The sequence below is a fragment of the Burkholderia sp. 9775_39 genome (assembly GCF_015712225.1).
GTDB lineage: Bacteria > Pseudomonadota > Gammaproteobacteria > Burkholderiales > Burkholderiaceae > Burkholderia > Burkholderia cenocepacia.
Map to the genome: position 1 here is coordinate 1 of NZ_JACCQC010000030.1, position 57,671 is coordinate 57,671.

Below are 57,671 nucleotides of genomic sequence, written 5' to 3' on the forward strand. Positions count from 1 at the left end.
CCGTTCCCCCCTGACAACCGCCCCCTGGCCCGAAAGTTGCAGCACAGGACCCCGCAAACACTCCTTTATGGACATGCGAGGGCCACCATGGATTGCAAATACCTGTACATCGACAACATAAAAATCAACTTCGTGCGCCGCACGATCGAAATCGACAACAAGGTCGTTGACGTCACGCCGCGCGAATTCGACGTCGTCGAATTCCTGCTCGACAACATGAACAAGATCGTGCCGCGGCAGGCAATCCAGGAAGCCGTATGGGGCCGCGAGCTCGGCGTGTCGTCACGCACGCTCGATACCCATATCTCGCGGATCCGTTCGAAGCTGCAGCTCGAACATGACAAGAACCTGCGAATCATCCCGATCTACGCGGTCGGCTATCGGCTGGTGCTGTTCGGTGCCGCGATGACGCACGTCGAACGCCACGACGCGGCGCCGATGCTGCGCACGGCGCCGCAACCCGCGATGGCCGCCGACTACGCGTAACGCTTCACCCGCGCGCCGCCCGCTCGCGGCGCGCCGGTCACGCTTGCCCCACCGCGCTGCGCGAATTCGCAGCCCCTCGCGGCCTGCCAGCCGGATGCGGCCTGCACGCCGCCCGGCCCGCCAGCCAGTCGCGCCCCAACCGCCGCCTCCCGGCGGCGGTTGCTTTCGAGGCCAGCCGTCGCGTCGCCCACTTCGGCGCACTCGGGCGCGCTCCACCGCACTTCGTCGCGCTTCGTAGCGCCCCGCTCCCGCCGCCTCCGCACGATGTGCGCGACTACGGATTCCGGCGCGGCACACGGCCATCGCCGTCCCTACAATCGACGCAGCAGCCGCGCGCCCCCGGCGCCGCCGGCATCAGAACTACCCGTCGAACCAACGCCGAATCCGCCCCGATCCCGCCGTGCCTGCGCTGTTCCTGACGAATGCCGACGCCGGCGACGCCGCGAACCGGGCCATGCCCGCCGCTTCCCCGCCGTCCGCCGCCGTGCCGGCCGCGGTCGCGCTCGACGCGTCGCCCTACCTGCCGCGCCTGTCCGCCGCCGCCGCGCGCGGGCTGTCGCATGCGTACGGCGCGACCGGCGCCGTCCCGGTCACGCTCGGCGAGCACGCGTACGAGGTGCGCTGGCGCGTCGACGCCGAGCCGGCCGTCGATGCGCACGCGTACCGCTTCGTCGTCGGCCCGGCCGCCGGCACGCTGTGGATCGACCCGGTCGCGGAAACCGAATGGCTCGGCGACGCGGCCGACCCCGCGGTCCCGGCCGTGATCCGAGCGGCGCTGCTCGCCGACCTGTGCGCGCCGCTCGCTGCGGTGCTGCAGGCAGCAACCCGGCAGCGCGTGGCGTTGCTGCCGCCGCCCGACGGCGCACCGGCCTGGGATGCATCGCCGGCCGCGCTGCGGTTCGAGCTGCGACGCGCCGACGCCGCGTGGCGCTGCCACGGCGCGCTGCTGTTCGACGCGCCGGACGCGCTGGCCGTGTTCTTCGCGACCGCGCCGGCCGCGCTCGCCGACGCGCGCGCGACCTACGCGAGCCTGCCCGTGCCGCTCGTGTTCGAAATCGGCCGCACCGAGCTGACGACGGCCGAGCTGGCCGACGTCGTCGGCGGCGACATCATCGCGATCGAGCGCTGGCAGGCGCACGAGCAGAACCTGCTGTGCGTCGCGCGGCTGCCGGCCGCGCCGGCGTGGGAGATCACCGGACGGCCGTCGGGCAACCGGCTCACCGTCGAACGAATCAGGGAGATGCCTTTGGAACCGACCCGCACCGACTCCGCCCCGCCGACGACGCACGACGCGCCGCCCGGCGACGCGCCACGCTCGCTCGACGGCCTCGCGGTCGACCTGCGCTTCGAGCTGCCGCCCACGTCGATGCCGTTGGGCGAACTGAGCACGCTGCAGCCGGGCGCCGTGATCGAGCTGCAGCAAGGGATCAACCAGAGCGTGATCCATCTCGTCGCGAACGGGATGCTGATCGGCACCGGCCACCTGATCGCGGTCGGCCAGAAGCTCGGCGTGCGCGTCGTCACGCTGACGCAACCCGCGCCGCGCGAGCGCTGAACGATGGGCAACCTGCCGAATCCGGTCGCGCTGATCGCGGTGATCGCCGCGCTCGGCATCGCGCCGTTCGCGGCGCTGATGGTGACGAGCTACACGAAGCTGGTGGTCGTGCTCGGCCTGCTGCGCTCCGCGCTCGGGATCCAGCAGGTGCCGCCGAACCTCGTGCTGAACGGCATCGCACTGATCCTGTCGCTGTTCATCATGGCGCCCGTCGGAATGTCGATCCGCGATGCGCTGCAGGCGCGCCACTTCGATGCGTCGGGGCAGTTGTCGACCTCGGACATCGGCGCGCTCGCCGATGCCGCGCTGCCGCCGATCAAGGATTTCCTCGTGTCGCATACGCGGCAGCGCGACCGCGAATTCTTCGTGCGCACCGCGACGTCGGTCTGGCCGAAGAACCGCGCGGACGGCATCAAGGACGACGACCTGCTCGTGCTGGTGCCAAGCTTCACGCTCGCCGAGCTGACGAAGGCGTTCCAGATCGGCTTCGTGATCTACATCGTGTTCATCGTCGTCGACCTGCTGGTCGCGAACATCCTGCTGGCGCTCGGGATGCAGATGATCTCGCCGACCACGATCTCGGTGCCGTTCAAGCTGCTGTTGTTCGTCGCGCTCGACGGCTGGTCGCTGCTCGTGCACGGGCTCGTGCTGTCGTACCGCGTGGCGGGGGCGGGATGAACGCGCGCCGCCTGCGCACCGCCGCCGCGTGCCTGTGCGCGCTGGCCCTGCTCGCGCTCGCGTGCCTGCCACCGCGCGTCGCGCAGGCAGCCGGCGGCGCCGGTTTCGCGCAACTGGCGCGCGCCTGCGCGCCGAACGTCGATCCCGCGACGCTCGCCGCGCTCGTGCGTACCGAGTCGGGCTTCAATCCGTACGCGATCGGCGTGGTCGGCGGGCACCTGACGCGCCAGCCCGCGTCGCTCGACGAGGCGCGCGCGACCGCGCGCGAACTGTCGTCGCGCGGCTTCAGCTACAGCGTCGGCCTCGCGCAGGTCAACGAACGCAATTTCGCGAAATACGGGCTCGACGAAGCGACGATGTTCGAGCCGTGCCGCAACCTGCAGGCCGGCGGCGCGATCCTGACCGAGTGCTTCGCGCGCTCGTCGGGCACCGGCCGCGCGACGCAGGCCGCGTTGCGCGCGGCGCTGTCGTGCTACTACAGCGGCAACTTCACGACCGGCTTCTCGAGCGGCTACGTGAGCCGCGTCGTCGCGAGCGCACAGCGCAATGCGCGCGAAGGCGGCGTCGAACCGATCCCCGTCGTGACCGACACGCCGCCGCCGGAACGCCAGCGGCGCATGGCCGCGGCCGCCACGACGCCGCCCGAACGCGCGCGCCGCCTGCCGTCGCCCGCCGCGTCCGCCGATGCGCCGTCGTGCCATGCGCGCCCGGTGGTGATGATGTGCCGCGGGCTGCCGGCGAACCAGGCGAAGCGGCTGTGCGTGCGGTGTCTCGATCAGTAAGCAGGCCCGTACCCTCGTTCCCGCCGCCTCGCGTCGCCGCCGTTCGTAGCGACGACCCGGCGGCGCGCGCGCATCGGCGGCGCGCTACGAAACGCGCTGCGTCACCGCGGTGCATGCCTTTCTACACTCCAAGCTTGACCGTAATGGCATCGTAATGCGCGCCCCGTCGAGCGCGGCGCGACCGGGAGGAGTTTGATGCTGGATATCGACGGCGTCGGCATGGGCGCCAACTGGATGGCGTTCCTCGAGCGCACGCTCGAAGCCGAACGCGCGAAAGCGGCAAGCCAGGCCGCGCAGCAATCGGGCGACCCGTCGAAACAGCAGACCGCCACGCCCCCGCCGCCGCCGATCACGGTGCAGGTCACGCCCGATACGGACCCGTCGAAGCCGACCAATGCCGAAATCGCGTCCGCGACCTCGCTGATCAGGAGCCTGGCCGAACAGTACCGGCCCAAGCCGCCCGACATCACGGTCGACGATCCGCTGACCCAAGCCGCGCAGACCGCGATCCAGGGCGCGCAGACGCAATACGACAACGCGCTGCAGGACGAGCAGGACAAGCAGACCGCGCTGACCCACGCGAAGAACGATCCGTCCACGACGAAGGACGCGCTCGCCAGCGCGCAAACCGCCTACGACAACGCGCACCAGGCCACCGCGAAAGCGGAAAAGGAGCTGGACGTCACGACCGACGCCGGCTACATGATCGCGTACGCGCAGCAGGCCGATCACGACAACGAAGCGCTCGATCCGAAACGGGCGGGCTCCGCGCAAGCCGACGCGAACGCGGCGCTCGACCGGCTGAAGGCGGCGGTCCCGGGCATCGACGATCCGGCCAAGGTGTCGCCGCGGGACGACTGGACGCCGCAGCAGAAGCAGGCCTACGACGCGTGGCAGAAGGCGGACGCGAAGCTGTCCGAAGCGAAGGCGCTTCACAACGCCGACATCGCGAATTCGAACCTCGCGTTCGCCCAGTTGCAGTCGTATGGGTCGAACGGCGATTACGCGGATGCGATGGATGCCGGCATCGCGCGTATCAACAAGCAGCTCGCGCCGCTCGATCGCGTGATCGACGTGCCGCCGGCGCTGAAGCCCGACGAGGCCCGGACGCAACTGACGCAGAGCGCCGACGACGCGAACTATGCGAACGCATGCCTGAATGCGGCGACCGACGCGGCGAAGGTCGCCGACATCCAGGGCACGTACAACGCGGTGTCCGGCAAGTACGGGCCGACCGTGATGAGCACGACGGTCGCCGCGCAGCAGGACCTGCTGAACCATGCGCAGGCCAGCGCGCGCGTGAGCGGCGGGTATCTGCAGATGCTGTATGCGAATCGCCAGGTCGACGAACAGCAGAAGAACTACGACGCCACGCAAAAGAGCGCGACGCAATGGCGCCGCGACCATCCCGGCGTCAAGCTGATGGACCCGCGCGCCGATCTCGGCGTCGAAGACGCGGCCACGCAGCTGTGGAAGGTGAAGGATGCCGCGAGCGTCGCGCACGACGGCTATGTCGCCGCGTACGGCAACGCGCTCGCGATCCACTACGACGATATCGCCGCCGGCGTGCAGAATCGGTACGACCACCGGACGATGTGCATCGCGAACGATCCGACGCCGCTCGAGATCAAGGGCCTGAAAACGATCGCGTCCGCGCTGCATCAGGCAGACGAGCGGATGACCGCGTCCGTCAACGAGCGCGCGACGAAGCAGGCGCTCGCCGATGCACAGGCGAAGCAGCAGGACCTGAAGATCAAGGTCGACGGGCTGCAGGCCCAGTACGACCAGTGGAACCGCGATCACGGCATCGGGCCGACGCCGAGCGTGTTTTCCGTCGCGACACCGCAGGGGACGCCGAAGAACATCCCGTTGACGGCGCCGGTGCCGTTCGTCGTCAATCAATACGCGAAGCCGCTTGCCGATGCGCTCGCGGAACTCGATCAGGCGAACCGGGACGTCCAGCACGCGCAACTGCGCAGCGAAACGTTCCATCAGCAGGTGCTGTTCAACGAATTCGACGAGCATCTCGACGAGCGGCTGCGCAATCCGAAGACCGAATCCGATCAGAAGGACTACGCGAAGGCGCTGTCCGACTTCTTCGGCGCGCACCGCAGCGAGCTGTCGCAGTCGCTGCTCGACAAGGCCGGCGACGCGACGCGGCGCGGCACGCGGATCGACTTTGGCCTGCTGGACCCGACGGAGCAGCGCAACCTCGTCGGCGTCGCGATCGGCCTGTCGCCGGACCGCGCGACCGGCGACCCGCACGCCGCGCAGTTCAGCGACGGCAAGAAGCTCGAATCGATCGACAAGGTTCGCGACGAACTGCTGAAGGTGGGCGGCGGCAAAGGCACGCGCGTCAACGTGATGCCGATCGTCTATGCGTCGAAGGACGCCGGCCTGGTCACGAGCGCGATCTTCAAGGTCACGAACGAGAACGGCGACACGCACTACGTCGACGATCAGGGCGCGAAATACTCGAGCATCGACAACTTCATCGACGACAACTCGCTGTCGTCGGACGGCACGCTCGACATCGCGACCGGCTACGACGCGAACGGCACCGCGCGGATCGACCCGCACAACACCGCGCACGACGACAGCTGGTGGGAAAGCGTGATGCACACGTTCGGTTCCGGCGACGTGAACCTCGGGATGCTGCTCGGCGGGATCGCGCTCGAAGTCGGCGGCGGCCTGCTCGACGCGACGGTATTCGGCGCGCCGCTCGGCGTCGCGCTCAACGTGGCCGGCACCGGGCTGATCTATACGTCGGCGGCGGCAGCCGTCGCGAACTCCGGCTACGACCTCGCCAATCGCATCCAGCACGATCGCACAATCAGCCCGCTCGATGCGGAAGCGCGCGCCGATTACCTGAACCTGGTGCCGGCCGGCGTCGGCGGCGTCGGCAAGATCGCCACGCTGCTGAACGATTCGAAGGGGCTCGCGACCTTCGTGCGGCGCGCGACGACGGTCACCGGTCTCGGCGGCGCGGCGGAAGCCGGCGTGCAGTTCGTACACGATGCGGTGACGGGTCATACGGACCGGCTCGCCGGCGATGCGTCGTCGTTCATACTGAATCTCGGCCTCGCGCAAGGTCACCAGAAGCTCAAGGCCGTGACGACCGGCATCGTGCGGCGTACCGGCGGCTTCGGCGGCCGCGACCTGAACAACCAGGCCGTACAGATCGGCGACCAGACCGTGCGCATCGGCCAGAGCCGCTACACGGCGACCAACACGCTGCGGCTCGGCCGTACGCGCGCGACCATCGACGGCCGCAGCGTGACCGTGGCCGGCGACGGCACGCTGATGGTCGGCAAGCGCGTGCTGACCTACGAAGGCGTGCCGATCCGCGTGTTGAGCCGCGCGAATGCGGTGAATACCGGCGCACGCGGCAAGACCGGCACCACCGCGTTCGTCGACCACGAAGGCCGCATCACGATCGCGGAACGCGTCGACGGCTCGTGGCGCACCCTCGAGCGCACGCGCTTCAACCGCTACGGTACCGATGGCCGCATCACGGCCGGCCGGGACGGCAGCCTGACGCTGTCCGACGGCATCGAGCTGCGCGCGCCGAGTCAGGTCGGCACGCCGCGCGGCGCGGGCCCGGCGCCCGCCACGCCGACGGCCGCGCCGCCGCACGACGATGGCGCCCGCACGAACGCGGCCCGCGCGACCCCGTCCACGCTGCGCGCGGCAGCGGACCCGACGGCGGCCGTGGCCGAGCCGGCCGCCGCGACGTCGCGCGCGACCGCGCAGGCAGGCCGCTCGTCCGCGCAGGTGCGCGAACGCGCCGCCGAGAACGACCAGGATGCACGCACCGCATCGCGCGCGGATCGCCGCAGCGGCGACGCGCGGACGATCCAGTACCGGCGGGTCGCCGATCCGGCCGAAGCCGGCGCCGGCGGGCCGCTCGAACCGCTGACGTTTCGCCAGCGCGTCGCCTGGACCGTCCTCCATGCGATCGAATCCTCCCCGCTCGCGCCGGGCTTCGCCGCCCGCAAGGCGGACGTCGCGGTCGCGCCCGGCGGGCCGCGCGTCGAGCAGCACAGCTATGGCGGGCGCACGCTGTTCGTCGTGCGCAACGGCCGCCCGGACGCGCCGCTGACACGCCCGGACGGCACGCCGTTGTCCGGCCACGAACTCGCGCTCGACGCGCGCCACGGGCTGCCGGCGCCGTCCCGGCTCGACGAACCGATCGTGCTCGTCGCGGAAGGCGCGGAGGCCGGGCTGGCCCCCGAACTCGCGAACGTCTGGAACCGTCCGGTATTCGTCGCACCGCGCGGCGCGCTCGCAGCGGACGGCACGATCCGCGCGACCAGCGGCTTCCTGCGCTTCGATCCCGCGCCGCATCCGGAGGTCGCGCTCGGGCCGCTGCGGGCGGACGGCCTGCAGGTATTCCATGCGGACAGCGGCAAGCCGGTGGACCTGAACGAGCATCTCGGCGCGCTGCTCGGCTTCGGCGCGCACAAGGGCGGCTTCGCGCTCGGCCGGGATGCGGTCGTCGCCCTCTACGAGGATTTCAGCACGCGCGCCGAACAGCAGGCCAGCGCCGGCGCCGAACGCGCGGCGCTCGCGTTGCTGCGGCGTCGCTACGATCTCCCGACCGTCGCGATGGACGGCCCGTTTTCGCACGCCGGCCGCGTCGCGGTGCTGTACCAGCCGCGCGGCGGACTGCATACCGGCGATGCCGGGCGCGGCCTGCTGCCGACGACGCTCGACCCCGAATCGCTGCAGACCCTGCGCACGCTGCGCGACGCGATTCAGCAGGACCGGCTCTATTTCGATCCGCAAGGCGTGTATCGCGACGGCCGGCTGCTGCTCGCGGATCCCGGCCCGATCGAGACCCACAGCGACGCGTATCGTCAGACCCTCGCGGACGTCGACGATCAGATCACGCTGCTCGAACGCGGGATCGAGCGCGGCGACGTGAAGCTCAAGCGCCCGGACGTGCAGATGCGTGCCGGCGGCGCGCCGCTGCCGAACCAGGTCAACGCGTTCGCCGAACAGTCGGGCACGCTCGCGCAGCAGATGCGCCTGCTCGGCAGCGACCGTTCGCGCGTGAACGCCGCCGGCAAGCGTCCGGGCGGCGGCCGCTACACGCGCAAGGCGCTCGAAGCCGAGGCGAGCCGGCAGCTCAATGCATTCGAGGCCCGCTACGACGTCGATCTCGGCAGTCGCGCCGACGCGCATCCGCGCGATGCGGGCGATCCGCCGAACGACCACGGCGGCCGCGACAAGCCGCGCGACGACGCGCCGCGCTCGATGCGCGAGATCCAGGCGCAGCGCGTCGCGTGGTCGCGCGCGCACGTCGAGCGCAACGCGTCGCCGTTCGGCGCCGCGACGCCGGCGCTCGACGCGCTGGGGCTCAGGCGGCGCGGCCTCGTGTCGATGGATGAAGCCGACCGTCTCGCGATCGTCCATGCCGACACGCAGCCCGACGGCACGCTGCTCGGCCCCGACGGCCGGCCGATCGATCCGCACGGCTTCTCGCTGCTGTCGGATGCGCCGTACGCCGGCCAGCGCGTGGTGATCCTGGCCGCGCGGCACGCGAACGAAGGCGCGGCCGCGCAACTGGCGAACCTGTGGCAACGCCCCGTCTACGCGGTGCATCCGGACGCCGTCGGCGCAGACGGCGGACTGACCGACCTGTCCGGCATGAACCGCTACGTGCCGGCCGCTTACGAGCAGCCGGCGCTCGGCGAGCTGTCGGTCACCGGCGGCCAGCTGCACGTCGCGGGCGATCCCGCGCGCACCGTCGATCCCGCCGACCATCTCGGCCCGCTCGTCGGCTCGGGGCTCTACAAAACGGTATTCGACGGCGGCACGGGCCAGGCGATCGGCTTCTTCCGCGACACGTCGCCGGACGGCGTGGAAGTCGCGCACGAGGAAATCGGCGCCGAACAGGGCGGCCTGCGTGAACTGAAACGGCTCGACCTGCCCGTCAGCACGGTCGACGGACCGTTCTCGCACCTGGGCCGGGTCGGCGTCGTGTACAAGCCGGCGGCACTGCTGAGCAGCGCCGCGATGGAAAAAGGGCTCGGCCTGCCCGGCGTGGTCCGGCGCAGCGGTCTCGACGATCTCGCGAACATTCGCAACGTCACGCAGCGGCACGGGCTGCTGTACGACTTCCAGGTACTGTTCGGCCGCCATGGCGAAGTGCTGCTGCACGACCCCGGCCAGGTACTGCACAAGGCGGACCCGGAAGGCGACGTCGTCGAGCGGATCGACGGCGTCATCGACACGATCCAACGCGGCATTGCGACGGGCCGCATTCGCCTCGCCCATCCCGCCTACGCCGAAAGCGGCGCGTACGCGCAACGCCCGGGCATGCTCGGGCGCGTCGTGCAGCGGTTCCGCGGCCGCGTGCTGCTGATGCGCGCGCACGCGATCGCGCGACAGTCGCCGACCTTCCGCGCGCAGATGCGGCTGGCCCGCAGCGACGGCTGGACGATCCGCGTCGGTACGCCGGGCGGCGGTCATTACGCGGACGCGGACACGCGCACGATCGTACTCGACGGCAATACGCGCCGCGCCGGCACGCTCGTATTCGTGTGGGGCCACGAACTGCAGCACAGCGTCGATCTCGCGACCGGCGCGCTGGCCGCCGAGCACGCCAGCCCCGAAGCCGCCGTGGCCGCGCTGCTGAAGTCGGATGCGCGCGCGGAGGTCAACGCGTACACGATCCGCAACGAAATCCTCGCCGCCGGCGGGCCCGACATCGCGACCCACGCGACGTTGCCCGACGCGCTCGCCCGGGCGACCGAGCATGCGCTGACGAGCCGCGACCCGGCCGCGCTCGACGCCCTCGCGGACACGTTCGGCGACATGCGCACGTCGACGCCCGGCAATCCGACCTATCGCGAGTACTACGGCGAACAGGTTCGCGCGGCGGCCGGACGCCCCGTCGCGGCACGGCTCGCCGCGCCGGCACGCGCCCGCCTTGCGGTCGACGGCAACGCGATGAAGCACGCACGCGCGTGGCTCGACGCGCGCGACATGCGCACGCTGACGCGCGCCGAAGGCCAGCACGCGCCCACGCTCGGGCACCTGGTGCAGCAGACCGGCACCGACACGGCGCTGCTGATCGCGCGGGCCGGCCAGCCGACGCCCGACGCGCCGCCGACGTTCGTCGCGACGGCGCACGTCGATGCGAATGGCGCGATCCAGCGCCTGCGCTTTCTCGGCAACGCGCTGAACGCCGAGGAGCGACAGGCGCTGAAGCAGGCGCTGTCGAGCGCGATGGAACGCAGCGATCCGGCCGGCACCGCCGCCGCGCGGCGCGCGTTCGATTTCCATGCGTCGCCCGTCACGCACCGCGAACTGGTCGCGCTCGGCGGCCCGGCGAAGGTCAAGCCCGCGCGTGAAGGCGAGACGGTCGAATTCACGCGGAACGGGCGCGTGCGCGACGCGTACGTCGATGCGATCGACGCGCTGTCGAATGCGCCGCATTTCGCACGCGCGAAACAGGCCGTCGCGGCGGCCGGCCACGCCGACACGATCTACGTCGTCGACAAGGCGACCGGCAAGATCGCCGGTCATGCGCGCTACGACTCGGCCACCGGTGTCTGGCAATACCGGGAAAACGCCCCGCATGCACGGACTCACGTGACGGAGCGGCCGCTCGCCGCCGCGTATCCGCAGCGCGACCGCATCCGGTTGCGGCCGAACGGCAAACTGCACGGCGTGCCGCTCACGCGGGCCCGCACGCGCGGCATGACGTTCTTCGTCAGCAGCGTCGAACCGGCCACGCTGGCGCGGGTCGGCGACCGCTTCGACGCGCCGCGACCACCGAAGAAGGACAAGACGGAAGTCCTGCCGCGCCGCGGCCTGCACTATGGCGGCCATGTGGCGATCAGCGGCATGCACGGCCTGCGGCGCCGCTTCGCGTCGCTGACCGGCACGGGCGCCGCGATCGCACTGCGCCGCGCCCGCGCGATCGCGACGCTCGGCCGCGCATCGTCAGCCACGCGCCCGCTGCCCGCCGGCGGCACGCGCACGCCCGCGACCACCGCGCTGGCGCCGGCGCCCCGCGCGTTCGAAGCCGGGCTGCTGCCCGCCGCGTCCGGTCATGCGCTGGATTTCAGCGGTCACAACGTCGTGCACCTGCTCAGTCTCGCGAAAGCGCGCGGCCTCGTGCCCGGCAAGCATTTCATCTACGTGTATGGCGGCGGCGAGCGCATCGCGTACCGGCTCGGCAAGCCGCGCGCGGTGATCACGGCCAACGCGCAAGGCGAACTGACCTGGCATGACAACTGGCGCAAGCCCGACAGCCCCGGCGTGCCGCTCGACGCGTCGCCGATCGGCGGCGGCCCGTACGGCGGCGATACCCATCTGCTGCTGACCGAACTCGCGCCGGATGCGCTTGCGGAGCACGCGCGCGGCACCCGGCTCAAGACGCTCGAGACCCGCCTCGCAACCGTCGACGCATGGGCGAAAGACCCGTCGCCGCACATGTCCGACGCGCGGCGCGACTGGGGCGCGACCGAGGCGCGGCGGCTGCGGTCGCAACGCCACGCGGCGCTGCAGTCGATCCGCCGCGCGAACGCCGCGGCCGCGCGCAACGGGCAAGCGGCATCGGGCCATCCGGTGCTCGACGTGCGCACCTATCAGCCGTCGCTCGTCAGCACGACGCAGGTCGAATCGCTGCAGCGCTATGGCGACGGCAACGCGTCGGCCCTGCTCGCGCACTACGACCGGATCGACGCGCTCGTGCAGCACGCGCGCGATCCGCGCGCCGCGCCGCTCGAACTCGACGATGCGGTCAACGGCGTGCCGCCCGCGATCATGGCCGACGCCCAGGCGTTGCGCGACACCGGCATGCCGCTGTACGTCGCGCGCGACTGGTCGGGCGGCGGCTCGCGCTATGCGCCGATCCCGCTCAGAAGAAAGGTGCTGAGCCGTTTCAGCACCGCGCTCGCGACCGATCGCGCGCTGCGCCGGCGCCTCCTCGCCGCCGATCCCGCGTACCAACAGCGCGTGGTGCCGATGAGCCGCGCGTTCCGGCTCTCTGACGATCCCGCGAAATTCGTCGCGCAGATCGAGCGGCACGGCGGCGTGATGCCGGCCGTGACGATCGTGATCGACCCGCACACGCTCGCGGCCACGCGCGGCGCGAAGCACGACCCCGCCGTCGTGCACGACGCGAAGTCGATCGGCGACCACAAGGACGCGACGATCGACTACTGGACCGGCACGATCACCGGTGCGAACGGCAAGTCGATGCGTATCGACGACCTGGCCGAGCAATACGTGCACAACTGGCTCGATGCGTCGTCGAAGGCCGGCTTCCTGCTGCGCTTCGAAATGGCGCCGGCGCGGGCGCTGGTGTCGTCCGTCGACCACCGGCATCAGCCCGGCTCCAACACCGGCTATCACGACCACGCGCGGCTCGGCGCGCTGCTCGAATCGTGGAACCGGACGCACCTCGGCCAGCCCGCGCCGCACGTGATGGTGACGTTCCACGGCTGGGATACGGTGCCGGAGCCCGCGTCCGGCGCGAGCCACCTGGAACTCGCGAAATCGCTGCTCGACCATCCGGCGCTGCCGTGGGTGCACGTCGGCCTGTCGTACGCGACGCATGGCTCGGACTTCGTCGCGAACCAGGAACTGACGACCGCGCTCGCGACGCTGCTCGTCGAGCGCGCCAGGGCCAACGACCCGACGCTCGCGCGACTGCACGGCGCCGACGCGCTGACGCGCGTATACGACCGCGTCGACCGCACGACGCTGATGAACCAGCACGGCCTGCTGCTCGCGGAAGTCGACCGCATCGGCCGGGCGCGCGGCATGTCGCCCGCGCGGCTCGCGGCGTTGCGCCAGCAACTGTACGAAGGCAACACCACGCAACTGCTGCATCGCGCCCGCTATGCGACGTCGCGCTTCGCGGCGGACCGCTGGGCCGCCGACCCGCGCCGCGCGCCCGCGGCCAGCGACGCCGCCCGGATGTTTACCGAACGATGGCTCACCGACGTCGGCGCGCGGCTCACGGCGCCGGAACAGATCGTCACGACGGACGGCGGCGGCGCCGGTGTCGAACCGCTGCAGGCCTGGCGCGAAACCGTCATTGCGCCCGCGCTCGTCGCGGCCGATACGCAGCCGATCAGCGAAAGCCGGCTCGTCAGCGCGCAGACGAACGAGCCGATGCGTCCGGACGATCCGCTCGCCGCGGCCGCGGAACTGCATGCGCTGCGCCTGCATCAGCCGGACAGCTGGATCGCCGCGCTGCTGAACCGCAAGAACCTGCTGTCGATCGCGATCGGCGCGGGGGCCGGCTTCGCGGTCCATCACTTCGGCCTGACGCCGGACAAGTTCAAGCAGGCCGCGAACGCGGCGTTCGTCGGCGTGCGGACCGGCCGGCTCGTGCAGGCCGTGCACCAGGACACCGTGCGCGCGCTGCAAAGCGGCGACCCGCGGCTGTTCGATCGCGTGATCGACCGCTTCGTCGACGGCCTGAACAATCAGCTCGACGCGCACCAGATGCATGCCGAGCAGCGCAACGCGTCGCTGATCCTGCTCGCCGAGAGCGCGCGGGCGAAGATTCATCTCCAGCTGGAATTGCACAAGGCCGCGTCGCTGCCGGCGGACAAGACGCTGGAATACACGAAGATGATCGCCAACGACATGCTCCAGCAGATGCAGGGCGTGCTCGCGGGCACCTCGATCCAGCAGCTGCATTACGGCAATCCGCGCCGCTTCATGGGCAAGGCCGGACGCGCCGCCGCGATTGCCGGCTATGCGAGCCTCGGCGAGCTGTCGCTGCATGCGCTGCTGCAGAATCCGTCGGTGGTGCCGGCGCTGGGCGCGGCCGGCGCGCTGCTCGGCATCACGTATACCGGCCTCGTGCAGGGCAGCGCGTTCGCGCACCTGAGCATCGAACGGCGTAGCCGCGTCGTGCGGGGCATCGACCTGATGTCGGATCTCGCGAGCATCGCCGGCGGTGCGATCGCGCCATTCGTCGGCCCGCATCCCGCGATCCAGTCGGACTTGCCGATCGCGATTTCGTCGCTGTCGTCCGCGACGCTGCTCGCGCTCGCGCGCATCGACACGCATTTCCCGAACCTGCCGAAGCGGCTCACCGGCTCGATTCCGACGTCGCTCATGGTCGCGCCGATCCTGATCTATGTCGGCAAGTGGATCTACACCGCGTTCGAGGACGACGACGGCAAGGCGCCGCCATCCGGCACGCAGCAGCCGGGCGGCGGGGCGACCCAGCACGCCGTCGCGCCGTCGTCGGCCGCCACGCCGGGACACCCGGCGCCCGCCACGCATGCGGCGCAGCCGAGCGCGCCGCCGTCGCCTTCGGCGAGCGCCGCCTCGCCGTCCCGACCGCAACCGTCGCCAGGCACGCCGTCGAACCCGCCGTCGCCGTCGAACGCCCCGCAGCCCTACATCGTCGTCGACGGCGATTCGCTATGGGTGATCGCGGACCAGCATCGCCAGTCGCTGCTGGACGCCGCGCACGTATCGCGTGCCGACCAGCAGGCGATGACGCGCGGCGAACAGGATGCGCGTGCGCTGAAAGAAATCCTGCAGCTCAATCCGTCGGCCGCGCGCGATGCCACGCACTTGCCGGTCGGCACGCCGCTGGTGGTCGGATGACGGTCGGCCCGCCGCGCGTCACGGCGGCGGGCACGACGATGCCGTCACGCCGCGCGCTGCGCCTCCAGCCACGCCTGGAACATCAGCACCGTCCACAGCTGGTGCTGCCAGTTCATCCGGCCCGTCTGGTGCTGGCGCCACAGCCGCTCGACCGCCGCCGCATCGAAGAAGCCTTCTTCGCGCAGGCGCGACGGCCGCAGCAGCGCCTCGGCCCAGTCGCGCAGCGCGCCGCGCAGCCAGTGGTCGACGGGCGCGCAAAAGCCCTGCTTCGGCCGGTCGATCAGCGCGGACGGCACGTACCGGTCGAGCAGCCGGCGCAGCAGCGCCTTCGACTGCCCTTCGGGCAAGCGCACCGACGCCGGCACGCGCCACGCGAATTCGACGACGTGATGATCGAGGAACGGCATGCGCGTCTCGAGGCTCACGGCCATCGCCGCGCGATCGACCTTCGCGAGGATGTCGGTCGGCAGGTACGTGAGCGTGTCGATCGCCATCGCCTGCTCGGCGAAGCTCAGATGCGCGGGCCACGCGGACACCGTGTCGAGCGGCGTCGGCGGCTCCTGCCCCGACAGCGCGATGCGCTCCGGATGATGCACCGACGACATCAGCAGCCGGTACAGCCCGATGCGGCTTTCGGCCGTCATCACATGGCCGAGCTTGTGCAGGCGATCGCCGATGCGCGACGTCGATTCGCGCGCCTCCACGCCGCCGCCCCACGCGCCCTGCGCGACGGCTGCCAGCTGGTCCGCGTGGTCGGGCCGCAGCGCGTGCAACGCGGCGGCGATCCGCGCGCGCACGGCGCCCGGCACGCGATGCAGCTTGCGCCACAGGCGCGGCGTCAGGAAATAGCGCGTGTAGCCGCCGAACAGCTCGTCGCCGCCGTCGCCGGACAGGCTCACCTTCACGTGCCGGCGCGTCAGTTCGGAGACGAGAAAGGTCGGGATCTGCGACGCATCGGAGAACGGCTCGTCGTAGATCGACGGCAGCTTCGGCACGACGCCGAGCGCATGGTCGGCGGTCACGTAAAGCTCGGTATGGCGCGTGCCGAGATGGCGCGCGACGGCCTTCGCGTAACCGGCTTCGTCGTAGCCGGCCTCGTGGAAGCCGATCGTAAACGTGTCGACCGGCGTCGCCGATTGCGCCTGCATCAGCGCGACGATCGCCGACGAATCGACGCCGCCCGACAGGAACGCGCCGAGCGGCACGTCGGCCTCCATCTGCCGCGCGACGGCCTGCCGCAGGATCGCGTCGAGCTGGCCGACGGCTTCGTCGGGGGTGCCTTCGAACGGCTGCGCGCGGCCCGCCTCGATCGCCTGTTCGAGCGTCCAGTACGCGCGCAGGCGCGGCGTGTCGCGCGCATGTTCGAACTGGATGTACGTGCCGGGCGGCAGCTTGCGGATGCCGCGATAGATCGTGTAAGGCGCGGGCACGCTCGACTGGCGCAGGTACAGGCACAGCGCGTCGCGGTCGACCGTGCCGTCGAAGCCCGGGTAGCCGCGCAATGCCTTCAGCTCGGACGCGAACACCAGCGCGTCGCCGATCCGGCCGTAGTAGAGCGGCTTCTCGCCGATCCGGTCGCGTGCGAGCGTCAGCACCCGCGACGCGCGATTCCACAGCGCGAACGCGAACATGCCGGTCGCGCGGCGCAACGTGGCCTCGACGCCCCACGCGACGATCGCCGCGATCAGCACCTCGCTGTCGGAGTGGCCGCGCCACGCCGGTGCGCGCCCCGCACGCTCGAGCTCCGCGCGCAGTTCGCGATGGTTGTAGATTTCGCCGTTGAAGACGAGGACGTAGCGGCCGCACGCGGAAGCCATCGGCTGCCGGCCGTGCACCGACAGGTCGACGATCGCGAGCCGCCGGTGGCCGAGCGCGATGCCGGCCTCCGGGTCGACCCAGATCCCCTGCCCGTCCGGCCCGCGATGCGCGAGGCTCGCCGTCATTCGCGCGAGCGTGCCGCGCGCTGTCTCCTCATCGAAGGCGACGCTATTCAGAAAGCCGTCGATTCCGCACATTGATTTGTCTGCCCCTGTTGACCAGTTCCGTCACGCACCGCGCAACCTCGCGGCCCGCCGTCGGGCATGACGGTCGAGCCATATTACGAAGAAATAAATCAGCAATAATTCACCAGTGAATGTCGGCACCGTCCGGAAAAAAATGGACGTCAAGTGCCTCGTGCGGATGGTCGCGCAAGGGGCCATATCGAATCCGGTGAGCTGGCCGGCAAGCGTTGCGGATGAAAAAAGGGCCGTATGCCGACGGCAACGCCGCCACGCCACGCCGCCGTCAACCGGCGCCGGTCGCCCATTTCAGCAACTGCGCGACCTCGCGGAAATGCTGCGGCTGGATCGTGCCGTTCTCGGGCGTCGTCTCGTACAGCGCCTGCGCGAGCCCGACGTTCGCGAGCGTCGGGCGCAGCGCGTCGCGGGCGAGCCGCACGATCCGCTCGGCCGCGTCGCCCTCGCCGCGCGCGAGTACCCACGGCAGCGAGCCCATCCCGCCGTAGTAGAGCGCGACCGCGACGCGCGGCGAATAGACGACCACCGACGCGTAGCCGATCCGGTCGGGCAGCGACGCGAACTGCACTTCGCGCGCGAGCTGGCGGCGCTTCGCCTGGATGTGCGGATCGCCTTCGTCCTCCTTGTGCTCGCGCCGCACTTCGTCGATCGACATCTTCATCTTCTGGTTGAACTCGTGCCGCTGGTGCACGATGTCGATCAACGCCATCACGATGTAGATCAGCGCGGCCCAGCCGAACAGCAGCATCAGCAGCTTCACGATCAGCGCGAGGATCGAGACCGGCCGCGTGAAGCCCGACTGCACCGACGGATCGAGCGACTCGACGATCAGCCAGCCGAGCGTCGCGACGAGCAGCGCCGTCTTCAGCAACATCTTCGCGAGATTGACGAGGTTGCGCAGCGACCACAGGTTCTTCATCCCCTCGGCCGGGTTGAGCCGCGACAACTGCGGCACGAGGCGGCTCCACGCCATCACGCCGCCCACCTGCACGAAGCCCGCGAGCAACCCCGCCAGCAGCCCGGCCGCGACGATCTGCGCGGACAGCGTCGCCCAGTCGCGCGCGGCGCCGTCGATCAGCACCGCGAGCCGCGCGGCCGGATCGGCTGCGCCGACCGCGTCGAACACGAGCCGGAACAGCGCCTGCAACCGCGCGAACAGCGAACCGATGCCCACCGCGAGCGCCACGCACACGCCGACGAAGAACGCCGACGACACCGTTTCCGCGCTTTTCGGCACGTCGCCTTTCTCGCGCGCCTCGCGCAGGCGCTTCGCGGTCGGCTTCTGGTCCTTTTCGGCCATGTCGGCTCTCGCGCGCTCAGCCGCCGCCGTGCGCGGCGAACAACGCGCGCAGCAGCGCCATCAACCCGCTGTCGGGGCTCAGCAGCGCATGCAGCGACGCGTACACCACCGGCAGGAACAGGATCATCATCAGCATCGCGAGCGCGCTCTTCAGCGGCTGCGAGAACACGAAGATGTTGAGTTGCGGCACCGCACGCCCGACCAGCCCGACGCCGAGCTCGACGAGCACCAGCACGATCGTGACCGGCGCGGCGAGCTTCACCATCCATTCGAAGATCGTGTCGGTCTGCCGCACGATGAAGGTCTGCAGCATCGACGAGAAATCGGGGCCGAGCGAGCCGATCGGCCACCAGGCGTACGACTGCGCGAACAGTTGCACGAGCACCTGCAGCCCGCCGGCTGTCACGAACAGCGCGATCGCGATGAAATTCAGGAATCCGGAAGTCGGGCCGCCCTCGTGGCCACCCATCGGATCGAAGAAGGCGGCGCTGCCGCTGCCGGTCTGGAAATCGATCAGGTAGCCGACGCCCTGGATCGCGAACAGCACCGCGCTGAACGCGCCCGCGAGCAGCATGCCGACCATCGCCTCCTTCGCGACCAGCAGGCACCACATCAGGAACGGCAGCGCGGCCACCTGCGCGGCATCGATCGTCGGCGCGACGAACGCGGCGATCACGACCGCGATCCCGTTGCGCACGAGGCCCGTGATGATCTGCTCGTTGAACACCGGCACGATCAGCATGACCGGCAACAGACGCGGCATCACGTAGAGCAGCGGCCGCAGCATGCCGGCGACGTCGTTGAAGCCCGCGGCCTGGTCTAGCATCGGCGCTCCGCGGCGGCGGACGGGACGGAATCGTCGGGCATGGCGGGTGCGTCCGATGTATCGGATGCATCGGCTTCGGCGGCAGCGGCGGCGCCCGTCTCCACGTCGGTCATCGCCGCATCGAACGCGGCGGCGGCCTCCGGCGACGTGGACCCGTGACCGGCCGCGTCGCCCGCGCCGGCCACCCAGGTGCCGCCGGTCGCGAAGCGCCGCACCGCGTAGCCGTCCGCGACGTCGTCGGCGTCGCGCTCGACCCGCGCGGCGCGCGCATGCAGCGCCTTCTCGCCGGCTTTCTCCAGCTTGTCCTCGGCCGCCTTCGCCTTGCGCGCGGCGCGCTGCAGGTCGGCGAGCGTCGCCTCGTGGCCGCGATGCACGTGCGCGGCCTCGCTCACCGACGCGTTCGCGGTGCCGATATGCCGGTCGAACGTGCGCGTATCGGCCGCCGCGTTCTGCAACGCGCGGGCTTCGCGCACGTCGTCGGCCAGGCGCGTCTGGATCGCGGCCTTCGCGGCGACCTGCTGCGCGAGCTGCGCCTGCGCGGCCGCCAGCGCGCGCCGGCTCTGCGCGGCGATGCCCTGCTGGCGCGCGGCCGCGACACGCGCGATCTGGCTGCGCATCTCGCGCACGCGCTTCAGGCGGGCAAGCGTCGCGAGCACGAGGCGGTCGTCGGCTTCAGACATGATCGTTCGCCAGCTTCGTCAGTTTCGCGAGCAGCGCGTCGAAGCGCACGTCCTCGTCCGACGCCTGCGCGCAGAACGCGCCGATCGCGTCGCGCGCGCGCAGCGCAAGATCGCCGAGCCGGTCGCTGCCTTCGCGATACTCGCCGATCTGCACGAGCAGCTCGATCTCCTGGTACTTCGCGATCAACTCGCGCACGCGCGCGGCCGCATGCTGGTGCGCGCGGCTCGCGACGAGCGGCATCACCCGCGACAGGCTCGCGAGCACGTCGATCGCCGGATAGCGGTTCGCGAGCGCGATCTTGCGCGACAGCACGATATGGCCGTCGAGGATCGAGCGCACCTCCTCGGCGATCGGGTCCGATTCCTCGTCGCCTTCGACGAGCACCGTGTAGAGCGCGGTGATCGACCCGTGCGCCCCCTGCCCCGCGCGTTCGAGCAGGCGCGGCAATACCGCGAACGTCGACGGCGGGAAGCTGCGCCGCGTCGGCGGCTCGCCGCTCGCGAGGCCGACCTCGCGCTGCGCGCGCGCAAAGCGCGTCAGCGAATCGACCAGCAGCAGCACGCGCTTGCCCGCATCGCGGAAGTGCTCGGCGATCGCGGTCGCGACCAGCGCGGATTTCACGCGCTCCATCGCGGGGCGATCGGACGTCGACACGACGACGATCGACCGCGCGCGCACTTCCGGCGACAAGCTGTGCTCGATGAATTCGCGCACCTCGCGGCCGCGCTCGCCGACCAGCGCGATCACGTTCACGTCGGCCTGCGCGCCGCGCGCGATCATCCCGAGCAGCGTGCTCTTGCCGACGCCGGACGGCGCGAAGATGCCGACGCGCTGCCCGATGCCGAGCGTCATCAGCCCGTCGATCACGCGCACGCCGGTCGGAAACGGCGTGTCGATCATCTTGCGCGCGAGCGGGTTCGGCGGGTCCTGCTGCGTCGACACCCACGCGGCGCCCGTCACCGGCCCGCGATCGTCGAGCGGCCGGCCGAGCCCGTCGAGCACGCGGCCGAACAGTCCTTCGCCCACGGGAAAGACATGTTCGCGCCCGGACGGCACGACGGTCGTCTCCGGCGACAGGCCGGCCACGTCGCCGAGCGGCGTGAGCAGCGTCGTCTGCCGCGAGAAGCCGACCACCTCCGCGAGCAGCGTCGGCTGGTTCGGCGTGCGCAGCTCGCAGATCTCGCCGAGCCGCGCGCGGATGCCCGTCGCGTTCAGGATCTGCCCGACCGCGTGGTTGACGCGGCCCTGCACCGAGACCGGCGAGAAGAACGCGAGCCCCGCGTCGAGCTCGCCGACCAGGCGGCCGCGATCGAACGGCGCGTCGTCGTCGCCGAACGACGGCGGATCGTCGAGCGGCGCGCTCATCGCGCGGCCCCTTTCAGCGCGTCGCGGCGGATCGCCTGGCGCAGCGCGTCGATCTGCAGGTCGAGGCTCGCGTCGATCCGCCCGGACGGCGTCTCGACCGTGCACGCGTGGCGTTCGAGCTGCGCATCCTCGACGATGCGGATCTTCTGCCGGTTCGACTGCCCGGCGAACGCGCCGTCGAGCGCGTCGCGCATTTCGTCCGTGCGGCCGGGCGCGACGCGCACGATCAGGAACGCCTCGTCGCGTACGAGCGGCGCGATCCGCGCGAGCGCGGCCTCGTACAGCTTCTGCGTGCTCATCTCGCCGACGATCGCGCGCACGGCCTTCACGACGATATCGGCCATCGCATCCTTCATCGTCTCCATCGTGCGCGTCGCGGCGAGCGCCTGCGTGTAGGCTTGCGCGGCCTGCTCGCGCTGCGCGCGGCGCATGCCTTCGTCGTAGCCGGCCGCCTGGCGCTTGTCGAATTCGCGCTGCGCGTCGGCGACGATGCGCGCCGCTTCTTCATGCGCGGTCGCGATCACCGCGGACGCGTCGAGCAGCGCCGCGTATTCGCGCTCCTTGAGCACCTTGCGCTCGGACAGCAGCTGCAGGTTGTCGCTCGTGATCAGAAAAGCCAGTCCCATGACGCAAGCCTCTCGGGAATCAGAAACAGGAACATCAGTTCGCCGAACTGGTCGCGCTGCGCGCGGTTCAGCCAGTACGGCGCTTCGTCGTCGATCGCGCGGTTGAATTTCAGGCGCACGCGCCGCGCCACCGCGTCGCCGGCCACGCCGATGAAATCGGCGAGCAAGCGCCCGCCGCGCGCGCGGATCACGACCGGCAGCGCGGCGGGATCGGCGCGCCACGGTTCGAGCGTTTCGGCGAGCGCGCCGAATTCCGGCGCGCGTTCGAGCGCGAGTTCGAGCGCATCGCCGCCGAGCCGCGCCGCGACTTCCGCGCGAATGCGCCGCCCCGCCAGCGCGTCGCGCAGCCATGCGCGATGCAGCAGCAGCCCCGCATACGCGGCCAGTTGTTCGAGCGCCGCGCCGGACAGCAGCGCGAGCCGCGCGCACGGGCTCGCGACGTCGAAGTCGTGCCGGTCGGCCACGCCGTGCAGGTCGAGCAGGTGCCGCGCGAGCAGCTTGCGGCCGGCCGCGCCGAACGCGTCCGGCGAACGATAGCGCGCGGGCCAGTCGGCCGGCACGCGCGTCACGTGCAGATAGCGGTCGGGCCGCAGGTTGAAGTCGCAGACGAGCGCATGAAACGCGGCAGCGCGCGCGGCGGGCGGCGGCGCGAGCGGCTGCAGCCACGGCAGCGGCGCCGCCTCGCCCGCCTCGCCCGGCGGCAGCGCGTGCGGGTCGCTCATGCGCCGTCGCGCGCGCCGTCCGGCGTACGCAGCCCGCCGCCTGCCTGCTGCGCGGCCGAACCACCGCCGTTCGCGCCGCGCGGTGCGCCGACGAGGCCCGCGAGGCGCGCGCCGAACATCCCGCGCCTGGCGGCCGACAGCGCGATCACCGCGCAGGTCAGCAGGATCAGCGCGAACACCAGCCAGCCGAGCGGCGAGCGCAGCCGCAGGATGTCCGACACAGCGCTGCCGATGCCGTCCACGCGCGTCGCGCGCGCGGCGGCCGGCTGCAGGAACAGCGACACGTTGTCGTACTGCAGCCCTTCGATGCTGTGCGCGACGAGATCCTTGACCATCGGCGCCATCGCGCGCAGGTCGACGCCCGGCCGGTAGCGGATGTACACCGCGGCCGACGACGGCTTGATCTTGTCCGCGAGCGGATCGTTCTCCGGAATCACGACCTGCACGCGCGCGACCACCACGCCTTCGATGTCCTGCAGCGTGCGCGACAGGTCCTGCGACACGCCGTACAGGTAGCGCACGCGCTCCTCGGCCGGCGTCGACACGAGCCCCTGCTTCTGGAACAGCTCGCCGAGGCTCGCATAGCTCGGCTTCGGCAGCCCGTTCGCCTGCAGCACCGTGAGCGCCGCCTGCATGTCGCCGTCCGCGACGCTCACGAGCCACGCGTTGCGGTCCGACGTGTCGCGTGCATCGTTGTCCTTCGACGCGCTGATGCCCGCGTCGCCGAGCACCGCGACCATCTGGTTCGCATCGCGCTCCGACAGGCCCGAGTACAGCTCCTTCTGGCACCCGGCCAACAGCACGAGCAGCCCCGCGAGCAGCGCGCGCGCCGCCCGGCTGCGCCACGCATGCATGCGCGGCGTCGAATCGATCGTCGTCATCGTTTGTCCGCTTCAGGGCGCGCGGCCGTTGCAGGCACACGCACCGGCTTTCGTCACTCCTGCGTCTTCAGCACCGTGTGCGTGAAGCCGTTCGCCGCCTGCGCAACCGACAGGCTCAACTGGTATTCCGAAATCGTGGTGGTTGCCGTCCACTGGAAATCCATCGCCTTCACCATCGTCATCAGCGGATCGCTGCGGCTGTCCGCCATCGACGTCAGCATCTCGCTGCGGTGCTTGTCGATGTTCGCGTACCGCGAATCGAGATCGTTGCCGTAGGTGCGCAACCGCTCGACGAGCGACGACTGGTTCGCCTGCGCGGGCGTCATCTGCACGGCCGGCGCCGCATCCGCCGGTGCGCGCGACATCGCGACACCGGACGAAGACGGGGGTGCGGCCGACGACGCGCCCGGCTGCATCAGCGCATCGAACTGGCGCACCTGCGCCGGATCGGACGTCGCGCCCGTTTGCTGCGCGGCACTCGCGAGCGCGGCTGCGCCCGGCGGCGCCGCGCCTACGCCTGTTACCGACATGATCGTGTCCTCCTTGACCGACAGGGCCGGAAACGGGCCGGCCGGCACGCACCCACGCCGCACCGGGCGCCCGTCACGGGCGGCCCCGGCATCCGGCGTCGCGCGGCACGGCCGGCGACCGGCATCACGCGCGGCCGGCGGAACTCAGGTGTTGCGCGACCTGGGCGTTCGCCGTCCCCTCCTGCGCGGTCACTGCGTTGCTGGTTTCGAACGTCGCAGTCGATTGCTGAACCTGGAAGTTGATCTTCGTCAGTTCGAGCTGCGTCTTGGTCAGGTCGTCGGCCTGTTGCTGGACTTGCTTCGTGTCGGTTGCGCTACCGGTGGGGGCAGTCATGTTTCGCTCCTTTACGTGACGTTCACTTGCGTTGCCGGCGGCGGCCCCATGCCCCGCCGATGACGTGACGCGCCGCCTGTCGGCGACGTGTCGCGTGATGCGCGCAGCGCGATTCGCGCTGCGCCTGATTCGTCGCGACGCTAGTGCGCCGCCTCCTTCGTCGATACACCGGCCGCCGGCTCGCGCGGCAACAGCGTCGGCCCCGGCACCGGCTGCGCGACGCCCGCCGCCGCACCGCTCGCGAGCGGCGCCACGGGCGGCGCCGGCGCCTGCTCGGGCGCACGCGCCGACGGGCCGCCGAGCGGCATCGTGATGCGCTGGCCGTTGCGTTCGAACACGACCTCGTCCGGGCCGATCGACACGACGGTCGCGCCCTCCTTCAGCCTCGCGCCTTCGAAATAGCGGCTGCCGTCGACCGTCTCGATGTAGCGCTGGTCGCCGTCGCCGGCGAACACGGTCGTGATCTCCGGAATGCCCGCCGTGCCGCCGAGCGTCGTCGCCGTGCGCGGCGCGGCCGCATCGGCATCGCGCACGTGATCGACCACCTCGAGCGCCGGGCGCGCGTCCTTCATGTAGTTGCGGATGCGCGGCTCGATCTGCGCGCGCGCGGCCGTGCCCGTCAGCTCGATCCGGCCGCGGCCGAGATACGTGACCGTCAGCGCCGTGTCGCTGAAATAGGTCTGCGCGGTCGCCACGAGATCGCTGACCACGTAGATGTTGCCGAGCGCCGCGTTGTCGACGCCCGCGACGATCTGCGCGACGCGCTCGCGCGCGGCCGGGTCGCTCACGTAGCCCGACACGATCACGCCGTCGTCGCGCGGCGCGACCGCCAGCTCCGGATACGCGTGCAGCAGTTGCTGCAGCCGGTGCGTGCGCGCGAGCACCGATTCGTGCTGCCACGGCAGCCGCCCCGACCACGCGACGAAGCCGTAGCCGAGCGCGCCGAGCAGCACGCCGACCCACAGCGCGACCAGCGCGATCACGAGCCGCCGGCTGCCCAGCCGCCGTAGCCCGCCCGTGAGCCAGCCGAGCCACGCGGCTTCGCGCGCGGCGTCCGGCGCATCGGTTTCGTCGGGCACCGCGACGCTCGCCTGCGCATGCCGTGCGATGCCGAGCCGGATCGAGCCGACCGTCACGACGTCGTTCGGCGTCAACGAGCGGCGGCCGGTGCCGAGCGGCTCGTCGTTGAACAGCACCGGCGCGCCGGCGTCGCCGCCGTGGTTCTGCACCGTCACCGCGAGCGCGCCGACCTGCAGGCACACCTGTTTCGCGCCGATCTCGCGATCGGGCAGGATCACCTCGCAGTCGGCCGCCGTGCCGACCCAGTTCGCGCCGCGCGCGAGCGACATCGTGCGGCCGTACATCGGCCCGCTCAGGAAGCACAGGTTCCACGGCGACGCGAGCGCGGCGGCCGAGCCGGCCCCGGCGCCCGCCGCGCCGCCGGGCAATGCGCCGTCGCCGTGCGGATCAATGATGCTCGTCGACATGCGTGACCACTCCTGCGGTCGTCGCCGCGGGCTGCGACGCCGCCGCATCCTTCGGCGGCGGCAACGCGGGCGGACCGAATTTCGTGCCGGGCAGCGGCTTCGGCGTCAGCGGCACCGTGACGTCGTTGTCCGGCGGGCGATACATCGACATCCCTTCCTGGTTCGCCGGACCGTCGACGCCCGGATTCACCGGCGAGCCGTCCGGCGCATACATCGACGCGCTCGTCACGACCCGCGGCGTCAGCAGGTAGAACCGCTCCATGTGGTTGCCCGACTTGTCGGTGTACTTGAACAGGTTGCCGATCAGCGGGATGTCGGACAGCCAGGGCACGCCGCTCTTGTTCAGCCTCACCTCGTCGTCGTTGAAACCGGCGATCAGGAGGCTCTTGCCTTCGTCGATCATCGTCTTGGTGACGATGTTGCGCTGCTGGATCACCGGCACGTTCGACACCGCCTGCCCCGGCACGATGTTGCCGTCCTGGATGTCGATCGACATCATCACGCTCTGCGGGTTGCCCGACACGGCCGCCGCGTTGCGGATCGCCTCGTCGACGATCATCGGCGTCACCTTGATGCTGGTGCCGGTCGTCACGCTGTACAGCGACGAATCCTGATAGCCCGGCACCTGCACGTAGAACTGCGTGAGGTTCTCGAGGATCGCCTCGGTGTTGTCGAGCGCGAGCACCTTCGGCTTCGATCGCAGTTGCGCCTGGCCTTTCTGCGCGAGCGCGTTCACGCGCGTGAGCAGGTAGTTGCGCAGCGACCCGCCGATCGACGCGGTCAGCGCGATGCCGGTCGGCATGAAGGCGCCCGTCTGCCCGGTTTCCGACGTGCCGATGCCGAACGTCAGCGGCGGATTGCCGGCGCCGTTGTACTGCGTGTTGCCGTTCAGCGCGTTCTGGCCGTTGCCGATCTGCACGTCGCCGTGCGTCGTGTGCAGGCGCCAGTCGATCCCGAGGCTGTCGAGCGAATCCTCGTTGATGTCGATGATCGTCACGTTGATCTCGACGATGCGCGGCCGCTCGTCGAGCTGGCCGATCAGCGACTGGTAGCGGTACATGTTCTCCGGCAGGTCGCGCACGATCACCGCGTTGATCGCCGGGTCGGCGACGATCTGCGGCAGCGTGTCGCCGCCGCCGTTGTTCGAGAACGGCGAGAAGCCGCCGCCCATGCCGCTGTCCGCCCCGCCATAACCGCCCTGCCGCGGGCCGCCGGAAATGTCGGGAAAGTCGAGCCGCGGCACCGCGATCGTCAGCCCCGAGCCGAGCTTCACCTGGCGCGCGGCCTGCCCGAGCGGCGTGCTGGACGGCGCCGCGGTCGTGCCGCCGCCCTTGCCGAACAGCCGGCGCAGGATCGTCGCGACGCCCGGCACCGTCACTTCCTTGCCCGAGCGGTTGATCGTGAAGTCCGACGCCCAGCCGTATTTCAGCCGGAACGCGCGGATGTCCGCATGCGCGCCGTTCGCCGACGGATCGCCGACCGAGCCGACCGCCTGCCGCACGAGCTCGACATAGCGGCGCGGGCCGGCCACGTACACGCTGTTCGCGCGATCGTTGATCACCAGCGTGTAGCGCTTGTCCGGAATCTGCATCGCCTGCAGCGCGCGGCCGATTTCGCCGGACGCATTCGGCGGGATCGGGATCATCTGCGTCTGCGACTGGTCGGCCGGATCGACGTACAGGAACGAGCCGTCGTAGTACCACGTGAGCCCGTAGGTCGAGCAGATCGTGTCGAGCGTCTGCTGCGGCGTGCCGGAGAAGCGGCCGCTGATCACGCCGTCGACCTTCGGGTCGACCACCGCCGTCACGCCCTGCGACGACGCGAGCTCGCGGATGAAGTCGCCGATCTTCTTGCCGTTTGCGACGATCGTGAACGGCTTGTTGCGCCAGCGCAGGTCCGCGGCGCGCGCATGCTGCGCGGGCGCCATGCACAGCGACGCCGTGAGCAGCGCGGTCGCGCACACGGCAAGCGCGGCCCGTTGCAGGCTGCGCGGTTGAAACCGGATCGAGGCGACGCGTCGACGCATCAAAGGACTCCTGTGGAAGAAACGAACATGCGTTCCAGCGCCTGCTGCGCGAAGCGCAGCACTTCGCCGCCGAGCCAGCCCGACAGCAGCACGAGCGCGACCATCACGGCGATCAGCCGCACCGCGATGCCGATATTGGCGTCCTGCACCTGCGTGACGGCCTGCAGGATCGCGACGACGAGGCCCGTGACGGTCGCGATCAGCACGATCGGCAGCGACAGCAGCAGCACGAGCATCAGCGCCTGGCGCGTCAGGTCGAGGATCGTCGAGCTCGTCATTGCACGGCTCCCGGCGCGCGCACGTCGGCGCCCGCGCCGACCGTGCCGTCGTCCGGCGGGTTCTTCACCCAGCCGACCGTATGCAACTGCACGTCCTCCTCGACTTCCTGGTACGACAGCACCGCGAGTTCGGGCAGCACCGGCTGCAGGATCGTCTTCACGTAGCGGCGCGCGCCGAGCGCGACCATCACCGCGAGCCGCACGCCACCCTGCGCGTTGCCGTGGCCGCCGGGGCCGGCCGCCTGCGCGGCCTGCACGATCGCGCGCACCTGTTCGCCGATGTCCTGCTTGACCGCGCTCGACAGCGCGAGGAAATTGCCCTGCTTGGTGCGCATCACCGCGCTCTCGATCCGCTCCTGCAGGTTCTGCTCGAACAGCACGACCCGCAGCTGGCGCGCCGTGCCCGCATGGCGATCGGTGATCATCCGGCGCAGGTCGACGCGCACGAGCTCGACCAGCGCGATCACGTCGTCGGGCTCGTTCGGCGCCCACGTGATCAGGCTCTCGAAGATCACGCGCAGGTTCCGGATCGGCACCTGTTCGGCGAGCAGCCGGCGCAGCACTTCGGTCACGCGCTGCAACGGCACGAGCCGCGTCAGTTCGCCGACGAGCTCCGGATGATCGCGGCGCACCAGATGCACGAGCGCCTGCGTCTCCTGGATGCCGAGCAGCTCGTCCGCATGCTGGCGCACGATCTGCTCGACGTGCGCGGCCAGCGCGCTCTCGCTCGACAGCCACTTGCCGTCCGGCGCCGCGCCGTCGGGCTTGATCCACAGCGCGGTCGCGAACGGGCCGAACGCCTCGGCCGGCTGGCGCTCCGCGCGCTCCGGCAGCGGCGCGACGCCGTCCCACAGCAGCCAGCCCGGCTTCAGCGCGCCGTGCGCGACGAGCACGTCCTGCAGATAGATCCGGTACGTGCCGGCCGGCGCGCCTTCGTCGTCGTTCAGCGTGATGCGAGGGAATACCGTGCCGATGTCCGCGTCGACGCGCGCCTTCGCGCTCGACAGCGCCGCCTGCAATTGCGCGAGGTTCAGGTTCGTGCGCAGGTCGTCGGACAGCGACACCGCGATCAGCGACGTGACGCCCGCCGCGTGCGACACCTTCGCGGGCTGGCCGTCGTCGGCCGCACCGACGCGCCCCGCGACATGAATCAGGTTGAAGCTCGGCGCGGACGTCTTGCGCTTCAGTTGCGAGAACGCGAAGGCGCCGAGGCCGAGCGCGATCAGCGCGAACGACCATTTCGGGAAACCGGGCACGACGAGAAAACCGCTCAGCACGAATGCCGCGATCAGCAGCGCGCGCGGATGCGCACCCAGTTGCTCGCCGAGCTGTTCGCCGAGCTGGCGCTGCCGCGCATCGCGCGTCGCGACGCGCGTCGTCACGATGCCGGCCGCGATCGACACGAGCAGCGACGGAATCTGCGACGCCATCCCGTCGCCGACCGTCAGGATCGCGTAACGCTGCAGCGCTTCGCCGATGTCCATCCCGTGCATCAGCGTGCCGACCGCGATCCCCGCGACGATGTTGATGAACGCGATCACGAGGCCCGCGATCGCGTCGCCCTTCACGAACTTCATCGCGCCGTCCATCGCGCCGTGCATCTGCGATTCCTGCTCGAGTTTCTCGCGGCGCTCGCGCGCTTCGTCGGCGCTGATGATGCCCGCGCGCAGGTCCGCGTCGATGCTCATCTGCTTGCCGGGCATCGCGTCGAGCGAGAAGCGCGCGCCGACTTCGGCCACCCGCTCCGACCCTTTCGCGATCACGATGAACTGCACGACCGCGATCACGAGGAACACCACGCCGCCCACCACCACGTTGTTGCCGACCACCAGCCGCCCGAACGCGTCGATCACGTGGCCGGCGTTCGCATGCAGCAGGATCAGCTTGCACGACGCGATGTTCAGCGCGAGCCGGAACAGCGTCGTAAACAGCAGCAGCGCCGGAAACGACGAGAAGCTGACCGCCGACGGCACGTAGGTCGACACCGTCAGCAGCACGACGCTCGCCGCCAGATTCAGCGAGATCATCCCGTCGAGCGCGGCCTGCGGCAGCGGCAGGATGAACAGCGCGACGACCGCGACGATGAAGGTCGCGAGAAACAGGTCGGCGCGCGGCGACGCGCCCCCGAGGCGCCGTCCGGACACGCCGCGGCCGGCGGAAAACAACCGCTGCCAGTCGCGGGGGAGCGCCTTCGGTTCAGCCATCGTGCCGTCGTCCTGTCGTTATCGCCGGCTGGCACGGGCAACCCTTCCCCGTGCTGCGCGGACCGTTGAATGGGACGAGTGTAGCGACGGGAAACGGCCGAAAAAGAAGCGCGCCTCGTAGCGTGAAAGCGCGTTTTCCTCAGACGATCGAATCGGACTACGAAACCCGGCGGCCGGCTCGGGCACGCGCCGCCGGAACCGCTTCCATCGCGCGCCGGGCCGCCGGCGCGCGCCTGCGGCAGGGGTCGGGTCAGGACGGCAGCCGGCGCGCGGCGAGGTACGCGAGCTGCGCGCGGTTCTGTACGTTGAAGAGTTTTTCGAGCGAGCGGATGTGGTGCCCGACCTTGTGCAGCGACGTGCGCAGCGCGCTCGCGATCTCCTGGTCGGACAGCCCGTGCACGAGCCGGTCGAGCACCTGCTGCTGCTCGTCGCCGAGCGCGAAGCCGCGCATGCGCGCGACCCGCGCCTCGAGGAACGGCAGCGCGACGCGATGCACGGCCAGACTGACCGACAGCGCGCCGCCGATCACCCGATCGTCGATCCATTCGGTGCCGTGCGTTTCCGACGTCACGTTTACCGCGACGCGCAGGTCGAGCCGCGGCGCCGACAGGCTGAAGATCACGCCGCTGTTCATTGCGTGCGCACGCAAGTGGCCGGCGAGCGCCAGCACCTTGCGGTCGCCGCTGCCGTGCGCGGCCGCCTCGATCTCGTCGAGCCGCCACGCGACCGGGAAGCCGCTTTGCCGCACCTGCGCGAAGCGCGGGTCGCTTTCGTACAGCATCCCTTCGATGAACGGCTGCATGAACGTCGCCGGCGCGAGGTCGCGCAGCAGATGCGCGCGCAGAATGCGCCGCCCGATCATTTCGTACGCGCCGTAACCGAGCGTACTGAATCCGATTTGCCGCAATCGCGCATGGCATTGCGCGAAATCGAATGACGCAAGGTCGGTTTTACCGGACGCGATTTGAATACCGGTAAAAACGTCACGCTCGATTGCGTGATATTCGTTCGAATAAGCGGCGGCGGCCGCTATATCGGCTTGTGAGAACCACTCGACGCGTGGTGCGCCGTCAGCATATGTCATGAGGAGCCCGCCCTTTCCCAATATGTGAAACTGCGCCCCGTCACGATCTGGTCTTTTCTTTATGATTTTCTGGTCGTCGTTATATGCGCACGAACATGAACCTTTCGCCGCAATTAGTATTACGGCATATTACCCACACACCGGCATTTTTGTACAATGCCCCCGCGTTTCGTCAGGGATGACGATCGGCGCATATCACAACGATGCTCGGTCGCACCACCGCGAATGCCGTACACGATACGGCCGCCGCCAGGCGATGCGCGTCGATTCCGAGGGATGGCTCATGTCCGATATTGCATTGCATGAAGAAGCGGTCGCCCCAACCACCTTGTCCCGCTCGTCGCGCGGATTGAACGCCTGCGCGGACACGCTGCGCGAGCGCACCGTGCAGGTCGTCTGGTGCGACGACGTGAAACGCGGCGACGTCGCGCAGCCGCACGCGCCGAAGCTCGGCGTCGCCGATACGCTCGCGCACGCACAGAGCACGGCCGAGCGCAACCGGATCGTCACGAGCCTGCTGCATCTGACAGGCTTCTCGACGTTCGCGTACTTCGCCCTCGAATTCGCGCGCGAGCGCGTCGAAAGTCTCTACCTGCACGAAGCATTCACGCCGGCCACCTATCGCGGCGACTACGTGCGCCACAACCATCACGACGTCGATCCGCGCACGCTCGGCGCGCGCGTGTGCAACATGCCGATCGTGTGGGACCTGCAGCAATTGCGCCGCGAACACCGTGAGCGCGACGACGACTCGTGCGTGAGCCCGGCCGCGCTCGACGGCTTCCTGCAGACGATGCAGGACGACGGGATGTGCAGCGGCATCATGTATTCGATGGCCGTGCCCGGCACGCGGCTGCACGCGTTCATGAGCTTCACCGCGCCGCGCCGCACGCGCGAATGGATCACGCCGGCGACGATCGAGCAGGCGCTGTCGATCGGGCTGTCGGTACACAAGTTCGCGTCGCCGCAACTGATCTCGACGTCGCGCGAGCGCGCGGTCAACGGGCTCACGCCGTTCGAGCAGGAGCTGTTGCTCGGCATCGCCGAAGGCGCGTCCGACAAGGAGATCGGCCGGCGCCTCGACACCAGCGCGCACAACGTCGACTATCACCTGCGCAAGCTGCGCAAGCGCTTCGGCGTCGCGAACCGGATCCAGCTCACGTACCTGACGTCGAAGCTCGAGCTGATCTGACGCGCGGGCGACGGCGCGGCGCAGTTTCGTTTCGCCGATCGCGTAAACGCACATGCCGGCCTCGCGGGCCGGCATGTGCGGGTTGCGGCGCGGCGCCGGGCCGGCGCCGCTTCCTCGTGGACGGCCGCCGTTACTTCAGCAGCGTCATCTGCACGACCTTTACGATCACGAGCCCGACCGCAATCACCAGATAGCCGCGCAGGACGGCCATCCAGATCCGCGTCGCGAGCGTCATGTTCTGCGGCTCGAGCGTGTCGAGCGGCGGCATGCGCCACGTGTCGCGCAGCGAACGATCGACGGCCGGCTCGACGACGCGCTTGTTGCGGCGAATCAGTACCGTCGCGAGATAGCCGGCGATGGCGAGCACGGTGCCGCCCACCAGCACGTCGACGATCGCCTCCCCGCTGATGTCCGGATACATCACCGACGCGGTCAGGATGATCGACAGCAGCACCAGCACCCAGATCACCGCGCCCGTGAACACGTTGAGCTTCGTCGAGTTGACCCAGGGCCCAAGCACCTGACGGTCGTTGCACAGCACGAGCAGGAACACCGTCGCGCTCGGCAGCAGCACGCCGGCCAGCGTCTGCACGGCTTCCGTCAACAGGCCGAGCGGGCTGCCCGGAATCAGCACGAGCGTGGCCGCCGCCGCGACGATGCCGAAGTAGACGAGATAGAAGCCCTTCGCGTCGGTCACGCCGCGGTGCAGCGAGTGACGGATCTTGAACACGTCGCCGATCGCGTACGCGGTCGACAGCGACACGGCCGCCGCGCCGATGATGCACGCGTCGAGCAGCGCGATCGCGAACAGCGTCGCGCTCGTGCGGCCCGCATACTTCTCGAGGCCGGCGATGATGCCGCCCGCGTCGGTGAAGTTGCCAGCTTCCGGATGGCCGCCGAACAGCGCCGAGCTGAAGCCGATCATCGCGACCGCGCCGACCAGCACGAACGCGATGCCGATCCACAGATCGGCTTTTTCATACTTCATGAAGCGCGGCGTGATGCGCTTGTCGATCACGTAGCTCTGCTGGAAGAACAACTGCCACGGCGCGACCGTGGTGCCGACGATCCCGATCACGAGCAGCATCACGTCCGACAGCTTCGCGTGCGCGGGCCAGTTCGGCACGAAGAAATCGCGCGTCATCTGCGCGACGGGCGGGTGGATCGACACGAGCACCGGCACGAGCAGCAGGCTCAGCACGCACAGCCCGATCGCGAACCGCTCGAAGCGCCGGAAATCGCCGGTACTGACCGCGGCCATCGTCAGCGCGGCGGCCACGCACACGCCGGCCACCTTCGGCAATCCGAAGAAATCCAGCACGAACGTGATGCCGATGAATTCGGTGACGATGGTCAGCGCGTTGAGCAGGAACAGGTCGATCACGCTGAACGCGCCCCAGAACTTGCCGAAGCGTTCGAAGATCAGCCGCGCATGGCCGACGCCCGTGACCGCGCCGAGGCGCAGCACCATTTCCTGGTTCACGTACAGCACGGGCACGAGCAGCAGCAGCGTCCACAGCAGCGTCGTGCCGTAGTTCTGGCCGGCCTGCGTATAGGTGCCGAATGCGCCGGCGTCGTTGTCGCCGACCATCACGATCAGGCCCGGGCCGATGATCGCGAGCAGTGTACGCAGGCGCGCCCACCACGTGCCGCGTGCGCCGGTGTCGTGGTGCGGGATCGTGCCGAGCGCACCGCGGATGTCGCCCAGGTGGGCGTCGTCGAGCACGGCGCTGCGGTCGACCGCGATCGGTGGAGAGACGTTGGAGGGCGTGGACATGATGTGTTCCGTACGGCTAAGGGTTATGCGATTCGATGAGCGTGCGACCTTGGCATGCGCGCGGGACGGCCGCTCGAAGGCGGCCGCACGTGCGCATGCCGAGGCGCGCTCGGCGTGTCTCTTTCAGCGGATCAACGCTTTCAACTGGTTCAGCAGGCGGGAGAACACCCGCGGACGGGCGTCGAGCGTCAGCATCGCGTCGTAGTGGGGGCGCGATTCCGTGACGTGCGGAAGGGTCGACAGCAGAAGGCCGAAGTTCATGGTCTGGCTCCGTGCGGCGACGGCAGGCGTGCCGGCCGCGTCGTGGGCGCGGGGCCAGCCAGGGGCCTGAACGACGTGTCAGGCTAGTCGGCCGGCGTGTCCCCGCGACCCGGGTTCAAAAGGGTCTGCGTATGCAACGGGCATAAGGGACAACAACTGTCACTGTCGTTCATGGCGGCTCCTGTACGGTGTTCCGGGGAACACGGTTGACCGCCGTCCGGCGTGCGGGCCGGCATTCGCGCGCCCGGGAAACGGATGCGCGAACGCGGCCGCCTGCCAGGCGGCGGTGAAACCGGACAACGCATGCGAGAACGCATCACGCTAACCGGCGCGAATCAGGGTGCACGTAGGGAGTTGCTGCGGAAATACTGCTGCGCGCACCGTTTGCCCGGGAGACAAACGGCGGCTTCGATGAGGCGCGGACGTCGGTCGCTCAGGCGGAAATTTCGTTCGAAGATCGACTACTGCAGGCGTCCAAGGCGGCGGCCCCAAGAGTGAAGATGGCGGATTCTATGGACCGCGCGAAAGTGAAGTCAACCCCTCGAAACCCCGTTTTTCGAAATAAATTTCCCGCATGACGCAACTGAAAGATTTGCCCTTGAATTGACGTACCGAAACCTTTCAGCGGGCGATGACGCGATCGCGCGCCGATGCGTGCAAGCAACGGTGCGGCGCAACGCGCAACCACCCGCTTTGCCGTTGCCGGGCGGGCGTGTGGCGGCCCTGGGCCGCCGCGACGCGCACACCACACGGCGCAACCGTCATGCGTTTTCTACTTGCGCCGCAGCAAAAGTCGCGACTACAATCCGCCCCAATTCATCACGGGAGTCCCTCCGTGGATACATGCTCTAGTTGCAGTTCGATGCCGGTCCAGGCCGGCCAAGCCATCGCGAGATAGCAGCCAGACGCATGTCTTTCGCCGCTAGCTCGCACTCGTCGGGTTAGCGCGCCTCCATCCGGGCCGGCCATCGCCGGTTCGGCAGTCGCACGCTCCGTTATGTTCCATCCTCCGATCGCAGGCCGCGTCACGCACCCGCGCTCGATCACGTCGTCCGGCGTCCGCCGGACGGAACGGAGGCAGCGTCATGTTCGTTCAATCGTTCGCGGTCAAGCTCAAGCGCGTCGTACACGTCGCGTGCGACCGCTCTTTTTCCGGCCGCTCGCCGCTCGCCCGGGCATTCAGCCGCTGGCGCGGCCGGGCCCTCGCCCACGTGCCGACGGCGCCCCGCCCGCTCGATTGCGTGCTGATCGCCGCGACGGCGGCCGCGCTCGCGCTCGCCGCGCTGCTGTGCTCGGTCGCGCCGCGCGTCGGCTTCGCGCAGGTCTGGCGCGTCGGCGGCTGGCTGCCGTAAGCCCTGCTCCGTGCGGGCCGTCTCGCCATGCGTCCCGCATCACGTTCCCGTTTCTTCAGCCAAACTAATCAAACTGCCAACGGAACCCAAATGAAGAATCACCTCGCACCCGTCCCGCGCAAGCGCCGCCTCGATGCGCTCACCGCGCTGCTGCTGTCGCTCGCCGCCGCGCCCGCATTCGCGCAAGCATCGTCGCCCGCCGCTGCCGAACCGGCAGCCGGCGCGAGCGATGCCGCCGCCCCCGCGCAACAGGCCGCCGATGCTGCCGCGCCCGCTCCGACCGGCTTCTGGGAGCGCTCGAACCTGCTCGGCAACATGGGTGGCCTGCGTGACGTGCTCGACGAGCACGGCGTCACGCTGAGCCTGCAGGAGACCAGCGAGTACCTGTACAACACGTCCGGCGGCACGGGTCGCGGCGGCGCATATCAGGGGCTCACGCAATTCGGTTTCAACATCGACACCGGCAAGGCGATCGGCCTGCCGGGCGGCACGTTCAACGTGTCGGGGCTGCAGATCCACGGCACCAACCTCACGCAGCGCTACCTGCAGACGTTGCAGACCGCCACCGGCATCGAGGCGAACTCGACCACGCGCCTATGGGAACTCTGGTACCAGCAGTCGCTGCTCGACGGCAAGGTCGACGTGAAAGTCGGCCAGCAGAGCGTCGACCAGGAATTCATGGTGAGCCAGAACGCGGCGACGTTCATGAACGCGACGTTCGGCTGGCCCGTGCTGCCCTCCACCGATCTGCCGTCCGGCGGCCCCGCGTACCCGCTGTCGTCGCTCGGCGTGCGGCTGCGCGTGAAGCCGGCCGATGCGTGGACCGCGATGGTCGGCGTGTTCGACGGCAACCCGGCCGGCCGCAGCGACGGCGACGCCCAGGTGCTGAACGCACACGGCACCAACTTCAACCTGCGCAGCGGCGCGTTCGTGATCGGCGAGGTGCAGTACGCGCTGAACGCGCCGCCCGCCGACCCGAAGGCGCCACAGCCGGCCGGCCTGCCCGGCACGTACAAGCTCGGCTTCTGGTATCACTCGCAGCACGCGGACGATCCGCGCTACGGCACCGACGGGTTGTCGCTCGCCGATCCGGCGAGCAACGGCACGCCCGCCACGCATCGCGGCAACTACGGCTTCTATGCGGTCGCGGACCAGATGGTGTGGCGGCCGTCCGCCGACAGCCCGCGCTCGGTCGGCGTGTTCGCGCGCGTGATGGGCTCGCCGGGCGACCGCAATGTCGTCGATTTCGCGGCCAACGCCGGCGTGACGCTGAAGGCGCCGTTCGCCGGCCGCGACAACGACGTCGCCGGCATCGCGATCGGCTACGCGAAGATCGGCTCGCATGCGCGCGGCCTCGACGGCGATACCGGCGTGTACACGACGCCCGGCTATCCGGTGCGCCGCGCGGAAACCGTCATCGAAGCGACCTACCAGTACCAGGTCGCGCCGTGGTGGCAGGTGCAGGCCGACCTGCAGCACTTCTTCCGTCCGGGCGGCGGCATCCCGAACCCGAACGCGGCCGGCGCGCGCATCGGCGACGAGACGGTGGTCGGCGTGCGCACGACGATCACGTTCTGACGCGCGCCGCATGAAAACGCGGGCCGGACGGCCGCTTGCGCGACGGTCCGGCCCGTGCGATTGCTCGCCGTGTGGGCACGCGGCCCGCACCGCGCACCGCACCTTACTCGCCGTACAGCCCGAGCAGTTTCAGCGTGACGCCGTTGGTCCAGCCGAAGCCGTCCTGCAACGGATATTCGCCGCCGCCTCCGCCGCCCGTGCCGGTACCCTCGACCACGTACTTCTCGACGAGCTTGCCTTCGGTCGCATACACATGCTTCACGTCGGACAGGAAACGCGTGCCGATGTCCTTCGCGAGCGCCGGTTCGCCATAACGGCGCAGCCCGTCGATCGCGATCCACTGCAGCGGCGCCCAGCCGTTCGGCGCATCCCATTGCTGGCCCGTGTTCTCGGTCGTCGTCGCGAGACCGCCCGGCTGCAGCAGCGTCTTGCGCACTTCGCGCGCGGTCGCCTTCGCACGCTCCGGCCACGCGACGCCTGCAAACAACGGATACAGCGCGGCCGCCGTCACGCCGTCGCGCGGCTTGCGCAACTGCCAGTCGTAGTCGCCATAGTAGCCGCGACGGTTCCACAGGTAATGATTGATCGCAGCCGCACGCTTGCCCGCGCGCGCTGAAAAATCGGCCACGCATGCGATGTCGCGCGTGACCGCGCAGCCCTTCACGATCGTCGTCTCGAGATGGAACATCAGGCTGTTCAGGTCGACCGGCACGATCGACGTCGTGCGGATCGTCGCGAGCGTCTTGCCGTCGCCGAACCACCGCGAGCTGTAGTCCCAGCCGCTTTCGGCGCCCGCGCGGAGGTCGCGGTACACCTCGTTCGCCGGACGGGACGGCACCGACTTCGCGGTCGTCACGTCCTCCAGATACGACTCGTCGCGCGGCGTATCGCTCGCATCCCAGTAGCGGTTCAGCACGGCGCCGTCGGGCATCGCGACCACGTGGCGCGCCGCCTGCCCGCGCGGCGTCGTGGTCTCGCCCTGCATCCAGTACGCATGTTCCTTGCGCAGCGCCGGCAGGTATTTCTGGTAGACCTTGTCGCCCTCGACCTGCGCGGCGAGCGTGACCATGTACGCGAAGAACGGCGGCTGCGAGCGGCTCGCGTAGTACGTGCGATTGCCGTTCGGGATGTGGCCGACCGTATCGATCAGGTATGCAAAGTTGTCGAGCATGTCGTCGACGAGATCCTCGCGCCCCGACACCTGCAACCCGAGCATCGTGAAATAGGTATCCCAGTAGTACCCTTCGCGGAAACGGCCGCCCGGCACGACGTACGGCTTCGGCATCGGAATCAGCGAACTGTACTGGGGCACCGTGACGCTCGTGCGCGTGAGCTGCGGCCACAGCCAGTCGATGTGCTGGCGCAGCGTCTGGTTCGGCGGCGGCGTCACGCCGCCTGCCGGGGGCGGCGTGAAATGCTGGTCGACGAACGCCTTCAGCGAGAAGCCCGGCTGCGATTTCTGTTGCTGATACAACTGCACGATCGTCGTGGGGTCGGTATCGGGCGTTGCGTCGACGAAGGTCTTCTGGTCGGGATAGAGCTGCGCGGTCTGCACCGCGACGAACAGATCGCCGTAGAGCTGGCTCGGCGGCGGCGGCAGCGTGCCCGACGCGGGAGCGGCAGCCGCTGCGGTGGTAGCCGGTATCGCGGACTGGCCGACCGCTTGCGCGGCGGCCTGGTTCGCATTGTCGGCCTGCGCGGCGCAGCCGGCGACGGCGAGATACGCGATGGCCAGTGCGGCGGCCCAGCGCAGACGCGGCGCGGGCGGTGACTGACGCGACGAGAAGCGAGATGCAAGCGGTGCGGCACGACGTGACGTCATGGCGTGTCCCCTCCTTTCGATGGTGAGTGGATCGGCACGAGGTCTCGTTCGCGCGCGCGTTCGTCTCGATGGCCTTCGATCGATACGCGTCATGTTGTGGTGCGAATGGGTCCGACTGTCGCACGAAACATGCATCTCAAGCAAGTTTCGATTCGCGCGATTCCCGGAGATAACCGCGCACCGCCCGCCACGCCCGCGCTTCGAGCGCGTGCGCATCGGTTTCGCCGCGCGCGCCCGCCGCATCGACGATGCCTTTCACGATCGCGAGCAGATCGTGCGCAATCACGTCGGGCGCGGCGACGCGCGGCGCATCGCGCAACCGGAGCGCATGCAGCAAGGTCGCGTGGATGCGGTCGACGACGCGCGCGTTGCGCACACCGAGCGGCAGCCGCGCCTCCTCGAAATCGATCAGCCGCGCGAGCACCGGCCGGCGCATCTGGTGCGCGACGGCCCCGCGCACCAGCGTGCGCAGCACGTCGTCGCACGACGACAGCGCGGCCGCCCGGTCGACGTCGTCGAGCAGATGCGCACTCTCGCGCTCGACGAGCGCGGCGGTCAGCGCGTCGCGGTTCGGAAAGTATTGATAGAGGGAACCGATGCTCACGCCGGCCAGCGCGGCGACCGCGTTCGTCGTGTAGCCGTCGAAGCCGTCGCGCTCCAGAATGCGCGCGGCGGCCTCGACGATCGCATCGACGGTGGCCACCGAGCGGCGCTGGCGCGGCGCCTTGCGGGGCGACAGCGGGATGCGCGAAGACGAGTCGGACATGGCGGGAATGCGAGTTTCGAATATGAGCAAACGCTCATATTCTAGAAACGCACCGCCACTCCGTCAAAAGGAATCGCCATGACCGGGCAGACGTCGGTCCCGCTCATCGTGTTCGTGCGCGTCGACACGCACGCCGAATGGCGAAAGCGTGGGCGACGCACCGCGCGGGAAGCCGTTCCCCGATCGCAATGTCGGGCGCGTCGACCGCCTGCCCGGCATCGAAAACGCACGTGCGCCCGGCAACGGCGATGCTGCGTCGTTCACCGGTCGGGCAACGCATTCGACACGCACGAGCAATGCGTCGCTTGCCCACGCGCAGTCGTTCTTTCCGCCCCATCCACAGGAAAAGACGACTGTTGCAACATGCGGAACAACTGTTGTCGTACGTGACGCAACGGTCACATTGTGGGCATAATGACGTCTTTACCGCGCGCCCAGCCCATGTCGCCCGTCTTTCTAGCACCGCTCATCGTTGCCTGTGCGTTGTTCATGGAAAGCGTCGACGCGAACATCATCGTCACCGCGCTGCCCGCGATGGCGAGGGACTTCGGGCACAACCCCGTCACACTGAACATCGCGATCACGGCTTACGTGGTCGGCCTCGGCGTGTTCATCCCGATCTGCGGCTGGCTCGCCGACCGCTTCAGCGCGCGCGCCGTGTTCCGCACCGCGATCGGCATCTTCGTCGTCGGCTCGCTGATGTGCGCGGCGTCCAACTCCCTCGGCGTGCTCACGTTCGCGCGCTTCATACAGGGCGTCGGCGGCGCGATGATGGTGCCGGTCGGCCGCATCATCATCTTCCGCGCGGTGCCACGCTCCGATCTCGTGCGCGCGATGAACTACCTCGCGATTCCCGCGCTGTTCGGGCCCACGGTCGGGCCGCTCGTCGGCGGCTTCATCACGACCTATCTGCACTGGCGGATGATCTTCTTCATCAACGTGCCGATCGGCATCTACGGGATCTACCTCGCGAGCAAGCACATCGCGAACACGCACGAGCCCGATCCGGGCCCGCTCGACTGGTTCGGCTTCCTGCTGTCGGCCAGCGGCGCGGCGCTGCTGCTGATGGGTCTCACGCTGATCGACGGTTCGCTCACGTCGCGCTCGAACGCCATCCTCATGTGCGCGGCCGGCGCCGCGATGCTCGCGCTGTACGTGCCGTACGCGCGCCGCAAGGAGCGCCCCGTGCTCGACCTCAGTTTCCTGAAGATCCCGACGTACCACGCGAGCGTCGTCGGCGGGTCGCTGTTCCGCATCGGCCTCGGCGCGGTGCCGTTCCTGCTGCCGCTCGCGCTGCAGGAAGGACTCGGCATGAGCGCGTTCCATTCCGGCCTGATCACGTGCGCGTCCGCGCTCGGCGGCGCGGTCAGCCGCTCGACGGCCACCCATACGCTGCGCCGCTTCGGCTTTCGGACCGTGCTGATCTACAACGCGGCATTCGCGGGCCTCGCGATCGCCGCGTATGGCGTGTTCCATCCCGGCATGGCCACCTGGGCGATCTGGATGATCGTGCTCGTCGGCGGCATCTTCCCCGCGCTGCAGTTCACGAGCCTGAATTCGATGATCTACGCGGACATCTCGCCGCGCGACGCAGGCCGCGCGACGAGCCTCGGCAGCGTCGTGCAGCAGATGTCGCTCGGCCTCGGCGTGACGGTGGCCGGCCTCGTGCTGCACGTGTCGCACTGGCTCCAGGGCCATCAGGCGATGGTGTGGTCGGATTTCTGGCCGGCATTCGTGGTGGTCGGGCTGTGCTCGTTCGCATCGATTCCGATCACGCGGCGGCTGCCGCCCGGCGCCGGCGACGAAGTCGCGCGCGGCAAGCGGCAATGAACGGCCGGCGCGACGGCATGGCCGGTCGCGCGGCGCTGGACGAGAACCGGAAAAACAAAAAAATCAGCGAACATCCACACGGGGCCGGTGCACAGCCGCGTGGATGTTCGCTCAGGGCTCCGGGTCTCCCGATGGGGGTTGAGAGTCCCGGATTCGCTTCCTGCGTGCCATGGACATATGTGCGTCGGAAGCGGAATCGTTGCGCGCACTTGTCGTCGCGCCATGAACTGCACTATAGGGAAACTTGCGAAACGCATCTGTCAACCATTGTCAGACGCGTTGCAGCCGCACGTCGCACGCGCGCGCCGCTTTCGCGCTAAAGTGGTTCCCGATCGCCACCCTCGACCGTCCTGCCGATGCTCACGCTCTCGCCCGCCGCCGCCCGCGCACTGCATCTCGCCGCACAGGGCCTGCTCACGCCGCCCCGCCGCAAGGCCACCAAGTCCGACGTGCTCGACACGATCCGACGGATGGCGCAGTTGCAGATCGACACCATCCACGTCGTCGCGCGCAGCCCGTATCTCGTGCTGTTCAGCCGGCTCGGCGATTTCTCGCCGCAGTGGCTCGACGAACATCTCGCCGAGGCGCGCCTGTTCGAATACTGGTCGCACGAAGCGTGTTTCCTGCCGATCGAGCAGTTCGGGCTGATGCGCTACAAGATGCTCGATCCGTCGGGGATGGGCTGGAAATATGCGGCCGAATGGCATGCGCAGAATCGTCCCGAGATCGAACGGCTGCTCGCGCGGATTCGCGCGGAAGGCCCGGTGCGGTCGGCCGATTTCGCGCGCGAGGACGGCGTGAAGGGCAACGGCTGGTGGGACCGCAAGCCCGAGAAGCGTCACCTGGAAGTGCTGTTCACGACGGGCGACCTGATGGTGTCGGAGCGCCGCAATTTCCAGCGTGTGTACGACGTGCGCGAACGCGTGCTGCCCGGCTGGGACGATACGCGCGACCTGCCGCCGCGCGAAGCCGTGCTGCCCACGCTGCTCGACTACACGTGCCGCGCGCTCGGCGTCGTGCGCGCGGACTGGGTGGCCGACTACTATCGGCTGCCGCGCCGCTCGTACCGCGCGGAGCTGGAACGGCTGGCGGAGACCGGCGACCTGATTCCGGTGCAGATCGACGACTGGAAGGAGCCGGCCTACGTGCATCGCTCGCTCGATGCGTGGCTGCCGGCCGCCGCGGCCGACACGTTGCGCTCGACGGTCACGACGCTGCTGTCGCCGTTCGATCCGGTCGTCTGGGACCGGCGGCGCGCGTCGACGCTGTTCGGTTTCGATTACACGATCGAGTGCTACACACCCGAGCACAAGCGGCGCTACGGCTATTTCTGCCTGCCCGTGCTGCATCGCGGCCGGCTGGTGGGCCGCGTCGATGCGAAAGCGCATCGCACGCTCGGCACGTTCGAACTGAAGGCCGTGCACGTCGAGCCGGGCGTGCGCTTCGGCACCGGGCTCGCGGCCGACGTCGCGAAGGCCGTGAAGAAACTCGCGGCGTGGCACGGCACGCCGGAGGTGACGGTCAGGCATGCACCGCCGGAACTGGTGAAGGCGCTGGCCGACACGTAACGCGCACAGGTTCGCGCGGCCGGCCCGCGCGGCGGCGTACGCGCCGCCGGCCGCGGATCAGTCGCGCAGCTTGCGAAAACGCGGCGTGCCGTCTTCGAGACTGCCGTTGAACATGGCTTCCGGCCGCACCCACAGCCCGCGCGCATGCGGCCACAGATGCTCGTAGACGACCACCGATTCCTCGGTTTCGGAATGGCGGGCAACGCCGATGTAGCGGTACAGGCCGCCCTTGTAGTGGCGGTGCGTCGCGAGCTGTTCGGCTTCCTGTTCGGTCATGGTGTGCTTCTCTTCGGCAAAAACGGAAAGCGCGTATTGTATGCGCTGCGCCGCCCGTCAGCGTGTCGTGTAGATGTCGGGGCGGCGGATCTCCATCAGCCGCTCGGGGTTCGCCGGCGGGCCGAAACCGACCGGCCGGTACAGCGCGTGCGCATCGGTCGTCGCGAGCATGATGCGGCGCAGCCGCCGCACCATCTCCTGCGCGAATATATGGTCGATCAGCGCTCGGCCGTAGCCGTTGCCGCGTTCGGCCGGCAGCACGAACACGTCGCACAGGTACGCGAACGTCGCCTGATCGGTGACGAGCCGCGCGAACCCGACGAACCGGTCGCCGACGTACGCGCCGAAGCACAGCGAACCGTCGATCGCGCGCTCGACCACGTCGCGCGGAATGCCCTGCGACCAGTACGCGTCGCGATGCAGGAAATCGAAGATCGCGTCGATGTCGAGTTCGCGCTTGTCGGTGGAAAATCTCAGCGTGGCGGGGGTGGCTGCGGGCACGTCTGTTCTCCGGTCGGGACGGAAGGCGGAGCATCGACGATACCGCGCTGGCGAGTGGCGGACAAGGGGCGCAACGATCCACCGCGGACGAACGGTCGTACTCTGCCGGCTTCGATTCGGTGACAATGTCATCGCCCGATAAACCTGCCACGCTGCATCATGACCTACCGCCTCATCGCCTTCGACTTCGACGGCACGCTCGCCGATTCGCTCGACAGTTTTCTCGCCGCGCTGTCGGAAGCGTCGCGCCTGCACGGCTTTCGCGACGCCACGCCCGAACTGCGCCCGGCGCTGCGCGGCATGTCGGCGCGCGACATCATCCGCGCGCTCGACGTGCCGATGTGGAAAGTGCCGCGCGTGACGATCGACATGCGCCGCCTGATGCAGCCGCGTGTCGCGCACGTGCGGCTGTTCCCCGGCGTCGACGAAACGTTCGACGCGCTCGCCGCGCGCGGCATCCGCATCGCGATCGCCACGTCGAATACCGAGGCGATCGTGCGCGACCGGCTCGGCCCGCGCGCCGGCGCGCGCGTCGACCATTTCGCATGCGGGATTCCGCTGTTCGGCAAGGCGCGTCGTCTGCGCGCGCTCGTTCGCGAGGCCGGCGTGCGCGCCGACGAAGTGCTGTACGTCGGCGACGAAATCCGCGATGCCGACGCGGCACGGCGTGCACGGATCGCGTTCCAGGGCGTCGCGTGGGGCTATACGGCGCCCGACGCGTTGCAGGCGCATTGCGCGACGCCGTTGCTGCCGCGCCTCGACGCGCTGCTCGAACGCGTGTAACGCGTTCGCCGCGCCACGCGCGCATGCAGCCACGGCAGCCGCCACGACAACATCACGTCGATGAAATGCGGATGACACGCACCTGCATCTCATGCATTGCATGCGCCACGCGCGCGCAAAAATTGCCGCCACCGCACGCGCATCAGGTACGCGCTACCTGCCTGCGCGCATGCCCATCGATTCGTCTTACCAACCGTTACACAAGCCACAGCACGGTTGCACCTGCTACCCGAGCGCTCTCCTAGAATCAGTCGGGCCGGGAAACACTTCGAACGCCGCCGCGGCAGAGTGGCCATCGAATCCGGCCCGGGCGCGCCCGGTCTCTCGCACAGCGACGGATCACACGATCCGTTTTTCAACCAGAGCCCCGATCGAAAGGAGGTCCCATGAACCGCTTTCCCCCCATCTCGCGCCTTGCCTTGTCTGCCGCCGGCCTGCTTCTCGTCGCCGTGACGGCGACCGCGCAAACCGCGCAACCGGCCCCCGCCGCGTCCGCCGCGCCGGCTGCCACCGCGACGCGCATCCACGAAGCCGACCAGACCTTCATCACGGACGGCACGAAAACCGTGTCGACCCAGCACGACGCCGCGCGCATCGCCGATTCGCGCACGTCGGACAGCCAGGTCAAGGCCTTCGCGCAACGCGTGTCGACCGACGATGCGAAGATCATCCAGGCGATGCGCGCGGCGAGCCCGCGCGGCGTCGACGTGCCGGCCAACGACCCGGACACGACCGTGCTGAACAGCATCAAGAGCTTGCGCGGCGCCGACTTCGACAAGGCCTACATCGAACAGGTCGCGCTCGCCGGCCAGCAAAAGGCGATCTCGGCATTCCAGGCCGAAATCGCATCGGGCCGCGACACCAAGCTGAAGGAAGTCGCACGCCAGGCGCTGCCGATCCTGCAGGCGCACTATGCAGACGCGCAGAAGCTCGCGCAGCGTCATCACCTCGCATCGGCGCAGTAACACGATGCAGCGCCGCGCATCGTGCGCGGCGCACCGCCCCCTGTCGCGTCGCCGCCTCCCCTGCCGGCGGCGCGGCACACGTTACGTCGCCAGCTTCGCGTCGAGCCGCGCACGCACTTCCGGCCATTCGTCGTCGATGATGCTGAAGCGCACCGAATTGCGCTTGCGGCCGTCCGGCATGATCCGTTCGTGACGCACGATGCCCTCCTGTTTCGCACCGAGCCGCAGGATCGCCGCGCGCGATTTCTCGTTCAGCTCGTCCGTCGTGAACTGCACGCGTACGCATCGCATCGTGTCGAACGCATAGGTCAGCAGCAACCACTTCGCTTCGGTATTCGCCCGCGTACGCTGCGCCGATTCGCTCAACCACGTATGGCCGATCTCCAGCTTGCGATTCGTGCGATCGATCTTCCAGAAGCGTGTACTGCCGATGGCGCGACCCGATGCGCGATCGACGATCACGAACGGCATCACGGTGCCGGCCGCGCGGCCCTGCAACGCCGTGTCGATGTAGGCGTCGACCGTCTGCGCGCCCGGCACGACCGTGACCTTCAGGTTCCACAACTCGCCGTCGGCTGCAGCGTCCAGCAGCGCTTGCCGGTCGGACACGTCGAGCGGACGCAGGACGACACGTTCGCCGACGAGGGTCGGTTGTTCGAGGGAAGACGATGCGTCGGTCATGACGGGATTCCGGAAAATGAGGACGATGGCGGCAAAACGCCCATCATACGGTGCCGCTAGCCGAGGTGCGCGGCGAGCCGGCGGCGGATCGCCTTCGCTTCGCCGCGCAATGCATCGGCGAACGCATCGACGAGCAGGCTCTTCGGCCGGTGCTCGGGCACGATCACGCTGACCCGGTACGGAAACGACCGCGTCAGCGGCCGCACGTGCAGATCGCGGCCGACGAAATCGAGCGCCGTGAGCGGGTTGACGATCGCGGCGCCGAGCCCTTGCCGCACGAACGCGCACACCGACACCGCCGACGGCGTATCGACCACCGAGCGCGGCGCGACACCGAGTTGCGCGAACGCCTCGTCGATCAGGATGCGATACGGATCGTTCAGCGACAGGCTCACGAACGGGCGGTCGGCGAGATCGAGCAAGTCGATCGCGTCCTGCGCGAGCAGCGGATGACCGTCGGGCAACACGCACACTTCATCGACTTCGAGCAGCGGCGTGAGCACGGTGCCGGCCGGCGCGACGTCGTGCTCGGTCAGCCCGAGGTCGTAACGCTGCGCGGTGAGCCACTCCTCGAGCACCGGCGACTCCTGCGTCGCGACCGACACGCTGACACCCGCATGCGCATCGTGAAAGCGCCGGCATGCACCGGGCAGGATCGCGTGCGAGAACGCCGGCAGCGCGATCACCGACAATTGCCCGTCGCGGAATTCGCGCAGGCGCGCGGCCGTCGCCGCGACGCGTTCGAGCCCCACATACGCGAGCCGCACGTCGTCGAACAGCGTGAGCGCGGCCATCGTCGGGCGCAGCCGGCCGTGCGCGCGTTCGAACAGCGCGAAGCCGACGACCTGCTCCATCCGCGCCAGCTCGCGGCTGATCGTCGGCTGCGACGTGTACAGCATCTCGGCCGCGCGCGTCGTGCTGCCGGTGACCATCAGCGCACGGAAAACCTCGATATGACGGTGCGTCAGCATGATCGTATATATCAGGAATGAATCGAATGAAGATAAATCGGCATTTTACTGTATAGCCGATCAGGCGCATCATCCCGCTATCCGTTCATTCCATCCGGTTCATCCGCCATGTCTCTCGATTCCCGCCAGCTCGCGACGCTCGCGCAGCAATACGGCACCCCGCTGTGGGTGTACGACGCCGACGTCATCCGCGACCGCATCGCCCAACTGCGCCAGTTCGACGTGATCCGTTACGCGCAGAAGGCGAATTCGAACGTCCATATCCTCAAGCTGATGCGCGAAGAAGGCGCGTGCGTCGACGCCGTGTCGCTCGGCGAGATCGAGCGCAGCCTCGCGGCGGGGTTCAGCCCGGCAGGCGAACCGGAAGGCGTCGTGTTCACGGCCGACCTGATCGATCGCCCGACGCTCGCGGCGGTGCTCAAGCATGGCGTGACCGTGAACGCCGGCTCGCTCGACATGCTCGCGCGCATCGGCGAGCACGCGCCCGGCCACTGCGTGTGGCTGCGTGTGAATCCCGGGTTCGGCCACGGCCACAGCAACAAGACCAACACCGGCGGCCCGCAGAGCAAGCACGGCATCTGGATCGACGACGTACCGCGCGCGATCGAGATCGTGCGCCAGTACGGGCTGAAGCTGGTCGGCATCCACATGCACATCGGTTCGGGCGTCGACTACGGCCACCTGTCGCAGGTGTGCGATGCGATGGTCGATCTCGTCACGTCGCTCGGCCACGACATCGATGCGATCTCGGCCGGCGGCGGCCTGTCGATCCCGTATCGCGACGGCGAACCGCGCGTCGACGTCGGTCACTACTTCAGCCAGTGGGACGCCGCGCGCAAGCGGATCGAACGGCATCTCGGCCACCCGGTGCGCATCGAGATCGAACCGGGCCGCTTTCTCGTCGCCGAAGCCGGCACGCTCGTCACCGAGGTGCAAGCCGTCAACCGTCGGCCGAAGCACGATTTCGTGCTGATCGACGCGGGCTTCAACGACCTGATGCGCCCGTCGATGTACGGCAGCTATCACGCGGTGTCGGTACACGCGCACGATGGCGCGCTGCCCGCCGGCCGGCCGCTCGTCGACCTCGCGATCGCGGGGCCGCTGTGCGAATCGGGCGACGTGTTCACGCAGGATGCAGGCGGCGTGGTCACGCACCGCAAGCTCGCGCAGCCGCAGATCGGCGACCTGCTGTTCCTGCACGACGCGGGCGCGTACGGCGCGTCGATGTCGTCGAACTACAACAGCCGGCCGCTCGCGCCGGAAGTGCTCGTCGATCGCGGCACGCCGCGACTGATCCGCCGCCGGCAGACGATCGGCGAATTGCTCGCGCTCGAAACGTTCGAGTAACCCGCGCCCGGCGTGACGAACGCCCAACGGCCAGGCTTGCCGCTACCGGCAGCCTGGCCGTTTTGCTTTTCGGCATGCCGCCGGATCGCAACCCGGAGCAACCGCGCGAGCGCGCTAGCACCTGATCCTTCGCATCGTGCGCAACCGCAGCAGATCGCTTGCGCCACCTTTCGCGCGCAGAGAAAAACATTCCACATCGCGTGAAAAGTGCACACATCTTTGGAAACACATTCCCTTTTGACAAAACTAAGATTGCCCTCAGTCGCACGGCATTCCTGCCGGATACGCGTCGACGATGCGTCCGGCCCACTCCACTCGCAACGCTGCACGGGCAATCATGAATCACACGCTTGAACGCACTACCGCGCACGCCGGGCTTCGCCACCGCTCGCGCATCTGCGTCCGCCATCCGCACGCGCACCGCACCTTCATCGCGCACGAACGCATGCCGTAACGCACGACATCGCGCACGGCGAACCACCCGCTCGCCGCTCACGCTCCACCGACTCCCTGCTCACGGCGACGCCGCCCGTCGCCGCGGCGTCGCACACCCTGAATTTTCGACAACAACCACGGAGACAACCATGAAGCACTTCACCCCGACGCTCAAGCAAGGCCTCGCAGCCGCCCTCCTCTGCATCGCGGCCACGACGTCGCACGCGGCGGACCTGCTCGACACCATCAAGCAGGCCGGCGTGCTGAAGATCGCGCTGGAAGGCACCTACCCGCCGTTCGACTACCGCAATGCCGACGGCCAGCTCGAGGGCTTCGACGTCGACGTCGCGAAAGCGGTGGCCGCGCGCCTCGGCGTGAAGCCGCAATTCGTGACGACCGAATGGAGCGGGATTCTGGCGGGCCTGCAAGCCGGCAAGTTCGACGTGATCGTCAACCAGGTCGCGATCACGCCGTCGCGCCAGCAGGCGCTCGACTTCAGCACGCCGTACGTGTATTCGTCCGCGCAACTGCTGCAACGGCAAAACGATGCGCGCGCCTTCAAGTCGCTCGACGAACTGAAGGGCAAGAAGGTCGGCGTGACGATGGGCAGCAACTACGTCGATCTGGTCAAGACCGTGCCCGCGATCGACCTGCAGGTCTACCCCGGTACGCCGGAAAACCTGCGCGACCTCGCGGCGGGCCGCATCGACGCGGCAGTCAACGATCGGCTGATGCTCAGCTATCTGATCAAGAACTCGCACCTGCCGCTGCGCCCGGGCTCCGTGCTCGCCGGCGGCGAGGACCGCATGGGCATTCCGTTCCGCAAGGGCAATCCGAAATTCGCGAAGGCGATCGACGACGCGGTCGCATCGCTGCAGCAGGACGGCACGCTGAAGAAGATCTCGATGCAGTGGTTCGGCACCGACACGACGCGGCCCGTGACGCAGTAACGCGGCCCGCCCCGCGCCCGCGCGCACGAACGCGCGGGCGGTCCGGCACACAATCAGGAGACACGCAATGGAAGCAATCGAACTGATCGTTCATACGCTGCCCGTGATGGTCAAGGGAGCGGTGTTCACGTTGAAGTTCGCCGTCGCATCGATGGCGCTCGGCCTCGTCGTCGGGCTCGTGGTCGCCATCATGCGCATCGGCAGCAACCGGCTGCTCGCGAGCCTCGCGCAAGGCTACGTGAGCCTGATGCGCGGCACGCCGCTGCTCGTGCAGATGTTCGTCGTCTACTACGGGTTGCCCGATCTCGGCATCACGCTCGATCCGACCACGGCCGGCATCTTCACGCTGACGCTCAATGCGGGCGCCTACCTGTCCGAGAGCATGCGCGGCGCGATCCTTGGGATCGGCCGCGGGCAATGGGCGGCCGCACACAGCCTCGGCCTCACGCACGTGCAGACGCTGCGCTACATCGTGTGCCCGCAGGCGCTGCGTCTGGCAGTGCCGAGCCTAGGCAACACGCTGATCAGCCTGATCAAGGACACGTCGCTGGTGTCGGTGATCACCGTCACCGAGTTGCTGCGCTCGACGCAGGAAGTGATCGCCGCAACGTTCCAGCCGCTGCCGCTCTACCTCGCCGCCGCCGCGATCTACTGGGTGCTCAGCACACTGCTCACGCGGCTGCAGGGGCGCGTCGAAACGCGCCTCGCGCTGCCGTCCACGCATTGACCGCGCCCGACCTCCCATGAATTCCATCGACGGACAGAACATGATTACGCTCGACAACGTATCGAAATGGTATGGCAAGCATCAGGTGCTCTCGGCCTGCAGCGCGGCGGTCTCGAAAGGCGAAGTGGTCGTCGTGTGCGGGCCGTCGGGCTCCGGCAAATCGACGCTGATCAAGACGATCAACGGCCTCGAACCGTTCCAGAAAGGCAGCATCACCGTCGACGGCATGCGACTCGGCGATCCCGCCGCGAAGCTCGCGCAATTGCGCGCCCGCGTCGGCATGGTGTTCCAGCACTTCGAGCTGTTTCCGCACCTGTCGATCACCGAGAACCTGACGCTCGCGCAGATCAAGGTGCTCGGCCGCCGCAAGGATGAAGCCGTCGAGAACGGCATGAAGCTGCTCGATCGCGTCGGCCTGAAAGCGCACGCGCACAAGTATCCGGGGCAGTTGTCGGGCGGCCAGCAACAGCGTGTCGCGATCGCGCGCGCGCTGTCGATGAATCCCGTCGCGATGCTGTTCGACGAGCCGACCTCCGCGCTCGATCCAGAGATGATCAACGAAGTGCTCGACGTGATGGTCGAGCTTGCGCGTGACGGCATGACGATGGTTTGCGTGACGCATGAAATGGGCTTTGCGCGGAAGGTCGCGCATCGCGTGATCTTCATGGACCAGGGCGCGGTGGTCGAGGACGCAGCCAGCGAGCGCTTCTTCGCGGCGCCGCGCTCCGAGCGCGCACGCGACTTCCTCGACAAGATCCTGCATTGACCGCGCCCCGCCGCCCTGCCTCGAACGACACTCAAAGGAGACATCTTGAACCACCTGCATTCGACCGACACCGTTCTCGCCCATGAAGGCCGCTCGCACGGCCAGCCCGGTTCGCCGGTGAACCCGCCCGTGTACCGCCAGTCGACGCTGCTCTTTCACGGCACCGACGCGCTCGACGCCGTGCGCGGCACGCCGCTCGCGTACGGCCGGCACGGCAGCCCGACCACCCGCGCGCTCGAGAAAGCGCTCGCGCGGCTCGAAGGCGCGCATGCCGCGCTGCTGACGCCGAGCGGCCTCAGCGCGATCACCACCGCGCTGCTCGCGGTGGTGAACCCGGGCGACCATCTGTTGATGGTGGACGCCGTGTACGACCCGACCCGTTCGTTCTGCGACGAAACGCTCGCGCGCCTCGGCATCGAGACGACTTACTACGATCCGGCGCTCGGAGCGGACATCGCGTCGCTGATGCGGCCGAACACGCGCGCGGTATTCGCCGAATCGCCGGGCTCGCTGACCTTCGAAGTGCAGGATATTCCGGCCATCAGCCGCGTCGCGCACCGGCACGGCGCGGTCGTGCTGCTCGACAACACGTGGGGCACGCCGTTGCATTTCCGCTCGTTTTCGCATGGCGTCGACGTGTCGATTCACGCGGCGACCAAATACATCGCCGGGCACTCGGACGTGCTGATGGGGGCGATCCTGACGACCGAGGCGCTCGCGCCGACGGTCACCCGTTTCTACCGGCAACTCGGGATGACCGTCAGCGGCGACGATGCATATCTCGCGTTGCGCGGCCTGCGGACGCTATCGGTGCGGCTCGAGCGGCACCAGCGCAACGCGCACGTGCTGACCGAATGGCTGTCGCGACAACCGGAAGTCGCGCAGATTCTGTATCCCGCGCGCGCCGGCGACGCCGGTCATGCGCTGTGGCAGCGCGATTTCACGGGCGCGTGCGGGCTGTTCGGCGTGGTGCTGCATCCGCAGGCCGACGACGCCATGCGCGCGCTGCTCGACGGCATGACGTGCTTCGGCATGGGATACAGCTGGGGCGGCTTTGAAAGCCTGATCATCCCGTCCAACCCGTCGCGCCACCGCACCGCCACGCGATGGACGGCGGCCGGCCCGCTGCTGCGGATACATGCCGGGCTCGAGCATCCCGACGACATGATTGCCGACCTCGCCGCCGGCTTCGCGAGAATGCGCGCCGTCGCACTTGCCGAAGCATGAAATCCGGCGGCGTCGCGCACGTCGCTTCGCATCACGTTGTCTTCGACGTTTTTCCCTCTCTCATAGCGAGACCATCATGAAAGACACGCTGTTCATTCTGCGCCCCGGCTTCTTCAAGGACGCCGAAGGTCCGTTCTACTGCGGCGATTCGGTTGCCGTCGAAGGGCTGTTGAGCTTCTATCCGCAGCTGCGCGACGCCGTCGACGTCGAATACGTCGACGCACCGCGCCCGCGCCAGCCGATCGTCGCGCTGATCGGCGCGGACAACCAGTCGGCGCCGGTGCTCGTACTTGGCAACGGACGCGCGCCGAACGACGATACCGTCGCGATCCGCGAGCACAACGGCCGGCGCTTCATCGATTCGCCCGCCGATATCCGGCGATACCTGTCGTCGCAGTACGGCGTGGCGCACGTCGCGTAAGCACGCCGGCGCATGCGGCCGGGCGGCTGCACGGAAGGGGCGCGCGATGCGCGGCCCGTTTTGCGCACCGCCGCCGGCCGCACCATCGTTCAGGATGGTGCGTCACCCCGCACGCTGCACGGGCGCCATCTTCGAGAAGTACTTCGCGCCCGCCACGCAGCCGACCACGACGACCGTCACGACCACCATCGACGGCGGCACCGTCTCGTGCAGCAGCCCGGCCGCGAGCAGGAGGCCGAAGAACGGCTGCAGCAGCTGCAACTGGCCGACGCCCGCGATCCCGCCGAGCGCCAGCCCGCGATACCAGAACACGAAGCCGATCAACATGCTGAACAGCGACACGTACGCGAGCCCCCACAGCGCGGCGGCGTCTACTCCGTCGAACGACGCGGGCCAGGTCAGCCACGTGAGCGGCAGCATCAGCGGCAGCGACAACACGAGCGCCCACGAGATCACCTGCCAGCCGCCGAGCTGGCGCGACAGGCGCGCGCCTTCCGCATAACCGAGCCCGCACGCGACGATCGCGGCCAGCATCAGCGCATCGCCGACCACCGACGCCTGCCCGCCGTTGCGCAGCGCAAACGCGGCCACCGCGCCGCTGCCGACGATCGAGAAGATCCAGAACGGCAGCCGCGGCCGTTCGCCGCCGCGCCACACGCCGAACAGCGCGGTCGCGAGCGGCAGCAGCCCGACGAACACGATCGCGTGCGCCGACGTCACGTGCTTCAACGCAAGCGCCGTCAGCAACGGGAACCCGACCACGACACCGAGCGCGACGATGGCCAGCGACACGGCCTCGGCGCGCGACGGCCGCCGCTGCTTCAGCACGACGAGCAGCAGCAGGCCGAGCGCACCGGCGATGGTTGCGCGGGCGAACGTGAGGAACAGCGGGTCGAGCCCTTGTACCGCGACACGCGTCGCGGGCAGCGAGCCACTGAAAATGATGACACCCAGCAGGCCGCTGAGCCATCCGTCGGTCGTCTTTTGCACGGTCGATCCTGAATGGGGAAATGGATGATGGATGACCGATGATCCGCCGCCGGCGAAAACGGCGTAAGCTACAGCCCAATACAATTCAGACAAACTGTACTGGACAACCGGCCGTACAGTTCATCGTTCGCCATGAGCCATTCCGCCCCGATTCCCGCTCCGCCCGCGCCGTCGCGCACGCGCGTGGAAACCGTCATGGATACGTTGCGCGCGCGGATCTCGAGCCGTGCGCTGATGCCCGGCGCGCGCGTGCCGTCGATCCGGATGATGGCCGATGCGCTCGGCGTATCGAAATCGACGGTCGTCGATGCGTACGAACGGCTCGCGAGCGAAGGCGTGCTCGTCGCCCGACGCGGTTCGGGCTTCTATGTATCGGGGCACGCACCGCCGCTCGCGCTCGCGGAACTCGGCCCGCGCCTCGATCGCGCGCTCGATCCGCTGTGGCTGTCGCGTCAGTCGCTCGAAGCGGCGCCGACGTCGGTGAAGCCCGGCTGCGGATGGTTGCCGTCGTCGTGGCTGCCCGACGAAAGCCTGCGGCGCGCGTTGCGCGCCGTGTCGCGCGACGAAGCCGATGCGCTGACCGACTATGCGACCCCGCTCGGCCTGCCCGCGCTGCGCCAGCAGCTTGCGTGGCGGCTCGCGCAGCACGGCGTCCACGCGGAACCCGCGCAGATCATGCTGACCGACGGCGGCACGCACGCGCTCGACCTCGTGTGCCGCCTGCTGCTGGAGCCCGGCGATACGGTCGTGCTCGACGATCCGTGCTACTTCAACTTCCAGGCGCTGCTGCGCGCGCATCGCGCACGGATCGTCAGCGTCCCGTTCACGCCGAACGGCCCCGATCTCGTGCGCTTCGAGCAGGTACTCGCCGAGCACCGGCCGCGCCTGTACATCACCAACGCCGCGCTGCACAACCCGACCGGCGCGACGCTCGCACCGCCCGTCGCGCACCGGCTGCTGACGCTCGCGGCCGAGCACGGGCTGCTGATCGTCGAGGACGACATCTTCGCGGATTTCGAGAGCACGCCCGCACCGCGCCTCGCGGCGTTCGACGGGCTGTCGCGCGTCGTGTCGATCGGCAGCTTCTCGAAGACGCTGTCGGCCGCGATCCGCTGCGGCTATGTCGCCGCGCGTCCGGAATGGATCGACGCGCTCGTCGACCTGAAGCTCGCGACGTCGTTCGGCAATGCACAGATCGGCGCGAACGTCGTGCACCGGCTGCTGATCGACGGCACGTACCGGCGCCATCTCGACAGCCTGCGCGCGCGTCTCGCGGACGCGATGGGCGAAACGATCCGGCGCCTCGCGCGGGCCGGGCTCGGGATCTGGACGGAGCCGCGCGGCGGGTTGTTCGTGTGGGCGCAATTGCCGGACGGACTCGACGCCGCGCGCGTCGCGCGTCATGCGCTGGACCACGACGTGGTGCTCGCGCCCGGCGACGTGTTCAGCGCGTCGCGCAGCGCGACGTCGTACATGCGCTTCAACGTGTCGCGTTGCAAGGGTCCGGCGGTGTTCGATGCGCTGGCGCGGGCGATGGAGGCGGTGCGGGTGGTGGAGCGCGGCGGCGCGCCGGCGAATGCCGGCAGCCGTGTACTGGCCGGCAAGTGACGCGAACCTGCCGCGCAGCGGCGGGATGGCCCGCCGCCTGCGTCACACCTCCCCCGCATGCGCCCTCGCCCGGACCTCGGCGAACGACGTATCGACGAGCAAACGCCCGGTGTCGAACACCGTCTCGAGCGCCTCTTCCCATTCGCCTTCCAGCACGCGATCATCCCACGCGACCGGCAACGTCACCGTCCGATACTCGCCGGTGCGCCAATTGCGCAACAGCGTCAACCGCCCCTGCTTCGAGCGCTTGCCCCGATCGGTGACCGGATCCTTGCGAACGTCGTGCCATACGCCCCCACGCCGGATGGCCGAACACTTCATCGCGAAGCGCTGCGTATCGCGGTTCACGCGCTGCAACAACGCACCGCCCATGCCGAACACCACGTTGCCGGCCGCATAGCCGGCATCGTCGAGCGCGGCGAGGATCGCCTCGATCGACTGCTCGTCGACACCGTCGCCCTGGATCACGCGCACGCGGTTCAGCACGCGCCGCCCCTTGCCGTTCACGGTCGAACCGAACGACGCGTCGAGCGCGCGCACGGTCTGCAGCACGATCGTCACCGGATCGCCGGAATCGGGACGCACGACGAGCGTCGCGCCCGAATCGAGCACCGCCTGCCGCAGTTCGCCACCCCACAGATCGAGCGCGGCGAACAGATCATAGGAGTCCGACACGACCGATACGATCGCACCCGGCAAACCGAAGCGCCTGATCATGTTGCGGTACGCATCGGCCTCGCCCTCGCGCCCCCACGACGTGATCGTGCTGTGCTCGGCCGCCGGCACCGAATAGGCGGCCATCGGCTCGCGATAGAAGCGGTTCGCGGCCAGCACGCCGAGCACCGTGTCCGAGCCCATGAAGTTCACGAGGTGCGCGGCGCCGCCGATCGCGGCCGATTCCGCGCTCGACACGCCGCGCGCGCCGAAGTCGTGCAGCTTGAACGGCAGTTGCGCGAGATCGTCGTCGGTCCGTTCGAGGAAGCGGCGAATCGTCTGCCGCAGGTGCCAGCTGCGGGTCGCCACCGTCACCGGATACCAGATGCGTAACAGCATCGTCTCGAGATACGACGCGAGCCAGAACACCTGCGGATCGTCGCATTCGACCGTCATCAGCACGTTGTTCACCGGCACGATCGAGCCTTCCGGCACCGCGCGGATCCTCACCGGCAGGTAACCGTCGTAGTGCTCGACGACATAGCGCCATCCTGCTTCGTTGAACGGCTCGCCGTGCACCGTGAAGAAATCGCGCGCGTCGTCGATCATCGCGTGCGTGACCGGCTTGCACAGGTACTGCTTCAGCAACATCTGCAGGCCGAAGAACAGCGTGCGGTCGTAACGGCCGCCGCGCGATTCGACGTACGAGAACATCGCCGATGCGTCCGGCGGATACTGCAGGAAGTGGGAAGCCTTGTACGAATC

The 57,671-nt window shown here is 69.2% G+C and carries 44 protein-coding genes (1 of these 44 running past the window's edge); 19 read left to right on the forward strand and 25 right to left on the reverse strand.

Annotated elements, in window-relative coordinates; genetic code table 11:
* The first annotated feature begins 87 nt into the window (after positions 1-87).
* The 5 genes from H0X90_RS29480 (at position 88) to H0X90_RS29500 (ending at position 15,096) form a co-directional block, all read left to right on the forward strand.
* Entirely contained in the window at positions 88-486 is a 399-nt protein-coding gene (locus tag H0X90_RS29480) for a winged helix-turn-helix domain-containing protein (protein WP_006485803.1), read from the forward strand.
* A gap of 400 nt (positions 487-886) precedes the next feature.
* Positions 887-2,041, forward strand: a complete 1,155-nt coding sequence (gene sctQ / locus H0X90_RS29485; RefSeq protein WP_077189493.1) for a type III secretion system cytoplasmic ring protein SctQ — start codon at positions 887-889, stop codon at positions 2,039-2,041.
* A 3-nt stretch (positions 2,042-2,044) separates the two neighbouring features.
* Entirely contained in the window at positions 2,045-2,719 is a 675-nt protein-coding gene (gene sctR / locus H0X90_RS29490; RefSeq protein WP_006480865.1) for a type III secretion system export apparatus subunit SctR, read from the forward strand.
* Positions 2,716-3,501, forward strand: a complete 786-nt coding sequence (locus H0X90_RS29495) for a lytic transglycosylase domain-containing protein (RefSeq protein WP_058903311.1) — start codon at positions 2,716-2,718, stop codon at positions 3,499-3,501. Before sctR ends, H0X90_RS29495 begins: the two co-directional genes overlap by 4 nt.
* A 195-nt stretch (positions 3,502-3,696) precedes the next feature.
* Complete coding sequence (locus H0X90_RS29500) at positions 3,697-15,096, forward strand: LWXIA domain-containing protein (RefSeq protein WP_077189492.1); 11,400 nt, start codon at positions 3,697-3,699, stop codon at positions 15,094-15,096.
* A 44-nt stretch (positions 15,097-15,140) separates the two neighbouring features.
* On the opposite strand, the gene asnB is transcribed toward H0X90_RS29500, so the two are convergent.
* From asnB to H0X90_RS29575, 15 genes are all read right to left on the reverse strand, one after another.
* The gene (asnB, locus tag H0X90_RS29505; RefSeq protein WP_006495899.1) at positions 15,141-17,111 is read right to left on the reverse strand and encodes an asparagine synthase (glutamine-hydrolyzing); all 1,971 of its coding nucleotides are present in this window, start codon (positions 17,109-17,111) and stop codon (positions 15,141-15,143) included.
* A gap of 271 nt (positions 17,112-17,382) precedes the next feature.
* The gene (locus H0X90_RS29510; protein WP_058903313.1) at positions 17,383-18,414 is read right to left on the reverse strand and encodes an EscU/YscU/HrcU family type III secretion system export apparatus switch protein; all 1,032 of its coding nucleotides are present in this window, start codon (positions 18,412-18,414) and stop codon (positions 17,383-17,385) included.
* 16 nt (positions 18,415-18,430) lie between these two features.
* Positions 18,431-19,240, reverse strand: a complete 810-nt coding sequence (gene sctT / locus H0X90_RS29515; RefSeq protein WP_077189491.1) for a type III secretion system export apparatus subunit SctT — start codon at positions 19,238-19,240, stop codon at positions 18,431-18,433.
* Complete coding sequence (locus tag H0X90_RS29520) at positions 19,234-19,920, reverse strand: hypothetical protein (RefSeq protein WP_006495896.1); 687 nt, start codon at positions 19,918-19,920, stop codon at positions 19,234-19,236. Before H0X90_RS29520 ends, sctT begins: the two co-directional genes overlap by 7 nt.
* Positions 19,913-21,286, reverse strand: coding sequence for a type III secretion system ATPase SctN (gene sctN / locus H0X90_RS29525; protein ID WP_006487564.1), 1,374 nt, complete (start codon positions 21,284-21,286; stop codon positions 19,913-19,915). The genes H0X90_RS29520 and sctN overlap by 8 nt, the downstream gene beginning before the upstream one ends.
* The gene (sctL, locus tag H0X90_RS29530; protein WP_006487566.1) at positions 21,283-21,912 is read right to left on the reverse strand and encodes a type III secretion system stator protein SctL; all 630 of its coding nucleotides are present in this window, start codon (positions 21,910-21,912) and stop codon (positions 21,283-21,285) included. The genes sctN and sctL overlap by 4 nt, the downstream gene beginning before the upstream one ends.
* Positions 21,894-22,634, reverse strand: coding sequence for a SctK family type III secretion system sorting platform protein (locus H0X90_RS29535; RefSeq protein ID WP_077189490.1), 741 nt, complete (start codon positions 22,632-22,634; stop codon positions 21,894-21,896). Before H0X90_RS29535 ends, sctL begins: the two co-directional genes overlap by 19 nt.
* Positions 22,631-23,515: a type III secretion system inner membrane ring lipoprotein SctJ gene (gene sctJ / locus H0X90_RS29540; RefSeq protein ID WP_059722001.1), complete on the reverse strand. Its 885-nt coding sequence runs from the start codon at positions 23,513-23,515 to the stop codon at positions 22,631-22,633. The genes H0X90_RS29535 and sctJ overlap by 4 nt, the downstream gene beginning before the upstream one ends.
* Before the next feature lie 53 nt (positions 23,516-23,568).
* On the reverse strand, positions 23,569-24,045 hold the full coding sequence (locus tag H0X90_RS29545) for a hypothetical protein (RefSeq protein WP_012493472.1): 477 nt from the start codon (positions 24,043-24,045) through the stop codon (positions 23,569-23,571).
* A gap of 124 nt (positions 24,046-24,169) precedes the next feature.
* A complete protein-coding gene (locus tag H0X90_RS29550; RefSeq protein WP_006486267.1) occupies positions 24,170-24,379 on the reverse strand; it encodes a hypothetical protein in 210 nt (69 codons plus the stop codon).
* A 140-nt stretch (positions 24,380-24,519) separates the two neighbouring features.
* Entirely contained in the window at positions 24,520-25,866 is a 1,347-nt protein-coding gene (gene sctD / locus H0X90_RS29555; protein ID WP_077189489.1) for a type III secretion system inner membrane ring subunit SctD, read from the reverse strand.
* Complete coding sequence (sctC, locus tag H0X90_RS29560; RefSeq protein WP_077189488.1) at positions 25,847-27,892, reverse strand: type III secretion system outer membrane ring subunit SctC; 2,046 nt, start codon at positions 27,890-27,892, stop codon at positions 25,847-25,849. Before sctC ends, sctD begins: the two co-directional genes overlap by 20 nt.
* Positions 27,892-28,170, reverse strand: coding sequence for a type III secretion system export apparatus subunit SctS (sctS, locus tag H0X90_RS29565; RefSeq protein WP_006480854.1), 279 nt, complete (start codon positions 28,168-28,170; stop codon positions 27,892-27,894). The genes sctC and sctS overlap by 1 nt, the downstream gene beginning before the upstream one ends.
* A complete protein-coding gene (gene sctV, locus H0X90_RS29570; protein WP_077189487.1) occupies positions 28,167-30,374 on the reverse strand; it encodes a type III secretion system export apparatus subunit SctV in 2,208 nt (735 codons plus the stop codon). Before sctV ends, sctS begins: the two co-directional genes overlap by 4 nt.
* Positions 30,375-30,624: 250 nt before the next feature.
* On the reverse strand, positions 30,625-31,458 hold the full coding sequence (locus H0X90_RS29575) for an autoinducer binding domain-containing protein (RefSeq protein ID WP_077189486.1): 834 nt from the start codon (positions 31,456-31,458) through the stop codon (positions 30,625-30,627).
* 283 nt (positions 31,459-31,741) lie between these two features.
* Between H0X90_RS29575 and H0X90_RS29580 the strand changes: the two genes are divergently transcribed.
* Entirely contained in the window at positions 31,742-32,650 is a 909-nt protein-coding gene (locus H0X90_RS29580) for a LuxR family transcriptional regulator (protein ID WP_034178602.1), read from the forward strand.
* 130 nt (positions 32,651-32,780) lie between these two features.
* On the opposite strand, the gene H0X90_RS29585 is transcribed toward H0X90_RS29580, so the two are convergent.
* Together H0X90_RS29585 and H0X90_RS29590 are read right to left on the reverse strand one after the other, a co-directional pair.
* Positions 32,781-34,427 carry an Nramp family divalent metal transporter gene (locus H0X90_RS29585; RefSeq protein ID WP_006487872.1) on the reverse strand — a complete coding sequence of 549 codons (1,647 nt, stop codon included), beginning with the start codon at positions 34,425-34,427 and terminating at the stop codon, positions 32,781-32,783.
* Positions 34,428-34,550: 123 nt separating this feature from the next.
* Entirely contained in the window at positions 34,551-34,688 is a 138-nt protein-coding gene (locus H0X90_RS29590) for a hypothetical protein (RefSeq protein WP_006487867.1), read from the reverse strand.
* Between the two features lie 1,085 nt (positions 34,689-35,773).
* Here H0X90_RS29590 and H0X90_RS29595 point away from each other — a divergent pair.
* The gene (locus tag H0X90_RS29595) at positions 35,774-36,040 is read left to right on the forward strand and encodes a hypothetical protein (RefSeq protein WP_006487869.1); all 267 of its coding nucleotides are present in this window, start codon (positions 35,774-35,776) and stop codon (positions 36,038-36,040) included.
* A gap of 90 nt (positions 36,041-36,130) precedes the next feature.
* The gene (locus tag H0X90_RS29600; RefSeq protein WP_077189485.1) at positions 36,131-37,618 is read left to right on the forward strand and encodes a carbohydrate porin; all 1,488 of its coding nucleotides are present in this window, start codon (positions 36,131-36,133) and stop codon (positions 37,616-37,618) included.
* Between the two features lie 103 nt (positions 37,619-37,721).
* On the opposite strand, the gene treA is transcribed toward H0X90_RS29600, so the two are convergent.
* Both treA and H0X90_RS29610 read right to left on the reverse strand, forming a co-directional pair.
* Positions 37,722-39,440, reverse strand: a complete 1,719-nt coding sequence (gene treA / locus H0X90_RS29605) for an alpha,alpha-trehalase TreA (protein ID WP_077189484.1) — start codon at positions 39,438-39,440, stop codon at positions 37,722-37,724.
* Positions 39,441-39,576: 136 nt separating this feature from the next.
* Entirely contained in the window at positions 39,577-40,206 is a 630-nt protein-coding gene (locus H0X90_RS29610; RefSeq protein ID WP_077189483.1) for a TetR/AcrR family transcriptional regulator, read from the reverse strand.
* 441 nt (positions 40,207-40,647) lie between these two features.
* On the opposite strand from H0X90_RS29610, the gene H0X90_RS29615 reads away from it, so the two are divergent.
* Both H0X90_RS29615 and H0X90_RS29620 read left to right on the forward strand, forming a co-directional pair.
* Positions 40,648-42,036, forward strand: coding sequence for an MFS transporter (locus tag H0X90_RS29615; RefSeq protein WP_077189482.1), 1,389 nt, complete (start codon positions 40,648-40,650; stop codon positions 42,034-42,036).
* 356 nt (positions 42,037-42,392) lie between these two features.
* Positions 42,393-43,604: a winged helix-turn-helix domain-containing protein gene (locus H0X90_RS29620; RefSeq protein ID WP_077189481.1), complete on the forward strand. Its 1,212-nt coding sequence runs from the start codon at positions 42,393-42,395 to the stop codon at positions 43,602-43,604.
* A gap of 57 nt (positions 43,605-43,661) precedes the next feature.
* Here H0X90_RS29620 and H0X90_RS35855 read toward each other — a convergent pair whose 3' ends face one another.
* Together H0X90_RS35855 and H0X90_RS35860 are read right to left on the reverse strand one after the other, a co-directional pair.
* Positions 43,662-43,880 (reverse strand): DUF1653 domain-containing protein, encoded by a 219-nt coding sequence (locus H0X90_RS35855; RefSeq protein WP_048989428.1) that lies wholly within the window; start codon positions 43,878-43,880, stop codon positions 43,662-43,664.
* Between the two features lie 57 nt (positions 43,881-43,937).
* On the reverse strand, positions 43,938-44,381 hold the full coding sequence (locus H0X90_RS35860; RefSeq protein WP_006491201.1) for a GNAT family N-acetyltransferase: 444 nt from the start codon (positions 44,379-44,381) through the stop codon (positions 43,938-43,940).
* 159 nt (positions 44,382-44,540) lie between these two features.
* Here H0X90_RS35860 and H0X90_RS29630 point away from each other — a divergent pair, with 159 nt between their 5' ends.
* Together H0X90_RS29630 and H0X90_RS29635 are read left to right on the forward strand one after the other, a co-directional pair.
* Positions 44,541-45,164, forward strand: coding sequence for an HAD hydrolase-like protein (locus H0X90_RS29630; RefSeq protein WP_006491197.1), 624 nt, complete (start codon positions 44,541-44,543; stop codon positions 45,162-45,164).
* Positions 45,165-45,550: 386 nt separating this feature from the next.
* The gene (locus H0X90_RS29635) at positions 45,551-46,129 is read left to right on the forward strand and encodes a DUF4142 domain-containing protein (RefSeq protein WP_006491198.1); all 579 of its coding nucleotides are present in this window, start codon (positions 45,551-45,553) and stop codon (positions 46,127-46,129) included.
* An 81-nt stretch (positions 46,130-46,210) separates the two neighbouring features.
* Here H0X90_RS29635 and H0X90_RS29640 read toward each other — a convergent pair whose 3' ends face one another.
* Together H0X90_RS29640 and H0X90_RS29645 are read right to left on the reverse strand one after the other, a co-directional pair.
* Positions 46,211-46,810 carry a GNAT family N-acetyltransferase gene (locus tag H0X90_RS29640; protein WP_006491209.1) on the reverse strand — a complete coding sequence of 200 codons (600 nt, stop codon included), beginning with the start codon at positions 46,808-46,810 and terminating at the stop codon, positions 46,211-46,213.
* 56 nt (positions 46,811-46,866) lie between these two features.
* Positions 46,867-47,781, reverse strand: a complete 915-nt coding sequence (locus tag H0X90_RS29645) for a LysR family transcriptional regulator (protein WP_012493476.1) — start codon at positions 47,779-47,781, stop codon at positions 46,867-46,869.
* A gap of 108 nt (positions 47,782-47,889) precedes the next feature.
* On the opposite strand from H0X90_RS29645, the gene lysA reads away from it, so the two are divergent.
* The 6 genes from lysA (at position 47,890) to H0X90_RS29675 (ending at position 53,654) form a co-directional block, all read left to right on the forward strand.
* A complete protein-coding gene (gene lysA / locus H0X90_RS29650) occupies positions 47,890-49,128 on the forward strand; it encodes a diaminopimelate decarboxylase (protein ID WP_077189480.1) in 1,239 nt (412 codons plus the stop codon).
* Between the two features lie 584 nt (positions 49,129-49,712).
* Entirely contained in the window at positions 49,713-50,513 is an 801-nt protein-coding gene (locus H0X90_RS29655) for a transporter substrate-binding domain-containing protein (protein ID WP_006498975.1), read from the forward strand.
* Positions 50,514-50,580: 67 nt separating this feature from the next.
* Complete coding sequence (locus tag H0X90_RS29660; protein WP_006498974.1) at positions 50,581-51,240, forward strand: amino acid ABC transporter permease; 660 nt, start codon at positions 50,581-50,583, stop codon at positions 51,238-51,240.
* A 40-nt stretch (positions 51,241-51,280) separates the two neighbouring features.
* Positions 51,281-52,006, forward strand: a complete 726-nt coding sequence (locus H0X90_RS29665) for an amino acid ABC transporter ATP-binding protein (RefSeq protein ID WP_043206167.1) — start codon at positions 51,281-51,283, stop codon at positions 52,004-52,006.
* Between the two features lie 45 nt (positions 52,007-52,051).
* Positions 52,052-53,233: a cystathionine beta-lyase gene (gene metC, locus H0X90_RS29670; RefSeq protein ID WP_006498972.1), complete on the forward strand. Its 1,182-nt coding sequence runs from the start codon at positions 52,052-52,054 to the stop codon at positions 53,231-53,233.
* A 76-nt stretch (positions 53,234-53,309) separates the two neighbouring features.
* Positions 53,310-53,654: a DUF3088 domain-containing protein gene (locus H0X90_RS29675; protein WP_006498971.1), complete on the forward strand. Its 345-nt coding sequence runs from the start codon at positions 53,310-53,312 to the stop codon at positions 53,652-53,654.
* A 102-nt stretch (positions 53,655-53,756) separates the two neighbouring features.
* Here the strand turns inward: H0X90_RS29675 and H0X90_RS29680 are convergent, their stop codons facing one another.
* Complete coding sequence (locus tag H0X90_RS29680) at positions 53,757-54,644, reverse strand: DMT family transporter (protein ID WP_006491199.1); 888 nt, start codon at positions 54,642-54,644, stop codon at positions 53,757-53,759.
* A 132-nt stretch (positions 54,645-54,776) separates the two neighbouring features.
* Between H0X90_RS29680 and H0X90_RS29685 the strand changes: the two genes are divergently transcribed.
* A complete protein-coding gene (locus tag H0X90_RS29685) occupies positions 54,777-56,252 on the forward strand; it encodes a PLP-dependent aminotransferase family protein (protein WP_021033516.1) in 1,476 nt (491 codons plus the stop codon).
* A 42-nt stretch (positions 56,253-56,294) separates the two neighbouring features.
* Here H0X90_RS29685 and H0X90_RS29690 read toward each other — a convergent pair whose 3' ends face one another.
* Positions 56,295-57,671: the 3' portion of a nicotinate phosphoribosyltransferase gene (locus H0X90_RS29690; protein WP_077189479.1), read on the reverse strand. The gene runs 57 nt beyond the window's last position; 1,377 of the gene's 1,434 nt are visible here — the last part of the coding sequence; its start codon lies off the right edge, out of view; its stop codon occupies positions 56,295-56,297.

Coding starts and splice junctions, on each gene's coding strand:
- H0X90_RS29480 (WP_006485803.1), top strand. CDS start 88: ATGGATTGCAAATACCTGTACATCGACAACATAAAAATCAACTTCGTG.
- sctR (WP_006480865.1), top strand. CDS start 2,045: ATGGGCAACCTGCCGAATCCGGTCGCGCTGATCGCGGTGATCGCCGCG.
- H0X90_RS29495 (WP_058903311.1), top strand. CDS start 2,716: ATGAACGCGCGCCGCCTGCGCACCGCCGCCGCGTGCCTGTGCGCGCTG.
- H0X90_RS29500 (WP_077189492.1), top strand. CDS start 3,697: ATGCTGGATATCGACGGCGTCGGCATGGGCGCCAACTGGATGGCGTTC.
- asnB (WP_006495899.1), bottom strand. CDS start 17,111: ATGTGCGGAATCGACGGCTTTCTGAATAGCGTCGCCTTCGATGAGGAG.
- H0X90_RS29510 (WP_058903313.1), bottom strand. CDS start 18,414: ATGGCCGAAAAGGACCAGAAGCCGACCGCGAAGCGCCTGCGCGAGGCG.
- sctT (WP_077189491.1), bottom strand. CDS start 19,240: ATGCTAGACCAGGCCGCGGGCTTCAACGACGTCGCCGGCATGCTGCGG.
- H0X90_RS29520 (WP_006495896.1), bottom strand. CDS start 19,920: ATGTCTGAAGCCGACGACCGCCTCGTGCTCGCGACGCTTGCCCGCCTG.
- sctN (WP_006487564.1), bottom strand. CDS start 21,286: ATGAGCGCGCCGCTCGACGATCCGCCGTCGTTCGGCGACGACGACGCG.
- sctL (WP_006487566.1), bottom strand. CDS start 21,912: ATGGGACTGGCTTTTCTGATCACGAGCGACAACCTGCAGCTGCTGTCC.
- H0X90_RS29535 (WP_077189490.1), bottom strand. CDS start 22,634: ATGAGCGACCCGCACGCGCTGCCGCCGGGCGAGGCGGGCGAGGCGGCG.
- sctJ (WP_059722001.1), bottom strand. CDS start 23,515: ATGACGACGATCGATTCGACGCCGCGCATGCATGCGTGGCGCAGCCGG.
- H0X90_RS29545 (WP_012493472.1), bottom strand. CDS start 24,045: ATGTCGGTAACAGGCGTAGGCGCGGCGCCGCCGGGCGCAGCCGCGCTC.
- H0X90_RS29550 (WP_006486267.1), bottom strand. CDS start 24,379: ATGACTGCCCCCACCGGTAGCGCAACCGACACGAAGCAAGTCCAGCAA.
- sctD (WP_077189489.1), bottom strand. CDS start 25,866: ATGTCGACGAGCATCATTGATCCGCACGGCGACGGCGCATTGCCCGGC.
- sctC (WP_077189488.1), bottom strand. CDS start 27,892: ATGCGTCGACGCGTCGCCTCGATCCGGTTTCAACCGCGCAGCCTGCAA.
- sctS (WP_006480854.1), bottom strand. CDS start 28,170: ATGACGAGCTCGACGATCCTCGACCTGACGCGCCAGGCGCTGATGCTC.
- sctV (WP_077189487.1), bottom strand. CDS start 30,374: ATGGCTGAACCGAAGGCGCTCCCCCGCGACTGGCAGCGGTTGTTTTCC.
- H0X90_RS29575 (WP_077189486.1), bottom strand. CDS start 31,458: ATGACATATGCTGACGGCGCACCACGCGTCGAGTGGTTCTCACAAGCC.
- H0X90_RS29580 (WP_034178602.1), top strand. CDS start 31,742: ATGTCCGATATTGCATTGCATGAAGAAGCGGTCGCCCCAACCACCTTG.
- H0X90_RS29585 (WP_006487872.1), bottom strand. CDS start 34,427: ATGTCCACGCCCTCCAACGTCTCTCCACCGATCGCGGTCGACCGCAGC.
- H0X90_RS29590 (WP_006487867.1), bottom strand. CDS start 34,688: ATGAACTTCGGCCTTCTGCTGTCGACCCTTCCGCACGTCACGGAATCG.
- H0X90_RS29595 (WP_006487869.1), top strand. CDS start 35,774: ATGTTCGTTCAATCGTTCGCGGTCAAGCTCAAGCGCGTCGTACACGTC.
- H0X90_RS29600 (WP_077189485.1), top strand. CDS start 36,131: ATGAAGAATCACCTCGCACCCGTCCCGCGCAAGCGCCGCCTCGATGCG.
- treA (WP_077189484.1), bottom strand. CDS start 39,440: ATGACGTCACGTCGTGCCGCACCGCTTGCATCTCGCTTCTCGTCGCGT.
- H0X90_RS29610 (WP_077189483.1), bottom strand. CDS start 40,206: ATGTCCGACTCGTCTTCGCGCATCCCGCTGTCGCCCCGCAAGGCGCCG.
- H0X90_RS29615 (WP_077189482.1), top strand. CDS start 40,648: ATGTCGCCCGTCTTTCTAGCACCGCTCATCGTTGCCTGTGCGTTGTTC.
- H0X90_RS29620 (WP_077189481.1), top strand. CDS start 42,393: ATGCTCACGCTCTCGCCCGCCGCCGCCCGCGCACTGCATCTCGCCGCA.
- H0X90_RS35855 (WP_048989428.1), bottom strand. CDS start 43,880: ATGACCGAACAGGAAGCCGAACAGCTCGCGACGCACCGCCACTACAAG.
- H0X90_RS29630 (WP_006491197.1), top strand. CDS start 44,541: ATGACCTACCGCCTCATCGCCTTCGACTTCGACGGCACGCTCGCCGAT.
- H0X90_RS29635 (WP_006491198.1), top strand. CDS start 45,551: ATGAACCGCTTTCCCCCCATCTCGCGCCTTGCCTTGTCTGCCGCCGGC.
- H0X90_RS29640 (WP_006491209.1), bottom strand. CDS start 46,810: ATGACCGACGCATCGTCTTCCCTCGAACAACCGACCCTCGTCGGCGAA.
- H0X90_RS29645 (WP_012493476.1), bottom strand. CDS start 47,781: ATGCTGACGCACCGTCATATCGAGGTTTTCCGTGCGCTGATGGTCACC.
- lysA (WP_077189480.1), top strand. CDS start 47,890: ATGTCTCTCGATTCCCGCCAGCTCGCGACGCTCGCGCAGCAATACGGC.
- H0X90_RS29655 (WP_006498975.1), top strand. CDS start 49,713: ATGAAGCACTTCACCCCGACGCTCAAGCAAGGCCTCGCAGCCGCCCTC.
- H0X90_RS29660 (WP_006498974.1), top strand. CDS start 50,581: ATGGAAGCAATCGAACTGATCGTTCATACGCTGCCCGTGATGGTCAAG.
- H0X90_RS29665 (WP_043206167.1), top strand. CDS start 51,281: ATGATTACGCTCGACAACGTATCGAAATGGTATGGCAAGCATCAGGTG.
- H0X90_RS29675 (WP_006498971.1), top strand. CDS start 53,310: ATGAAAGACACGCTGTTCATTCTGCGCCCCGGCTTCTTCAAGGACGCC.
- H0X90_RS29685 (WP_021033516.1), top strand. CDS start 54,777: ATGAGCCATTCCGCCCCGATTCCCGCTCCGCCCGCGCCGTCGCGCACG.